28 protein-coding genes (2 of these 28 only partly in view) are annotated in these 57,671 nt (G+C 33.0%); 12 read left to right on the forward strand and 16 right to left on the reverse strand.

Translation table 11 applies throughout. From position 1 onward, the window contains the following. Together NMK29_RS18765 and uxaC are read left to right on the forward strand one after the other, a co-directional pair. Positions 1 to 478, forward strand: the 3' portion of a protein-coding gene (locus NMK29_RS18765) for a mechanosensitive ion channel family protein (RefSeq protein WP_108803435.1). 338 nt of this gene lie to the left of the window's left edge; only the last 478 of its 816 coding nucleotides appear in the window; its start codon lies off the left edge, out of view; it ends in the stop codon at positions 476 to 478. Between the two features lie 222 nt (positions 479 to 700). Beyond that, positions 701 to 2,110, forward strand: coding sequence for a glucuronate isomerase (gene uxaC, locus NMK29_RS18770; RefSeq protein ID WP_108803434.1), 1,410 nt, complete (start codon positions 701 to 703; stop codon positions 2,108 to 2,110). A gap of 73 nt (positions 2,111 to 2,183) precedes the next feature. Here uxaC and NMK29_RS18775 read toward each other — a convergent pair whose 3' ends face one another. The 6 genes from NMK29_RS18775 to NMK29_RS18800 form a co-directional block, all read right to left on the reverse strand. Next, positions 2,184 to 4,601, reverse strand: a complete 2,418-nt coding sequence (locus tag NMK29_RS18775; protein ID WP_108803433.1) for a glycoside hydrolase family 2 TIM barrel-domain containing protein — start codon at positions 4,599 to 4,601, stop codon at positions 2,184 to 2,186. A gap of 15 nt (positions 4,602 to 4,616) precedes the next feature. Next, on the reverse strand, positions 4,617 to 5,819 hold the full coding sequence (locus tag NMK29_RS18780) for a glycoside hydrolase family 88 protein (RefSeq protein ID WP_108803499.1): 1,203 nt from the start codon (positions 5,817 to 5,819) through the stop codon (positions 4,617 to 4,619). A 12-nt stretch (positions 5,820 to 5,831) separates the two neighbouring features. Then, positions 5,832 to 7,349: a RagB/SusD family nutrient uptake outer membrane protein gene (locus tag NMK29_RS18785; RefSeq protein ID WP_108805422.1), complete on the reverse strand. Its 1,518-nt coding sequence runs from the start codon at positions 7,347 to 7,349 to the stop codon at positions 5,832 to 5,834. A gap of 51 nt (positions 7,350 to 7,400) precedes the next feature. Beyond that, on the reverse strand, positions 7,401 to 10,451 hold the full coding sequence (locus tag NMK29_RS18790) for a TonB-dependent receptor (protein WP_254097251.1): 3,051 nt from the start codon (positions 10,449 to 10,451) through the stop codon (positions 7,401 to 7,403). Positions 10,452 to 10,690: 239 nt separating this feature from the next. Then, the gene (locus NMK29_RS18795; protein WP_108802465.1) at positions 10,691 to 14,794 is read right to left on the reverse strand and encodes a two-component regulator propeller domain-containing protein; all 4,104 of its coding nucleotides are present in this window, start codon (positions 14,792 to 14,794) and stop codon (positions 10,691 to 10,693) included. Positions 14,795 to 14,899: 105 nt separating this feature from the next. Further along, positions 14,900 to 16,573: a right-handed parallel beta-helix repeat-containing protein gene (locus tag NMK29_RS18800; RefSeq protein ID WP_108802464.1), complete on the reverse strand. Its 1,674-nt coding sequence runs from the start codon at positions 16,571 to 16,573 to the stop codon at positions 14,900 to 14,902. Positions 16,574 to 17,024: 451 nt separating this feature from the next. Between NMK29_RS18800 and NMK29_RS18805 the strand changes: the two genes are divergently transcribed. The 10 genes from NMK29_RS18805 to NMK29_RS18850 are packed head-to-tail and all read left to right on the forward strand — an operon-like array spanning position 17,025 to position 26,356. Beyond that, the gene (locus NMK29_RS18805; protein ID WP_108802463.1) at positions 17,025 to 17,855 is read left to right on the forward strand and encodes an SDR family oxidoreductase; all 831 of its coding nucleotides are present in this window, start codon (positions 17,025 to 17,027) and stop codon (positions 17,853 to 17,855) included. Positions 17,856 to 17,865: 10 nt separating this feature from the next. Then, positions 17,866 to 19,050: a mannonate dehydratase gene (gene uxuA, locus NMK29_RS18810; RefSeq protein ID WP_108802462.1), complete on the forward strand. Its 1,185-nt coding sequence runs from the start codon at positions 17,866 to 17,868 to the stop codon at positions 19,048 to 19,050. 18 nt (positions 19,051 to 19,068) lie between these two features. Continuing rightward, entirely contained in the window at positions 19,069 to 19,908 is an 840-nt protein-coding gene (kduI, locus tag NMK29_RS18815) for a 5-dehydro-4-deoxy-D-glucuronate isomerase (RefSeq protein WP_108802461.1), read from the forward strand. An 8-nt stretch (positions 19,909 to 19,916) separates the two neighbouring features. Then, complete coding sequence (locus NMK29_RS18820) at positions 19,917 to 20,711, forward strand: gluconate 5-dehydrogenase (protein ID WP_108802460.1); 795 nt, start codon at positions 19,917 to 19,919, stop codon at positions 20,709 to 20,711. Beyond that, positions 20,711 to 21,952 carry a DUF4861 domain-containing protein gene (locus NMK29_RS18825; RefSeq protein ID WP_108802459.1) on the forward strand — a complete coding sequence of 414 codons (1,242 nt, stop codon included), beginning with the start codon at positions 20,711 to 20,713 and terminating at the stop codon, positions 21,950 to 21,952. The genes NMK29_RS18820 and NMK29_RS18825 overlap by 1 nt, the downstream gene beginning before the upstream one ends. Before the next feature lies 1 nt (position 21,953). Continuing rightward, complete coding sequence (locus NMK29_RS18830) at positions 21,954 to 22,949, forward strand: sugar kinase (RefSeq protein ID WP_108802458.1); 996 nt, start codon at positions 21,954 to 21,956, stop codon at positions 22,947 to 22,949. Continuing rightward, positions 22,950 to 23,615, forward strand: coding sequence for a bifunctional 4-hydroxy-2-oxoglutarate aldolase/2-dehydro-3-deoxy-phosphogluconate aldolase (locus NMK29_RS18835; RefSeq protein WP_108802457.1), 666 nt, complete (start codon positions 22,950 to 22,952; stop codon positions 23,613 to 23,615). 4 nt (positions 23,616 to 23,619) lie between these two features. Beyond that, on the forward strand, positions 23,620 to 24,600 hold the full coding sequence (locus tag NMK29_RS18840; protein ID WP_108802456.1) for a TRAP transporter substrate-binding protein: 981 nt from the start codon (positions 23,620 to 23,622) through the stop codon (positions 24,598 to 24,600). Then, positions 24,597 to 25,064 carry a TRAP transporter small permease gene (locus NMK29_RS18845; RefSeq protein ID WP_234424223.1) on the forward strand — a complete coding sequence of 156 codons (468 nt, stop codon included), beginning with the start codon at positions 24,597 to 24,599 and terminating at the stop codon, positions 25,062 to 25,064. Before NMK29_RS18840 ends, NMK29_RS18845 begins: the two co-directional genes overlap by 4 nt. Continuing rightward, positions 25,061 to 26,356, forward strand: coding sequence for a TRAP transporter large permease (locus NMK29_RS18850; protein ID WP_108802455.1), 1,296 nt, complete (start codon positions 25,061 to 25,063; stop codon positions 26,354 to 26,356). Before NMK29_RS18845 ends, NMK29_RS18850 begins: the two co-directional genes overlap by 4 nt. A gap of 165 nt (positions 26,357 to 26,521) precedes the next feature. On the opposite strand, the gene NMK29_RS18855 is transcribed toward NMK29_RS18850, so the two are convergent. The 10 genes from NMK29_RS18855 to NMK29_RS18900 form a co-directional block, all read right to left on the reverse strand. Beyond that, a complete protein-coding gene (locus tag NMK29_RS18855; protein WP_108802454.1) occupies positions 26,522 to 31,186 on the reverse strand; it encodes a G8 domain-containing protein in 4,665 nt (1,554 codons plus the stop codon). 1,120 nt (positions 31,187 to 32,306) lie between these two features. Then, positions 32,307 to 36,902, reverse strand: a complete 4,596-nt coding sequence (locus NMK29_RS18860; protein ID WP_108802453.1) for a carbohydrate-binding protein — start codon at positions 36,900 to 36,902, stop codon at positions 32,307 to 32,309. 726 nt (positions 36,903 to 37,628) lie between these two features. Further along, positions 37,629 to 40,004 carry an Ig-like domain-containing protein gene (locus NMK29_RS18865; RefSeq protein WP_254097253.1) on the reverse strand — a complete coding sequence of 792 codons (2,376 nt, stop codon included), beginning with the start codon at positions 40,002 to 40,004 and terminating at the stop codon, positions 37,629 to 37,631. 174 nt (positions 40,005 to 40,178) lie between these two features. After that, a complete protein-coding gene (locus tag NMK29_RS18870; protein ID WP_254097255.1) occupies positions 40,179 to 42,890 on the reverse strand; it encodes an Ig-like domain-containing protein in 2,712 nt (903 codons plus the stop codon). 211 nt (positions 42,891 to 43,101) lie between these two features. Then, positions 43,102 to 45,348 carry a polysaccharide lyase gene (locus NMK29_RS18875; RefSeq protein WP_108803188.1) on the reverse strand — a complete coding sequence of 749 codons (2,247 nt, stop codon included), beginning with the start codon at positions 45,346 to 45,348 and terminating at the stop codon, positions 43,102 to 43,104. 41 nt (positions 45,349 to 45,389) lie between these two features. Beyond that, complete coding sequence (locus tag NMK29_RS18880; protein WP_159092195.1) at positions 45,390 to 47,252, reverse strand: polysaccharide lyase; 1,863 nt, start codon at positions 47,250 to 47,252, stop codon at positions 45,390 to 45,392. A 79-nt stretch (positions 47,253 to 47,331) separates the two neighbouring features. After that, positions 47,332 to 50,676, reverse strand: coding sequence for a cellulase family glycosylhydrolase (locus tag NMK29_RS18885; RefSeq protein ID WP_159092196.1), 3,345 nt, complete (start codon positions 50,674 to 50,676; stop codon positions 47,332 to 47,334). Positions 50,677 to 52,094: 1,418 nt separating this feature from the next. Then, a complete protein-coding gene (locus NMK29_RS18890) occupies positions 52,095 to 52,280 on the reverse strand; it encodes a hypothetical protein (protein WP_108803191.1) in 186 nt (61 codons plus the stop codon). A gap of 136 nt (positions 52,281 to 52,416) precedes the next feature. Further along, positions 52,417 to 53,331 carry a PorP/SprF family type IX secretion system membrane protein gene (locus tag NMK29_RS18895; RefSeq protein WP_108803192.1) on the reverse strand — a complete coding sequence of 305 codons (915 nt, stop codon included), beginning with the start codon at positions 53,329 to 53,331 and terminating at the stop codon, positions 52,417 to 52,419. A 4-nt stretch (positions 53,332 to 53,335) separates the two neighbouring features. Beyond that, positions 53,336 to 57,671: the 3' portion of a BspA family leucine-rich repeat surface protein gene (locus tag NMK29_RS18900; protein ID WP_254097257.1), read on the reverse strand. It continues 2,537 nt past the right edge of the window; the window shows 4,336 of its 6,873 coding nt (coding positions 2,538-6,873); its start codon lies off the right edge, out of view; it ends in the stop codon at positions 53,336 to 53,338.

Consider the following 57,671-nt stretch of genomic DNA (forward strand, 5'->3'; position numbering starts at 1 on the left):
CATTATGATCTTTAAGCCATTTAAAATTGGTGATTTAATAGAAGCCCAAGGTGTTCTTGGAGTCGTAAAAGAGATTGAAATTTTTACCACAAAATTATCAACTCCAGATAATAAAGAAGCGATCGTTCCTAATGGAACTTTGTCGAACGGAAATATTATCAATTACACCTCTCAAGGAACACTAAGAGTAGATCTTAACATTGGAATTGGATATGGAGATGATATCAAAAAAGCAAAAGATGTTATTATGAAAGTTCTTACTGATAATCCAAAAGTTTTAAAAGATCCAGCTCCTACTGTTGCGGTTAGCGAACTTGGAGATAATGCTATTAACCTTGTAGTAAGACCACAAGCGAATGTTGCAGATTATTGGGATGTTTACTTTAGTGCGCTAGAGGATTCTAAAAATGCATTAGATGCTGCAGGGATATCAATTCCTTACCCACAAAGAGATGTACATATTCATAATGTAAAATAATATTTACATAAATAAAGTATAACAAGGTCTCATAATTTGAGGCCTTTTTTTATCAAAAAAATAAAGAGAAATTCAATCTAACCATTTATAAACTTTACTTTACTTCTTTATCGAGAAAATAATATTATAGAAATTGAACAATTCATTACCCAAAAAAAAATCTTTGAATACCTTACGGTAGTTATATTGCAACTATGTTTTAATTCAAACTAGCTAGGGAACATGAAAGCAACTTCTACCTTTATCCATAATGACTTTTTATTACAAAATGAATTTTCAAGAATTCTTTATCATTCTTATGCCAAAGATCTACCTATTATAGACTATCATAATCATTTATCTCCAAAAGACATTTGTGAAAACAAAAAATTCAAGACCATTGGTGAAGTTTGGTTAGAAGGAGATCATTATAAATGGCGTGCTATGCGAACATTAGGTATTGATGAAATGTATATTACAGGTAAAGCTAGTGATAAAGATAAATTCCTGAAGTGGTCAGAGACAGTTCCTTACAGTATTAGAAACCCCTTGTTTCACTGGACACACATGGAGCTTATGAAGCATTTTTCTATCTCTGAATTATTATCCCCAGAAACAGCTGAGAAAATTTACGCATCAGCCAATGAACAATTACAAAGTTCCAGTCACTCCGTACAAGGATTATTAAAGATGAATAATGTGGAGGTAGTTTGCACCACAGATGATCCTGTTGATTCTCTAAGCTTTCACAATTCATATGCTATCCAAGAAAAGGTAATGAAATTACTTCCAACTTTCAGGCCTGATAAATCATATGCAGTAGAAAATAACGAAAGTTATTTGGAGTATCTTAATGAGTTAGAGATCAAATCCAACACCCAAATTAAAAACTTTGAAGATCTCTTAGCTGCACTCGAAAATAGAATTGATTACTTTCATAAGATTGGTTGTAGATTATCTGATCATGGATTAGAGAACTTATTTCACTTTAAGAAAGGAAGCTATAATATAGAACATATTTTCAAAAAAATTAAAGCTAAAAAAGTCTTAGAGATTAAGGAAATTAATTATTTCAAGTTTGAAGTTTTATATTTCTTAAGCACCTGTTATCATAAACGAGGATGGGTACAACAATACCATCTAGGCGCAATTAGAAATAATAATAAGAGACTTCTAAAAAAACTTGGTCCTGATACGGGGTTTGATTCTATTGGTGATTACTCCCAAGCCAAAAATTTAAGTGGATTTTTAAATTCTTTGGATACAACAGATCAACTTGCAAAAACTATTTTATATAACTTAAACCCATCAGGCAATGAGGTTTTTGCTTCTATGGTTGGTAATTTTAATGATGGTACTATCAAAGGAAAAGTTCAATATGGTGCAGCATGGTGGTTCCTAGATCAAAAAGATGGAATGGAAAAACATTTAAACACTTTATCTAATCTAGGTATGCTTAGTTGTTTTGTAGGCATGTTGACTGATTCTAGAAGTTTTTTATCTTTTCCAAGACACGATTATTTTAGGCGTATTCTCTGCAATTTAATTGGAGATGATGTAAAAAATGGGATATTACCTAAAGATGAAAAATGGTTAGGAAAAATTGTTTCCGACATTTGTTACCATAATGCTAAAACGTATTTCCCTTTTTAAAAAACAATAGAGGAGATATCATAAGACACCTCCCCTAAAAACAATTCAAAAACTAACAAAATGTGAACTCTAATTATCTCTTTGATATAGTTAAATATGTTCCTTTAAAACTTTGATTTAACACCATCATTTCAATAGTAGAGTTTTCTTTATTCGGGACCACTTCAATTTGTGCCTTTCCATTAGACATTTTAATGGATTCACTGCCCATTGGTGTGCCTAGATATTTCTTATTTACTCCTCCGGATAAGCATTGAAAATAGACTCTCTCTTCATAATCTAAACATCTCAATCCCTCTTTATCCTTTGCAATAGCAGTAATTAAATAATTACCATTTTTTAATTCTTTATAAGAAAGTGATAACGACTTAGCTACATCATTTTTCTTATACCTATAGTCTACTTTAAGACTATCTGTGACTTTTTTATCATCTTTATATCCAATTGCTTTTAGCTGGTTAGTACCTTCTTTAAAAAGTAGGTCCCAGGTTAATCCAGAAGCTGGAAATTTATTAATATCCTTTTTCTTTTGTCCTAGAGATTTTCCTTCAAAAAACAATTCTACTGTATCACAGTTACTAAATACATTTATGGTCCGTGAGGTATCTTTAGGCCCTTGTCTTTCTGTCCAGGTATGAGATTCTATATATACAAATGGATCCTTTGCCCAATAACTCTTAAAAACGTAATATGCATCTTTAGGGTTCCCTTCTCTATCCATAATCCCTTTTTGATTAACATAAGGAATATCATTTTCTGGTCTTAACGGTGTTCCAAAATCTTTAAACGCCCATTGTACATTACCTACAAAAGATGGATTAGTTTCTGCTATCTTTAAATGCCAATCAAAAAGATCTACAATATAATTCTCGCTCCAATCACCTATTTTGGCAATATTAGTAACAGAAGTTTGTGTAATAGCTTCTGTCCATCCATCCGGATCCATAGCTCCACTGCCGTCTATTGGGTTTTCTGTATGTCTCCCATAATGACTAGACCCTCCATATTCTGCATGGAGAAAATGATCGTATTCTTTTATGTATTTTTTTAAAGCTTTTTCGTAGGTAGTATAGCTGCCAGAATACCAACCAGACCATATAGATGGTGAAAATACATCTACTATATCTGATCCAGAATAATATTTACGAATAGCAGTTTTTCTTGTTGGATCTAATGTGGATGATAGTATATTTAATTCTTTTAAAAATTCATTTAATTCCTTTTCATTATCTCCATTCTTAAAATCCGGTAGCCAATAAATTTCATTACCTAACGACCATATAATAATACTTGGATGATTATAGTTCTGATTGATAATTTCAGATAACATGTTTTTGGTATTGATCTTCCAATTTTCATTTCCAATTCCTCCTCTACACCAAGGTAATTCATCCCAAACTAAAATCCCTAACTCATCGCACATTTTATAAACCTCTGGGTCCTGAGGATAATGTGCTAACCTTATAAAATTAGCACCCATCTCTTTTATAGCTTTAATATCATTGCGATGCAATTCATTAGGCATTGCTGCTCCATATCCCGCGTGTTCTTCGTGACGATGTGTTCCTCGTAATAATACTCTTCTCCCATTAAGATAAAATGGCCCATTTTTTTTAAACTCGAACCAACGAAAACCTACTTTTTCTGACAACTTATCGATTTGTTCCTCAGATTTTAATAATGCAACATCAACGTTATATAAATTAGGAGTATCAATATCCCAAAGTAATGGTTTAATAGTATCTTTAAAATCTAATATCAATTGATTCGTTGATACTTTTTCTCTAACTGTTTGTATTTCTTTTCCATTTGGATCAAAAAGACGAGCTTCTACTTCGTATTTTTCGTTTTCTTTGAGATCTACAATATTTAGATCCAATTTTAGTGAAGCTTTCTCGGTGGAGACAAATGGCGTATTTACTTTTAGATCCGAAATATTAGTTTTATACTTTTGAAGTAACCATACATCTCTGGTTATTCCTCCATAGATAAAAAAGTCACTTTTTTGAGAAGGTATTATTTCAGGATCATAACTATTATCAACCCTAACAATTATCTCATTGTTTCCTATTTTCAACTCTTTAGAAATATCAAAAGAAAATCCTATATAGCCTCCCTTATGATCTCCAACTAATTTACCGTTTACATATACATGAGTAGTAATATTTGCTCCTTCGAAATACAAGGAATAAGCAACATCCTGATTAATTGTTTCGAACTTAAGATTTTTTTTGTACCAACTTGCACTTCTTCGATAACCTGGATCAAGATCCATAGTATCATAATTATTCCAAGTGTGCGGTAAATTAATATCCACCCAATCAGTTTGTTTATTAACTTGATCAATATGCTCTATATTCAACTCTAAATATTGCCAATTATCATTTATATTTTCTTTTAATCTACTTACTTGTGCAGAGCAATAAAAAGATAAAAAAACAAGCGATACAATTTGTGCCGATTTAAAAAAAGAAAAAACAGTCTTATCCATAGAATTTATATGCTTTTACCTAAGATTCTTTCTTCTTAGAACTGCTTCTAAAAAGTAATAATCCGCATAATTAATTGGTCCATTAATCTCATCATTCTTGGGCCAATTTCCTGTACTATGACTTAATATAAATGGCACATTAGATTCTTTTTGTATCACATATTTTTTGGAGGATAAACTTGTTATAATTTTATCTGCAAATTCTAGATGTTTTTTATCCTTTGTATATTCGTATAGTTCTAACATTCCTGAAGCTATAACTGCGGCAGCTGAAGCATCTCTGGGTTCACTTGGGATATTTGGCGCATCAAAATCCCAATATGGTATCGCATCTTCTGGTAGATTATTATGATCCATTAAAAAAGCAGCTATCTTTTTAGACTGCTCCAAAAACTCTACATTATTGGTATATCTATAAGCCATCGCATACCCATAAAGTCCCCAAGCTTGACCTCTAGCCCAAGAAGATTCATTTCTAAATCCCTGATGAGTAACCTTTGCTCTAATATCTCCAGTTATCGTATCATAATCTACTACGTGAAAACTACTATTATTATCTCTAAAATGGTTTTTTAGAGTAGTTCTAGCATGTTGATTTGCCATATTGTAATATGTAGTATCCTTTGAATAATTAGATGCTTCAAATAGTAATTCTAGATTCATCATATTATCGATGATTACCGGAAATTGCCATTCTTCTTTATTAAAATCCCAAGAACGTATAGATCCTACTGTAGTATTATATCTAGTGGATAACGTTTGCGCACTTTCTATAATAATATCTTTATAAGCTGCATTATTTGTTATCTTAAATCCATTACCAAAGCTACAGAACACTTTGAAGCCCATATCATGGGTTCTATCATTATACTTTTCCTTTTCAATAAAAGTTGTCCATTCTTTAGCCTTAGCTTTATATTTAGTATCACCAGTTAATTGATAAATTTTCCAAAGAGTACCTGGAAAAAAACCACTGGTCCAATCCTTTGATGGAACTTTCTTAATAATCCCATTATCATCGGCACTTCTTGGAAAAGCTAAAGAATCTACCGAATACTCTAATAAATATGAAAACCTATCCGAATATTGAATAATCTTATCCTCTTCAGCTATCGTTTCTTCTTGTTTACTATCCGAAGAAATATCTTTACAAGCGGTAAAACATATTAGTAAAGTGATAATTAATCCGGGAAATGTTTTTCTTTTTTCTTTTATCATAGATATCATCAATTAATACCCGTCATTTTGAGATAAGTTAGGATTTCTTAGTATTTCTTCATTTGGAATAGGTAATAGATAATCACGAGTTGGATCAAAGTTAGCTTTTAGCCCTTCGAGTCCAGTTGATCCAAACACTTGTGTTCCCATTTCTCTTCTAGCGATATCATACCATCTTTTAAATTCGAAAGCTAGCTCTAATCTACGTTCCTCTAATACCATGGTTCTAAAATTGTCTTGAGACAAACCAGAGACATCAGCCGGGAAATCAGAACCATTTCTAGCTCTAGCTCTTACTCTATTTACATATTGGTGAGCTTCTTCGCTTCCACCATTGATTTCATTTAATGCCTCTGCCGCTATTAACAATACTTCTGCATACCTCATTGTAGCATAATTAGTTTCTGATGCACGACCATTCCCATTAGCTGTTGCTCCTATGAATCGAGTATATTTAGCAATATGAGGACGGTTTACGGCTCTTGTATTAAAATCCCTAAATACAGTATATGGCTCTACATTACCATTAAAAATTCCGGTAGCATCAAAACTCACTGCTTTTCTATAATCGCGGTCATCCCAGGTATCAAAAACTTCTAAAGAAGGCACAGCAACAGACCAACCACCGCCAAGGTCATACTGCTCATCCGATCTAATTCCTGTTAATGGTGGCGCATAATCAGTTCCATCATCAGTCTGATTAATGTTTCTTATTGCCTGAAAATCAATTGCAAATAAAGGTTCTTGTGAAGCATCTTGTTTGGAGGAATCAAATAAATCTTGGAAATTAGCCTCTAAGCCTAATTGATAGGTTCCTTCGTTGTCAATTACCTCTTTAGCCTTATTATAGGCCATTTGATAATTCCCCATAGTTAAGTATACCAAAGATAAATAAGAAGTAGCTGTAGCCTTTGCTGGTAATGTTCTTGTTGTTTGCGTATTAGGCAACCAGGTTTCAGCGAATTCTAAATCTGCAATGATGTTTTCATATACTTCAGCTGTTGGTGTAGAACTTATAGAAGATGCTGTTTGAATATCAGTAACAGGCGTATCTAAATAGGGGATATCCCCAAAAAGTCTCACCATATGAAAATAAGTGAATGCTCTCATAAAATATGCTTGAGCAATAATTTCATTTTCTTCAGCCTCATCTGCATCTAATAACTCCGCTCCCGCAATTGCTTGATTTGCTGCAGCAATGGTTTGGTACATTGCTGGCCAAAAGTCATCAATCATTCCATTATCTGACAATACTGTAAAATCATTGTGGTCAATTCTTCTCTGTGCAGTGGTCGGATCTCCAATATCTACCATATCACCACGTACCATAATGGTTAACGTAAATTTTCTTCCCCAAATATCTTCGTGACCCACACGACCATAAGTTCCGTTTACAGCTACCTGTAAATCGTCTAAAGAACTAAAAAAACTTTCTGGAGCCAAAATTCCTACCGGATTTTCTTCCAAATCCGAACATCCTATTGTTGAGACTATTGTCGACAATAAGAATAAGATTTTAATTGTTTTCATATGTTTTTATTTTTATTACTAATATATTATAATATTTTGTTAGTCAACTAGTTAAAAGGTTACGTTGATTCCGAAATTAACAGATCTCACGGTTGGGTAATTCCCAAAATCAAAACCTCTTGTAGTATTAGCATTTGTAGAGCCACCAGATCCACCAGATCCAAAAAAGCTAACTTCTGGATCTAAACCAGAGTAATCTGTGAACGTAAGCAAGTTCTGACCACTAACAGAAACCCTCACTTTATCGATACCCATTTTTTCAGTTACAGCATTTGGTATAGTGTACCCTAAAGCTATATTTTTTAATCTCACATATGTACCATCTTCTACAAAACGAGAAGTAAGAATTTTATCGGTTCTTAATGCTACACGTGGTACATCTGTATTAGTGTTTGTTGGTGTCCAAGCATTCAATATATCGGTAGAAGCATTAGAATCTCCAGCATCTAATTGAATTGCAGTAAGATTTGCAACATCGCCACCTACAGCTCCTTGAAAAAAGATATTTAAATCAATATTTTTATAGGTGAAATTATTAGTAATACCAAATGTGAAATCTGGTGTAGGATCCCCAATAATTTTTTGATCATCTGTATTGATAACACCATCAGCGGTACCATTTTCATCAGGTATATCTGTAAATAACTGATCTCCTGCTTGTGCTCCTGCAAAAGTTGCAGTTCCTTCTGGCAAGTCTCCTCCTTGATATACACCTCTATACTCGTATCCCCAGAAAACTCCAGCAGCTTCTCCTTCTCTTAAAAGGTGTGTGTTGTCAGTGTTAAAATAACCTGGAGATGCATCTAAAAATACATCGATACCTCCTATTAAGGCCTCAACAGTGTTGGTGTTGGTAGACCAATTAAAATCTGTAGTCCAGGTAAAGTTTTCTTTAACAATATTTCTTGTATTTAAAGAAATTTCAAATCCTTTATTATTAACCTCCCCAATATTTCTAATACTAGCTGTGGTTAAAAATCCAAGATATTCTGGCTGACTAGCATCGGCTAACAGTAAATCTTCTGTGTCTATATTATAATAATCCAGAGAAAGAGAAATTCTATTATTTATAAATCCTAAATCCAACCCAATGTTGGTTTGGTAAGAAGATTCCCATTGTAGATCTGGATTTGCAGCTTGATCTGGAACAACAGCTCCAACAACATTTCCATTTATAATCCCTAATACTGTTTGGAATCTAGCTAAAGACTGATAAGCACTAATTGCTTGATTACCCGTCACACCATAACTAGCTCTAAACTTTAGATTGGAGATAGTACTGTTATCTTTCAGAAAACTTTCATTAGAAATTTTCCATCCTATGGCTGCAGAAGGGAAAATAGCACTTTGATTATTTACAGCAAAATTCGACGAAGCATCTCTTCTTACCGTAGCAGTTAACAAATAACGATCATCATAGTCAAGATTTAATCTTCCAAACTGAGATTGAATTTCTATTTCAGAAAAAGATGAAGTAGGGGTTAATGCAGTGGTTCCTCCTGATAGATTGAAAAAAGAGAATGTATTTGAGACAAAGCCTTCTGCTCCTGAAGAAGAAGTTTCTGTAGTATTTTTTTGATAAGAATATCCCGCTAATAACGTTAAATCGAATTTACCGATTTCTTTATTATAAGTCAGATAATTTTCACTGATTACATTTGTGTTTCTAACATTTGATATAATAGCTCTTCCTCCAACATCTCCAGCAGTAATTCGTAAAGTAGAAGGCCTAAAAAGCCCATTTGTTTGATTTCGAGTACTAAAACCAAATGTAGTTTTAAAGTTCAACCCATTCAGAATTTCATAATCTGCATATAAATTAGCTCTGTAATTATCTGTCTTAGTTTCATTGATCCCTTCTGTTGCAATAGCAAAAGGATTATCAACATCATCACCAACAGAGTTAATCGTATTTACCCCATTTTCATTCAATACTCCTAAATCTGGAGCAAATCTAAAGGCTAAAGAAACTACATCATCACCACCTCCATTAGCAGTTTGACCTGTAGATTGTGTTGGAACACCATCTTGAGCTCCTCGACTACCAAAAAGATTGATCCCTAACTTTAACTTATCGGTCATCTGGGCATCTATGTTGGATAGGAAAGTTACTCGCTCGAATTCTGAATTAATAATAACACCTTCTTGTTTAAAATAATTTGCAGAAGCATAAAAATTTATATTATCACTTCCTCCTGAAAAAGAAAATTGATGATCCGAAGTACTACCGCTTCTATATAGTAAGTCTTGCCAATCTGTATTGGCAGGCCCTTGAACATAGGCAGGATTTAATTCTTGCTGATACGCTGCAAATTGATCCGCATTTAATAAATCTAGTTCATTAGTAATATTTTGTACCGAGTAATTCGAATTAACATCAATAGATAACTTTCCTTTTCTACCTTTTTTTGTAGTGACTAGAACAACTCCATTTGACCCTCTAGAACCATAAATAGCAGCTGCAGAAGCATCTTTAAGTACTTCTATGGATTCTATGTCATTCGCCTGCGGAAAAATAGCACCCACAAAACCATCTACAACAATAAGAGGATCACTGTTAGCGTTGATCGAGGTATTCCCTCTAACTTGGATATTAACAGCAGATCCAGGCTCACCTCCATTATTGGATTGAACTACAACACCAGCTGCACGTCCTTGAAGTGCTTGTGCTGCATTCAAAACAGGGAAAGCCGTTAATTCATCCGATTTTACGGAAGATACAGAACCTGTTACATCACTCTTACGCTGAGAACCATAACCGACAACAACGATTTGCTCTAAAGATTCTATTGATGCAGATAAAATAACATTAATACTTTTTTGACTACCAACTAATATCTCTTGATCCGCAAACCCGACATAAGAAAATACTAAAACAGCTTTTTCATCTGGCACCTTTATAGTATATAAACCATCAAAATCAGTAGTAGTCCCAATAGGTTTGTTTTTTACGCTAACGTTAGCACCAAGAATAGGAACTCCATCTTCTGATGTAACTGTTCCTGTAATCTCTATTTGTGCAGATAACGCTGATCCCATCATTAAAAACAAAATTGGAATACATCTTTTCAATACTTTTAAATATGTAAATTTTTCATTCATGAGTGATTGATTTATGTTAGTGTATGCATCTGTTTAATACAGATATATAATTAGAAGACAAAAAAATATGATACACAACGAAAAAAAGAGTTGTAAAAAGATATATCTGCTTTGTTTCCTATTCATACTCAAACCTACTTAAAACGATATATCTAAAAGTCCTAAAAAGGGTATATTTCTGTACTAAATGCTGGAAATAAGCACTTAACAGGCCTTGTCATTGTTAAAACGATCTGTTTTTAGGAAAAGAATTTTGATGCGTATTCTGAGGGAGTCTGATCAAAATGCTTTTTAAAGCATTTAGTAAAATATTTCGGGTTTCTAAAACCTACTTTATAGCAAACTTCTGAGATATTTATTTGACCTAGCTCTAATAATTGAGAAGCTCTTTTCATTCGGATAGAATGAATAAATTCATTTGGTGTTAAATTGGTCCAGCCTTTAATTTTAGAAAATAACATGGTTCTACTTACACCTAATTCTGAACTAAAATATGGGATATCAAAAGAAGTATTACTTATATTTTCTTCAACAATTTTTACTGCCTTTTTCAATAATTCTTCATCTATAGAAGTTACCGTAATGTCTGATGACTTAAACTCATTGGATGAAAATTTTTCTTTCTGTTTTTCTACAGATGATAGAAGGTTTCGTATGGTTAACAAAAATTCTTTTACATTAAAAGGCTTATTTATATAAGCATCCGCTCCAGACTCTAAACCATCAAACTTATATATTAATGAGGTCCTAGAAGTCAATAAAATAAAGGGGATATGACTGGTTCTAATATCATTCTTTATTTTAGAACATAATTCCGTTCCTTCCATTTTAGGCATAATCACATCACTAATTATTAAATCTGGAACTTTTTGTATTGCTTTTTTAAATGCTACCTGCCCATTCTCAGCTTTGATTATCTGATAATAGTCTTTAAGCATATCTCCTATGAAATTTCTCAATTCATCATTGTCCTCTGCGATAAGAATCAATGGCTTTTGGTCTTCTTCAAAAACCATTTCCATATCTAGTTCTTTATTTTTCTTAGCAGTAAAAATTTGATTTTTATATTGAGTAATGTCATCACTAATCTTAAAATCCTTTATAATATCTGTTTCGTTTAAATGAGCTTTACCTTTTTTAAGACTTACTCTAAAAACAGTTCCTTTTTCTAATTCGGTATCCACAACTTCTATAATACCCTGATGTAATTCGACAGCTTTTTTGGCTATCGACAATCCAATTCCACTGGCTTGATTAAATTGTTTTTGATAATCCTTATCACCAGCCACTTCATAAAAACGATCAAATACTTTATCCACAAACTCTTTATCAATCCCTTTACCTGTATCCTCTATTTCAACAATCGCATTATTATCTTCCTCAAAAATTCTAACATGAATCTCTCCTCCTTCTGGAGTATATTTAAATGCATTAGAAATTAAGTTATAAAACACCCTCTCCAATTTATATCGATCAAAGTATATTTTTATCATATCCGAAGAAGCTTCAAATGTATAGATATACGAACCGGCTTTTGCAAATTCATTAAATGACAAGTAAATTTCTTTTAGGTATTTTACCAAATTCCCTTCTGCAACCTGTAATTTAGAATGCTTATTTTCAAATTTTCTAAAATCTAATAATTGATTAATCAATTTCAATAATTGATCCGCATTACGTTCGATAACTAATAGACGTTTATACATCTTATTACTACCTTGATAATTCTCTATCAATTGCTGTAAGGGCGCTATAATCAGAGCCAATGGCGTTCTGAATTCGTGAGAAATATTAGTAAAAAACTCTAACTTAGAACGATTCATTTCTTCTTTTCTAATATTTTCTAGATGCTCTAAGTCTAATTCATGTTTAAGTTTTGTTCTTGCTTTATTAATTTGATTTAACCCAAATAAAGCTAAAATTATTGCTATGACATATCCAGCAAAAGCAAGAGGACTTTTCCAAGGAGCTGGTTTCAATGATATTTTTAGTTTTGTAGATTCATCATTCCAAATATTATCATTATTCGCGCCTTTTACCTCAAAAGTGTAATCCCCCGGTTTTTGTATTGTGTAATTTACTTCGGTATTCTTAGTATACTGCCATTGATTATCTAATCCAACTAATCGATACGCGTATTGATTATTAGAAGGATTAATAAAATTGGGCATCGCAAAACTAATCCCAAAAGAAGCTTGATCATGCAATAACGTGAGTTTATCTGTATATGAAACACTCTTTTTTAGTACTTTTTCATCTCCGTAGGTTTCAATCTTTTTTCCTTGAATATTAAAATCTGTCAAAACCACTTGCGGTACAAAAGTATTTTTCTTTATCTGATTGGGATTTAAAAATGAGACTCCTGATGGCCCTCCAAAATAGAGACCTCCATTCTCAGCTCTTAAACACGCATTATTATTAAATTCGTTACTGACTAAACCATCAGTTTGGTTATAAAGAATCGAAGTTTTTTTATCAGGATTATATGCTACAATACCTTTGTTAGAACTTATCCAAATAACATTATCATCATATTCTACAATACTGAAAACTGTGCTAACTTTTGTGCCTACGACATTAAGTTCTAATTTATTAAACTTATTATCTTCAAACTTAAATATCCCATTTGCTTTGGTACCAACATAGAGAACCCCTCTTTTGTCTTCATATATGCTTAAAATATCATCTCCCGACAGTTGTTCTTCATTAAAAAAGAAACGTTTTACGGTAATTATTTCTTCATTATTTAACCTATCTTTCTTAATACAATTTAAACCATTTTGTGTGCCAATCCATAAATTAGAATCTTTATCAACAAGTAAAACTCTAATTCTATCATTAGAAAGTGATTTCTTATTTATATTATTATGATCTATAAATCTAAAATCTTTGTTTGTTAAATTGTATTGAATAAGACCTTTTCCAAAAGTCCCTAAATACATAAAATCTCCAGATTTTTTAATCGTATACACTCCGACATCTTTAAGAAGCACTCTTAAATCTTTGCTTAATAAATTAGATATAAATTTCTTAGTTTTTATATCATATAAAGCTATACCCGCATTATAGGTTCCAATCCAAAGTTTTTGATCATCAAGAAATAATGTTTTTATACTAAGACTAGGGAGCTTATTATCAGAAATCTTCTGTATATCAAAAGATTGATTTTTCTCTATATCCAGTATACTAATTCCTTTTCCTTCGGTTCCGAAATATAAATTGTTCTTATCATCCTGGACAATACTACTAACAACACCATATTCAGTATCGGCGGTAGTGTTTTTTCTAAGCGATATAAAATTAGAATTAGATTCATCCCATATATTAATTCCTCCATAATAGGTTCCGAGCCAAGTAGAGCCTTTTTTATCAATGAAAATTGTTTTAATTGAGTTTCTGCTAAGACTTTTTAAATTATTCTGTTGATGTCTAATAGAGATAATAGAATCATCATTATTTTTTATACAAAGTCCGTCATAGGTTGCTATCCAAAGTACTCCTCGATTATCTATAGATAAACTTCTAACATCTTTATTAATTATTTGATTTTTATTTGTCTTCCTTACACTACCAAAAGAATCAGAAGTTAAATCGTAATAATTGAGACCACCATATTTAGTTCCAATCCACAGCCTATCTTTATCATCTTGTACAATAGCTTGAATATAAGAGTCACTTAAGCTATTTGATTTTTGATTACTATAAAATCTCTTAAAGACAAAATCATTATCATTACTTGTTTTTAACTTATTTAAACCATTTGCTGTCCCTATCCAGATATCTTTTTTATTGTCTTCATATATACTTAAAATATAATTATTCGAAAGACTCGAAGCATTCGCAGGGTTATTCTTGATTGTAATAAATGAATCTGATTCCCTATTATATACCATAAGACCATTAGAGGAACCAAACCAAAGTTCTCCATTATCCAACATATGAATAGACCAGATTGTATTGTCTGAGATACTTCCTTTTTTACTAGAATGGAAATATGATTTGAATACATTAAGTTTTGGATCGTATCTATTTAATCCATTATATGTTCCGATCCAGATAAAACCTTCTTGATCCTCTTGTATAGATAAAATGTCATTATTACTAATTGAAGTGGAGTCATTAAGTATGTTTCTATACACCGTAAAATTATCACCATCATATTTATTCAATCCATCTCTGGTTCCTATCCACATTCGCCCTAATCTATCCTGATGAATAGCAATTACTGTACTTTGTGATAATCCATCTGAGGTAAAAAGATGTAAAAATTTATTATAAAAATTATCTTGAGCAATAGATAAAGTTGAAATAAAAAATAATAGTAATACGTATATATGCTTCATCAATTCCCTTAAAATTTCCTCCTAATAACGTTTTAAACTTCAAAATATTAAATAAATGTTAATAATTTAACGTTTAAGACTAATTCATTTTTGCTTTCTAATTTTTTAATTCTTTAATCTTCTCTTAAGTTGATACTTATATAACGAAGGAATTAATTTTATGTCTTCATTTACAAAACCTACATAGGCATCTGGATTATAGTTAATTACTATCTTTTGATTTCCCGAGACACCTACTAACCTAGCATTAGGCCCATCGTTCATTCCATCTAAACGTATGAGTTCTTCATGTTCTAGGGTATTCAAAAAATTTACTTTAATATTCCAAAAAGTACTATATGATGCATGTGAAGGTTTCCAATAACCTGCTCCACCACCAGTAAAAAGAGGATATGAGTCATTTCCTAATGTATTTAAATGAACAGTTATTAAATCAAATAAATTTTGATGATTTACACCTGAGTGTTGATCCAAAATTGGATTTTTAAAAACTTCACAGTTATGATAAACGCTTTTAGTAGAAAAAGTATTAAAGCTTAAAGGATGCATTACATCATTATGAACAGATAAATTCTTAACTAAAACATTATGTACTCCACCCATTTGTACTGTATAATGACCCTTCTTTTTCCCAGTAGTCTTAATATCTTTAATGGTGACATTAGCAATGGCTTCTGTTAATATACCACTGTCAGAATTTTCTATAACCACATTTTGAACCCAACTATTAAAAACTCTAGTCAAGTAAATTCCATTGTATCCTTGTTCTACATGATGAGCTATACGATTAGAAAAAGGAAATGTAATTTTGAAATTCTGAATCCCCACTTCTTTTAAATGATCCCATTTTATTATTCTCACCTCATATTCAGGAATAATGTCTGTTAATAATGGAGATTTAATTGTGACCTGATTTCGAACTATTTCTTCAATTTGTGCCTGTTGACGAATTAATGGCAGATTGGTATAGTTCCAATGATGAGATCCAATTTTTAAATTTTCAGTATCTCCATATAATTCTCTTAATATATTTGCCTCTTTGCCCTTTTTATTAAACCATTGTATCTCTACAACGTCCCCTTTATTTAACCCTAAATCATTATGAACTTTAAATGAAACTGAACCACGTTTTGCATTATCAATAGTTCCCAAAACTTTAGGCTCTTTATCGTATTTTTGAAGATAGGATTTTACTCTAGCACCAGGAATTCTAGTCCAAAACATACCTCCTGACCAAGAATATTGAGAGAAAGGAAGGAAAATGTTCTTTTCTTCTTCTTTTTGAATTTTATCTAGTTTAACCAGATATTCTCTAAGTTCCTTTAAATCATTAGGATCTTTTAAGTACATCATTGGCCTTGGGCAGAAAATTTCAGTTCCATTATTTCCTACTCCCTGACCATTAAGTACAATGTTGCTCCTTTCGAAATATAATACTTCACTTAAAATTATCCTTCCTGCAGGTAATTGAATCAATACTGGTTCTTTTATCTGATGAGCTTTCTCAAAAACTCTCAATAACGCTTTAGAATCATCTTTTTCATCATTTGCAACAACCCCAAAATCAGTTGCGTTCAGTACAGTAGTAATATCATCTGAAATTTTTATTTCCTTCTCTCCAAATTGATAGCCAGCATAACTATAATTAGGAATATAAGGACCTTTATTAGCAACTAACTCCGACAAAGAATATTCTTCCTGAGAAGAAGCTCCGATGACCTGTAATAGCAATAAAAATAAGAAAACAGTACTTGAATTGTTTTTGTCATTTATTCGCATTCTATATTTCTTTTTATAGTCCTAGAAAAACTTATTTTATCTATTATCATATGTTATCAACAGTACTCATACGTTTATAAGTTAAAACTTAAAATGCACCTCTCTATTCTAAGAATAAGTTTATCGATTATAATCTATTATGGAAAATAGATTGTTTCAAAACTATTAAAACCTACTATCCTAATAGTTCGGATTAAGGGCGTTAATTGTTCGAATAATTCAAAAATAACCTTCAAAATTTATCAAATACTCAATATAAACCTTTGAAAACAAACAACATATTCAATTTTTTAAGAAAATTTACACTTAAACCAATAAAAAATTAATGTGCTGAAAATCAGTGTATTGTACTTTTTTATACTTATTTCCGTATGATCCTTCTCTAAAATTTAAATTTTAATTGTAATAAAAGTTTCAAATTTGAAATAGATGAATTTTTTCTATTGTAAATATGGATAATAAGGTAGTAGTACTCACTGGTGGCGGTGGAGTTTTAGGGAAAACAATAGCATTAGCATTGGCTAAAAAAGGAGCACAACTTGCTATTTTGGATTTAAGAAAAGATGCAGCAGAAAAAGTTGCACAAGAGATTAAAAAACAAGGTGGTTCAGCGATTGGTATTGCTGCAGATGTACTTAGTAAAGAATCTTTATTAAAAGCACAATCCGAGATTAATTCAAAATTAGGTAGCTGCGATATTTTAATTAACGGAGCTGGTGGAAATCACCCAAAAGGAACAACTTCGAACACGCACCTTAGATTAAAAGATTTAGAAAACAATCAAAATGATTTTAAAAGTTTTTTTGATTTAGATACAGAAGGAATTCAATTCGTTTTTAATCTCAATTTTATAGGGACTTTATTACCTACCCAAGTTTTTGCGAAAGAAATGGTGGGTAAAGAAAATTGTTGCATTCTCAATATATCATCCATGAATGCATTTACTCCATTAACCAAAATTCCAGCGTATAGTGGAGCAAAAGCAGCTATATCAAATTTTACACAATGGCTTGCTGTACATTTTGCGAAAGTGGGTATTAGAGTAAATGCTTTAGCACCTGGTTTTTTCTTAACGGATCAAAATAGATCGTTATTAACAGATTCTGAAGGAAACCCAACCCAAAGAGGTAAAACTATCATAGAACAAACTCCAATGGGCAGGTATGGGGAACCTGAGGATCTTATCGGAACTACAGAATGGTTATGCGGAGAAGGCTCCAAGTTTGTAACTGGTATTGTCGTTCCCATTGATGGAGGTTTTAGCGCTTTTAGCGGTGTTTAATATATAATATATGAAATTAGAAAAAACATGGCGATGGTATGGACCTAATGATCCAGTATCATTATCCGACATAAAGCAAGCTGGAGCAACTGGTATTGTATCCGCTTTACATCATATCCCAAATGGAGAAGTTTGGACAATAGAAGAAATACTAAAAAGAAAGGAAATCATTGAAGCATCCGGATTAAAATGGTCTGTTGTGGAAAGCGTTCCAATTCACGAAAACATAAAAACCAGATCTGGAAACTATATTAAATACATAGAAAATTACAAAACTACAATACAAAACCTTGGTGCTTGCGAAATCAATATCATCTGCTATAACTTCATGCCTGTTCTTGATTGGACCAGAACAAATCTAGAATACAAAGTTTCGGATGGATCAACTGCATTACGTTTTGACGCAACTGAATTCGCAGTTTTTGATCTATTATTACTTAATAGACCAAATGCACTAAAAGAGTACACTGATACACAGATTAAAAATGCTAAGATATTAGAAAAACAAATGTCTGAAGAGCAAAAGAAACTCTTAGTAAATAACATAATCGCCGGTTTACCAGGTGCCGAAGAAGGATATTCCTTAAAAGACTTTAATGCTATTTTAAATACATATAAAGATATTGGAGCTAAGGAATTAAAAGAACATCTCTTTTCATTTTTAAAAGATATTATCCCTACAGCAGAACAATCTGAAGTACTTATGTGCATCCACCCAGATGATCCTCCATATCCAATCCTTGGTCTACCACGGGTAGTAAGCACAGAAAAAGATATTGTGGATTTATATAATGCTGTAGACTCTACCAATAATGGGTTAACATTTTGTACCGGATCCTTTGGGCTTCGTCCTGATAATGATTTACCAAATATGATAGAACGTTTAGGAAGTCGAATACATTTTATTCATTTAAGAAGTACTAAAAGAGATGAAGAAGGAAACTTTTATGAAGCTAATCATCTAGAAGGTGATGTGGATATGTACGAAGTAATGAGATCTCTAATAAATGAACAAAAGAAAAGGAAGAAAGTTGGTCGATCCGATCTTAATATTCCAATGCGACCAGATCACGGTCATAAAATGTTAGATGACCAACATAAAAAAACAAATCCAGGCTATTCAGGAATCGGAAGATTAAGAGGTTTAGCAGAATTAAGAGGCCTGGAAATGGGAATTAGAAAATCAATACTATAACAACTAAAATATAAAATTATGGCTACTGCTTACGAATCCAGATATGCATCTCACCCTAAAGCTGTAAAAGCGATGGATACTACAGAATTAAGAGATGAATTTTTGATAGAAAACCTAATGCAGTTAGGACAAATAAATCTTACTTATTCGCATTACGACAGGTACATCGCTGGATCGGTGGTACCAAAGGATACTTTAAAACTAGAACCTATCGATCCCATAAAAGCGGACTATTTTTTAGAAAGAAGAGAGCTGGGAATTATTAATGTTGGAGGAAAAGGAGAAGTTATAGTAGATGGAACTTCTTATGAACTAGAATACAAAGAAGCTTTATATGTGGGAAAAGGAAATAAAGAAGTATTATTTAAAAGTCAGCGTTCATCAAATCCTGCTAAATTCTATATCAATTCTGCACCAGCACATCACAGCTATCCTACGGTAAAAGTAACTAAAGAAAAGGCCAATAAAATAGAATTAGGCTCTTTAGAAACTTCTAACCATAGAACAGTGATACAGCTTATAGTTGGTGGTGTCGTAGAAACTTGTCAATTACAAATGGGAATGACAGAATTAAAAAAAGGTAGTGTATGGAATACAATGCCAGCACATTCTCATGATAGAAGAATGGAAGTATATTTTTATTTTGAAGTACCAAATGATCAATCTGTCTGTCATTTTATGGGGCAAACACACGAAACCAGACATATCTGGATGCAGAATGAGCAAGCAGTAATTTCACCTCCTTGGTCTATACATTCTGGTTCAGGAACCTCTAACTACACATTCATTTGGGGAATGGCCGGAGAGAATTTGGATTATGGGGATATGGATACATGTAAAATTACAGATCTTAAATAAGTCACATTATGTCACTATCACTATTTGATATAAAAGATAAAAATGCTCTAATTACAGGATCAACACATGGCTTAGGTATGGCTATGGCCAAAGGGTTAGGACTTTCAGGAGCTAAAATTATCGTAAACGGAAATTCCTCTCAAGAAAAAATTAACAATGCAGTAGATTCATATAAAGAATTAGGAATAGATGCTCGAGGTTATAAATTCGATGTAACTAATGAAGAAGAAGTAAAAAATGCTATTAAACAAATTGAAGAAGAAGTAGGTCCTATCCATATTCTAATCAATAATGCGGGTATTATAAAACGTACGCCTCTAGAAAAAATGGAAGTTTCTGATTTTAAAGAAGTAATTAACGTAGACCTTGTTAGCCCATTTATAGTTTCTAAGCACGTAGTTCAGGGAATGATCGAAAGAAAATCAGGAAAAATAATTAATATCTGTTCTATGATGAGTGAATTAGGGCGCAATACTGTTGGCGCATACGCTGCTGCAAAGGGAGGATTAAAAATGCTAACTCAGAATATGGCTACAGAATGGGCTAAATACAATATACAAGTGAATGGAATTGGTCCAGGATATTTTGCAACAGAACAAACAGCACCAATCCGTATAGATGGACATCCATTTAATGATTTCATAATTAATCGTACTCCAGCGGCTAAATGGGGCGATCCTAAAGACTTAGCTGGTACGGCTATTTTTTTAGCTTCTAAGGCAAGTGATTTTGTAAATGGACATATTCTCTATGTAGATGGTGGTATTCTAGCAACTATTGGTAAACCTACAAACGAAAAGTAATGAAACATTTATGCATCATTATTTCCTTAGCGCTTATAGTAATAAGTTGTAAAAAGGAATCCGTATCTGATCTGGATAAAAAATATATCAACTTTACGAATACTTCCAACATAGATAGAATGGATGAAAGTATTATTATCCCTAAAAACATAATAATAAACAAGTTAGATAGCATCCCTGATAATAGAGTTCCTATAATTAAAGATTCATCTGGAAGGATCATTCCTTTTCAATTAGATTACCTAGAAAAAAAGGGAATTTGGGATGAGTTAAGTCTAACTCTAGACTTTAAAGCAAATCAAACACAAAAATTAGAATTAACAACAATTGCTACAGAAAGTATTCCTTCGTTTACTCCAAGAACAAATATTAGATTCGGAATCGGAACTAATAAGAATACTGTAAAAGAAGTTTTAGAACAAAAACGAATAGGTGATCCACGAACCAACGATAGTATTTTTTATCAAATGGAAGGACCCGCTTGGGAGAATGATAAAATAGGCTTTAGATTCTATTTTGATCCACGAAATGGTATTGACATTTTTGGAAAAAACACCTCCGAACTTGTATTAGATCGCGTAGGTTTAGGAGACGGAAATTATCATGAATTAGATGATTGGGGAATGGATGTCCTAAAAGTTGGAAACTCTCTAGGAGCTGGAGCATTAGCTATAAAACACAATGATTCTCTGATTAGACTTACTGGAAAAGACCAAGCAGAATTTAAAACTATTACAGAAGGACCAATAAGATCAATTTTTGAGATGACCTATACGAATTCAAAAATTGGAGATCAAAATATAGATGTTGTCCATAGAATTACCATTTGGAAAGGACAATGGGGGTATCAGAGTCAAGTGTTTTTTAGAGGTGCGACCAATCAAATGGATTTGGTTACGGGTATTGTAAATTTAAAACCTAACGATAAATATTCTAAAAAATCAAAAAACCATTTTGTTCTAGAGACTTTCGGAGCACAATCAGAAAACAATGATTTGTTAGGTATGGCGATCATAATCCCTAAAGATGATTTTATAAACGAAGGAGAAGCTCCAAAGGAAAACACAGATATTACAACAACCTACTACACTGTAATGAATGCTTCTAACAAAAAACCTTCTACTTTTTACTTCCTTGCCGGATGGGAACAATCCAATGTCCAATTCAATACCTATGAAGGTTTTGATAAAATAGTTTCCGAAATGAGCGAAAAATTATCAAATCCAATATTAATAGAATAAAATGGAGAAAAGAGTTGTTACTTTAGGTGAGGTTCTAATGCGTCTTACTACCGCCACGAATGAGCGATTCGAGCAATCGAATACATATAAGGTACATTTTGGCGGAACAGAAGCTAATGTTTCAATCTCTCTTGCACAATGGAATGTCAGCGCTACTCATATCACTTCATTTCCAAATCATTCCATAGGAAAAACTGCTTGCAACTACTTAAAAAAGTCAGGAGTTGACACCAATAACATAAAATTCAATGATGGAAGAATGGGGCTTTATTTTTTAGAAAATGGTGTTATGCAACGATCTTCTAAAATCATATATGATCGTTTTGATTCTTCCTTTTCAAAATTAAACCCTACTATTTTTAACTGGGACGAAATTTTAAAAGATGTAGATTGGTTTCATTGGACAGGAATCACACCGGCGATCTCTGAATCCGCAGCTCAACTATGTCTCGATGCTTTGACTTCGGCTCAAAAATTAGGAATAACAGTAAGTGGAGATATTAATTATAGAAGAAACCTATGGCAATATGGGAAATCACCTTTAGAAATAATGCCTGAGCTTATTAGCAAAACTAATGTTATCGTAGGTGGGCTTACTGATTTTGAAAATTGCCTAGACATTTCAGCAAACAACTTTGAAGAAGGATGTAAAAAAGTACAGCAGAAATACACTACTGTGCATACGCTATCTAATACCCAACGAGAAATCCTTTCTGCATCTCAAAATAAGTTATCGGCAATACTTTGGAGAAATAATAAGTACAATGTCTCTAAAACTTATACTATGGAAAACATTGTAGATCGCATTGGCGGTGGTGATGCTTTTATGGCAGGATTAATTTATGGATTGATGCACAAAGAAGAGGATGATGCTCTTGAATTTGCCGTGGCTTCTGCAGTATTGAAACATGGAATTCTTGGAGATGCAAATTTAGTTTCTGTAGAAGAAATAGAACAACTAGTACAAGGGGATAACATTGGAAGACTATTAAGATAAATGAAAAACTCTGCAGAGCACATCATCACAATAATGGAAAAAACCGGATTAATTCCTGTTTTTAATCATCAAGATATTGAAGTTACTAAAAAAGTATTAGATGCTTCATATGAAGCAGGTATAAGAGTTTTTGAATTCACAAATAGAAATGAAAAAGCACTGTCTGTTTTTACTGAATTACGAAAATATGCATTAAAATACAATGATCTAATTTTAGGTATAGGAACCATTTTTACGAAAATTGAGGTTGAACAATTTCTTAACGCCCAAGCAGATTTTATAGTTTCTCCGGCATTAATTCCTGAAATCGCTAATCATTGCAATAAAAAAGAAGTGTTATGGATTCCTGGATGTGCCACTGTTACAGAAGTTTATAGGGCTCAACAACTAGGAGCAAAATTAATTAAAGCCTTCCCTGGTAATGTTTTAGGTGTAGATTTCATCAAAGCTATTAAAACTGTATTACCTAAAACTAAAATAATGCCTACCGGAGGTGTACAGCCTTCTCTGGAAAATTTAAGATTATGGTTTGATTCTGGAGTAAGTTGCGTTGGAATGGGATCTCTACTTTTTAGTAAAAACAATATTAAGAACAAAGATTTCTTAAAACTTTCTTCGGATATAAAAGAAGTATTGGTGAGCATTAAAGAAATTAAAAACAACTAATATTATGAGAATCAAGATACTATTTCCACTTTTTATAGGACTATTAATAATAGGATCTTGTTCTACGAAAAAAGAAGTCAAAATACTAAGACTAGCGCACACATTAGACACCAAACATCCTGTGCATAAAGCAATGACTATTTTAGGTGAAAAACTTAAAAAAAAATCAAACGGAACTTTAGAAGTTAAATTATACCCAAGTGGTCAATTGGGCGCAGAACGTGAATGTCTTGAATTGCTACAAATTGGAAGCCTAGACATCACAAAAGTTTCTGCAGCTGTATTAGAAAACTTTATCACAGAATACAAGGTTTTTAGTATTCCATATTTATTTAGAGATAGACAACACGCTTTTCAAGTTTTTGATGGAGCTATTGGAGATGAAATGCTTACTAAAGGAGATAAATATCGACTAAGAGGATTAACTTTTTATGATGCAGGAAGTCGTAGTTTCTATACAAAAGAGAAGCCAATAACAACTCCAGAAGATCTTAAGGGTTTGAAAATAAGAGTCCAAAAAAGTAATATGGCTGTTGCAATGGTCAATTCTTTAGGAGGATCTCCCACTCCCATTTCATGGGGAGAATTATATACAGCTCTACAACAAGGTGTTGTCGATGGCGCAGAAAACAATCTACCCAGTTTTTATACCTCTAAACATTATGAAATATGTAAATACTTTAGTCTTGATCAACATACTGCCGTTCCTGATGTTTTATTAATTGGTTTAGATACTTGGGAACGATTATCGGAACAAGAACAAATCTGGTTAAAAGAAGCTGCGAGAGAATCTACAATAGAACAACGTAAGTTATGGGCTGCATCAGAAAAGGAATCCTTGGATATTATTACCGCATCTGGAGTCGAAATTATAACTCCTGACAAAACTTTGTTCGAACAGGAGACAGAAAGTATTCAAAAAATGTTTCAAGATAATCCTGATATGCTATCCTTAATTAAGAATATCAAAAACACAAAGCAATGAGAAAAACAATAGATACATTTTTAGAAAAAGCGCTAATTCTAATATTTTCATTGATGTTATTTAGTGTTATATGGCAGGTGTTTTCAAGATTTTTATTAAAATCTCCTAGTACTATTACTGATGAGATTTCGAGCTTCTCCTTAATATGGCTAGGCCTATTGGGAGCGGCATACGCCACGGGAAAACGCTTACACCTTGCCATAGATCTGATACCTTCTCATATTGTAGCTAAAAGACAAAAATTATATGAAAGTATTGTGCAAGGATCTATATTAATTTTTGGATTTCTTGTTATGGTTATTGGTGGAGCAAGACTTTGTTGGCTGACATTTGTGTTTCAGCAAAAATCAGCTACACTAGAAATTCCTTTAGGGTTTATCTATTTGGTAATTCCTATAAGCGGCATATTGATATGCTATTATTCTTTAGTCATACTATTACGTAAAAAAGATCTTGCATTATGAATTATACTGAAGTTTTAATCCTAACATTAAGTTTTCTTGTATTACTCTCAATTCGAGTTCCCGTAGCGTATGCCATTGGTCTATCTGGATTATTCACCCTTATTGTAGCCATGCCATTTATGCCATCAGTAACCACGTTAGCGCAAAGAATGGCAACATCTTTGGACAGTTTTACCCTTTCTGCAATTCCTTTTTTCATACTAGCAGGTCAAATTATGAATCGAGGCGGTATCGCGGTACGACTCATAAATTTCGCAAAAGCTATTGTAGGGCCTTTACCAGGAGGATTGGCTTTTGTAAATATATTTGCTTGTATGCTTTTTGGTGCAATATCCGGTTCTGCAGTTGCAGCTGCTTCAGCTATTGGTGGGTTTATGAATCCAATGATGGAAAAAGAAGGGTATGATAAATCTTTTAGTGCTGCTGTAAATATAACTAGTTCTACGACAGGTTTATTAATCCCACCAAGTAATGTTTTAATTATATATTCTCTAGCTAGTGGTGGTGTTTCTATTGCTGCTCTATTTGTAGCAGGGTATGTCCCAGGTTTATTGATTGGATTTGCTTTAATGTTAGTCGCTGGTATTTATTCGGTAATCAAAAAGTATCCTACCGAAAAACTTGTTAGTCTTAAGGTTTTTCTTAAACGATTTTTAGATGCATTACCGAGTCTTCTTTTACTTGTAGTTGTTATTGGAGGAATCGTAGCTGGAATTTTCACAGCCACAGAAGCTTCTGCAATAGCAGTTATTTATACTTTTATATTAGCTCTTGCTTATAAAGAAATTTCGCTTAAAAGCATTGCTCCGATATTATTAGAAACTATAAAAACCTCATCAATCGTGTTATTGCTAATTGCAACCTCTATTGCAATGTCTTGGGTAATGTCTTATGAAAACATTCCTCAAGAAATTAGTAATGCATTACTTTCAATTAGTGATAATCCAATTATTATTTTAATACTTATCAATTTAATTTTATTATTTGTGGGAGTCTTTATGGATATGACTCCAGCAGTATTGATTTTTACTCCAATTTTTTTACCTATTGTAACAGATTTAGGAATGAATCCTATACATTTTGGTATTGTTATGATTCTAAACCTTTGTATCGGATTATGCACGCCTCCTGTAGGTTCTGTACTTTTTGTAGGGTGTAGTGTAGCAGAATTAAGTATTCAGAAAGTAATTCGTCCTTTAATGCCTTTGTTTTTAATTATGATTCTAGTATTGGTTTTAATCACATATATTCCAGAGTTAAGTTTATGGCTTCCTAGGCTATTTGATCTTTAAATCCAATTGTACAATGCTTATAGATAAGAGACCTCTTAGCAAATTGCTAAGAGATCCTTATAGTTCTATTAATTTGTTTTACTACTTTATATAGTGCCGACTCCGCTCTTGGATTGTTTAGGTTAATAATTCTAATCAAATAGATACTATTTGATTAGAATTAGCCTATTTTTTAGCAACTTTAAAAACTTTAGAATTTGCACTATTATCAAAATCTATGACTTTGACCATATAAAGTCCCGAAGAAAAAGATTCCATAGAAATAATATTTTCTCCTTCTGTTAACTCTTTGCGAATTTTGGTAGCTCCTAATATATCATACACCGTAACCACTTTTCCAGCAGTATTTCCAGAGATAAACAAGGTGTTTTGAACTGGATTAGGGTAGAGTCTCAACTCTTGATTATCTATCGGTGTTTTATCTTCTTCTAACACCTCAAAAATCCAATGTTGATTTTGATTACTATTACTGTTAGTCCATAGATAAGTAGCCCTTCCATTAGCTCCTCCAAAATCTCCATCAATAGAGAATCCACTAGAATTTCGTTTTTCCAAACGATAAATATCTCCAGAGATTTTAACCTTTCTCCAGTGCTGATTCTGATTGTTATTTTGACAATTCCATAGGATTATATTTTGACGTAATGCCCCATTATTTCCTCCATCCATACATAAATCCGTATTTACTTTTTGATACGAATAATAACCATTACCACGATCAATTTCTATCCATTGCTGGTTTACATTATTTGAATTGGCAGCATATAAAAACACGTTATTATTAGGAGCTCCACCATTGCCGCCATCTAGGGCGAAATTGATAGCGTTGCGCTTACGTATGTGAACGACAGTATTTCCTTCAGTAAGGGTGCCACCATCATCACACGGCTCATTTGATATTCCATGGATATAATCAATAAACGTATGTTTAGGAGCAGCTACATCAGGCGGGAAATCCAAACGTATCGCTGTAATTGTTTTTCCCATCCAAGTATTTAAACCACTCATGTCAAAGATCAGCTCCTCATACACATTAGTGTCTTCTGGAGTTACTATCACTGAACGTGCTTGTGCAAAATTAGGTTGATCTGTTGTACTCCAAAATAATTGAAACATACCCGTAGCTTCTGACTTAGCTCTAATGCGAAATGTTGGTGCTTGATTACCTTGAAAACTTAACCCACTTTTGATAATGTATGGATCGTTAGAATTGTCCGCTCTTAATAACCAGTATTCAGGATTCGATGTATTATGCGCAGCAATGTTATATCTTGTAAACCCTTCGTCCGTTCCGCTAAAATCAAATTTAAGATCAGATACTATACAAACTTCATCTGGATCACTAGTTACAACAGTAATGTTTTTTGTAGCTGTTGCTGTGATTCCCGTATTATCAGTAGCTATTGCTCTTAAAATATAGGTGCCAACCGATAAATTAAGTAATAAAGGGTCTTCATTACCTGCATTTGCGGTCCCCCATTCGTAGGGTGCTGAATTTTCTTGTCGTACCAAAGCATCATTGATATATAATCTAACATTAGCAATAGCGCCATCACTATCTGAAGCATCAATCACTACACCAAGATTTTCTCCAATATCAAATGTTGTATTTACTGGACTTGTAAAAGTTACTACTGGGGATTGATTCTGTCCTGAAACGATAATAGTTTTCGTTACTGTAGTGCTTGCACCACTATTATCTGTTGCTACAGCTCTTAAGGTATAGCTACCAACCGACAAATTGAGTAATAAAGGATCTTCATTATCTGCATTTGCAGTTCCCCACTCATAAGGAGTTCCATTTTCTTGTCGTACCAAAACGTCATTGATATATAATCTAACATTAGCAATAACGCCATCACTATCTGAAGCATTAACTACTACTCCCAAATCAGCTCCTTCATCAAACTGATCACCATTTGGGCTCTGAAAACTTGCTATTGGAGCTGTATTATCAGGAAGATCATTATTACAACTTGCATTCTCTTGATTATTTTTTACCATTCCAATCGGTTGCCCACAAGATTGTCCAGCCCATCTAGCATAAATTAAAGTCCCTACAGGAACATTATTAAAGCTTCTTGTTCCTACATTATCATTGAAAGTTTGTGTATACGTTTGTCCTCCATCTAAACTTACTTGAACCTGCGTCTTAGTTGGATTATTTTCTATATGAACAGTAGCTGTTGCTATACAACCCGATTGGCTAGAGGTGGTTACATAGGCATTCATAAGATCCGGTTCTTCATTGTATTTATTCAAATTAGGTAAATTACCAGAGTTCCATCGAACTATGTAATTGGTTGTCAAAAGTTTATTCTCCAATACAAATTTCACGTACAAATCACCATTATTTTCTACATAATAAGCGGTAGTATTCGAATTTGTAACTTGAGCAATACTATTGCTCGCATTTATTCCATCTATTCTTACATTATTCAAATTTCCAAAACCTTTAAATCGCACAGTCATAGCTTTTCCAACCTGTCTGTCATTATTTAGTATTACATTCATACTGTTTCCAGAAAGGCTACTATAATAAATGGCATGTTCAAACTGGTCCTGAGCATCATCAAGTGTAAAGTGATGATTAGAATTAGGACCGACACCGCAAGCAGTAGAACTGAAAACTTTTGAAATTGGACACCCTACTTTTTTTCTAGTCATAGTAAGCGCAACATCATTGCTTGTCCTCAACAAGGCAAAGGATTTAGGCACGCTATGCAAGCCATCCCAATTATGAAGTTGGTAAGAATTATCGAACATATAAAAATCAATTTCACTAGCTAAAGAACTAGGCACGCCCGTGCGTGTTAGGGAGCCATCCAAATCTTGAATAACATTACTAAAGGTTTGTAGACAGGTATGAGTATTGTCGTTGGGCGGTAACCATTGATGATCAATATTTATTCTTGGAGAGCCCGCGTGATTATAGGTAATACCTTTAAATTGGTGATTGATAAATTTGGTGCCGGCGCCATTATTATCAAATATAGAACTATCATTTCTATTCCAGTCTACCAAATGACTATCAAACATTCTTAGTGCACCATCATACAAAAGGTTAAGTGATTTCTGCTCATTAGAATTAAAAATGCCATTACCCGTATCAGAAATAAATAACGAATTTTGGAGGGTTGCTCTAGTAGCCAGCATCGTATGAAATTTAGCATCTGAAGACATCGCATTATCAAATATGATATTTTCTAAGCCTCCACCAATACCAGCATATATGTTAATATTATTACTAAACAAAGTAAAATCTTTGATTATAAACGGGTTATCTACTGTAAAACCAACATTTTTTCTTAAGTCATGGTTTTGATTAAGTGCATCGTTAATATCAAAACCTGATTGACTACTATGTGCACTATTCCCTAAAAATTCTTTTAACTCTGTTTCTCTAGGCTTTAAATTAGCCAAAGCGGGTATACTTCCAGAATCACCTGTAGGGCTATCAGGAAAGGCAAACCAATAGGCTGTACCTTCTGTTCCAGCTACTATATTATTAATGAAATTATTATCCGGATTCGTGATCCAAAAAGCAGACGGAGAAGCATTTTGTGGCTCAGAAAAATCAAAATCTGAATCCAATAAAGCATCTTGTGCTAATGGTTTTTTTGATAATAATACTAGGTTATTTGAAAACACATTGTCGATTTCTGAGCCGTCTTCTAAAAAGATACCATGCCCTCTATGATCATAGGCTACATTATTATCTACCAAAGTTCCCCATGTACCGTGTACGGTAATAGCTCTATTATAACTTTTTCTAATACTACAATTGGAAATGTATTGCCCATTGCCCGCAGCTCCTAATAAATGCCAATGCCAAGGATATCTTCCTAGGGTTCCTCCTTGTCCCATTCTAAAAAATTCTACGTTGTCTGCATTTCCAGTGGAGCCATTCATAATCATCACATGGGCTCCATATCTATTGGCGTCTGTGGTATCATTTCCACCTTGTATTGTGATATTTCTGCTCAGTAATCCAACTTCTACACGGGTATCCATAGTCCAACTTCTTGATCCATTTGAATAACTCTTCAATTCTCCCATTCTAGGAAACTGTAATCCTTGTGCAAAAGAAATTGTTTTTCCATCCCCCGAAACATTTGTTATGGTTCGTATTTCTGCTTCTTCTGGGTTTAATCTATTAGAAGTGATTACTATTTCATCACCTACTTCCCAATCGATAGCTTCTGCTAGGGTAATCGAGGTAGAACCAGAAGCTGTTTGAGCACCTATTTTTACCCAAGATTTTTTTGGGCTACCGTGTAAATTCATCGTAGCACCACCCATTACCATAATAGCCTTGGAATTAACAGGGGTTCCTGGGATTAATTCATTTCGGTTTGTTCCTGTTAAGGTAATTACACCACCTTCTTCACTAATATAGGGTTGATCTTTAGTACCAATCTCTAGTTCGGCATTAGCACCCATCACCATGATATATTTGGTAGTTAGGTTAAACCAAGTGCCGTTGGTTTGATGATTATGAGCTCTTAGGGTTCCGTTTACCCTTACACTTCTAGCATTACATGGGCCTACCATGGTTAGTGTAATTCCTGCTGGTATTATAACATCATCGTTCGCAGTTGGAAGATTTCCATTAGGCCAAGTACTATCTTGATTCCAAGCTCCGGATTGTATAGGCTGTATAGTAGCTAAATTTAAAGGAGGTAAACAGTCAACAGAAGATGTTACTTTTTTAACGGTATTCTTTCTGGGAGTATGAGCAAAAATATTGCCAATTCCCACAGATAAAAACATCATTATAACAAACGTATAAAAACGTTTATTTTTCGATATGTATTTACGATTTTTCATAAGTTGGTTTGTGTTAAATTAATTTTAGTGGTTAAAAGAATTATATTGTTTTAGTTAATTATCCATATATGTATATGAGATTCATAATTAGTATATTATATGTTATTTATTTTAATAAACTATAGATAGATTCATCCAACATAATCATATTGCAAACAACTAATTGAAGCATGAAAATGAGAATGTTTCGTATTCAAAACAAAGTGTTTAGGGCCCCAGAAAGGAAGGAAGGAAGGAGCGCTAAAAAAACACAATTAATATTACTTTCACTTTAAATAAAAATAATTAAGATCCTTTTAAAATTAAAAGACTTGCGGTTCAGATCTCATTTATTTTATTCTCTAAAGAAATACTATATAAGTTTATAAATCATTGAAGAAAAATCTGGGGTTTCTTCTACATTTAAAACCTTACTACAATTTTAACGAAAAAGTTTTCGTAATTATATTTATTTATTATTGAAAAAAATATAACTATCTAATTATCAATTGCTTAAAAATAAATTTTAAAGATTTTTTTAAGTTTTTCATCGTGATTTTTTTGTGATTATTGCACCGTATTGATTAAAAATATAGTGTATTTCGAAAAAGCATTAATAATTAAATAGTTAAAACTAATTTTTTCTTGTTTTTTAAATAATATATCAGTATTAGTTCATACGATTTTTATTATAAATTCTAGCTTTAGATAGATAATAATTCGAAATAATTTAAGCATAATTACAAGTAAAAAATGATGCATCTTACAAAATTCACAAATAATTTTTGGTGTTACAATGCTACCTCATCGAGCAGACAAGTATTGAAACATTTTTTATACTAAAATTTACCTCTACAAACTCATTTAGATTTGTTCTTTCAGACATTTCGGAAATAAAAAAGAAATACAATTATTATATAATATTACCTACAATAAAAACAAAACTGTTTACAAAACAATTTGGTTCTATTCCAGAAATAGTTAGTCTATTTGGTGAATGGGAATATTGTTTTTTTTGGTATAATTATAGTGTAGAATTGTTTATAAAGAAATTTTATAAATTAAGGTTATCTAAAAAGTAAGACTTTACTTTTTAGATAACCTTTTTATGTGTATTATGCCAATTAGAGATATTTACTAATTAATCAGTTTTTACAATTTTATATATCATTGAATCTGATCGACGATTCTCTATATCTATAATTCGTACCATATAAATTCCTTTGGACAGCTGGCTGAAATCAATCTCGTTTTCTGATTCATCCAAAGATTGGCTAATCTTTTCTGCACCTAATAAATCATATACTTTAATGACTTTGGAAAAATCTGCACCAGAAACACGTAAGATATTCTTTACTGGATTTGGATAAAGAATAGGGTCGTTATCATCAACGTTGTCAGGATTTTTATTCTCTAAATAAGTAATTACCAATTTTGGAGCTCCTGTAGTTCCATTTTCCTTAGATCCAAAAGCAAAATCATTGCCTCCATTCATTTCTAAAATAAGACTGAGCTTCTCATTAGTCAAAACTTTAGAAAGATCTACCGGAATTTGTATAGTAGAACCTATTGCATATGTACCTGTTCTAGAACCTACAATCTGTGCTTTTGTGGCAGGTTTATTTTGAAGAGAGAGATTGGTCTCTGTCCAACCGTTATGTGCTGCCTCTTGGACGAGTACTTCTCCATTTCCTGCATCACCAAATACTTCAAATTCTAATATCGCATCAGTAATCTCTCCATTAATTCCAGCTAGATCAAACATTAAATATCCGGTACGTCTTCCACCTTCTAATCTCACCATAGTATTATTAAACCTTGTACTATTATCTAAGTAAGCATCGTGAATTGGAGAAAGGCTTGTAGTTGTTTCCACAAGCGAAGGTTTTGTAACTTCAACTTTATCAAAATTAAACAAATACCCAGCTCCACCAGTGTATACCAATCGTAATGTTTGGTTTCCACCGGAAAGTGAAATAGAACTAGTATGTGATTGATATGAATGCCAATTACCATTTCCTGGGATCTGTATAGATTCTTTTAAAGAGTTATTCACATAAATCTCAATGGTACCACCATTAGTGTTACTTGAAGTAAACACTGTAAAATCATAGTTTCCAGAACCCTCAACATCAATCTGATACTCAGTATAATTATTATTTAGTATGAAACCAAGGTTTTGTCCTCCACCAGGTGTGTTCTCTGCACGAACACTGCCGGATATATTTACAAATGCTTCCGCTTCAAAACTCCCCGGTATTGGAATTGCAGTTCCATTTGCATCATTTACAATAATCGTTTTGATTTTGGTGACAGTTTCACCACTGGTAGTGGCTGCTATAGCCTTTAATTCATAAGTTCCAGCTACAAGATTTAATAAAGCATTATCATCTTGGTTAGTATTTGCAGTCCCCCATTCATAAGGAGCTCCTCCTTCTTGTCGTACCAAAACATCATTTAGATAAAGTCTAATATTAGAAACACTTCCATTAGTAACAGAGACTACTACACCTAAATCATCACCTTCTTCCAACTCGTCATTTATAGGGCTTGTAAATACTATTTCTGGAGAATTATCACAAGGATCATCGGATGCATTTGGTCCATGAATATAATCAACCCAATAATGACTAGATCCTGAAGGATTTCCAGGAAAATCCAATCGAAGTTTGGTAATAGTTTGTCCCATCCAGGTATCGAATCCACTCATATCAAAAACCAATTCTTCAAAAACATTTGTAGTTTGTGGTGTTACTGTTACGGATCGAGCAGCTGTAAAATTATTCTGATTGATTGTAGTCCAAAATAGTTGATACGACCCAGTTGCCTCGGATTTTGTTCTAATTCTTAATTGGGAAACCTGATTTCCATTAAATTTAAATCCACTTCTTACAATATAGGGATCATTAGAATTATCAGCTCTTACCAGCCAATGTTGATCACTACTGGTATTAGCAGCGGCAATATTGAAACGTTCAAAATTTTCATTAGTATTACTAAATCCGAAATTTAAATCAGAGGCATTGTTCGGATTGTCACAGGTATCTATTTCTGTAATATCTGGTCTTCCATCACCATCACTATCTAGAGCAGTAACTCCATCAAGGTCATTTGTTGTACAAGGAAGATTAGTGGGTTGAAAACCTCCATTATTATCCCAATTTAGGGTAACATTTACTCTATCATCTCCTCCGACAGCTCTAAATTTGATATACACATCTCCGTTTCCAGCTATAAAATATCCATTATTTGTAGCATTCTCTACTGCTGCTCTAGAATTTAGTAGCGGAGCACCGTTTACTCTAAAATTGCCTAGTTTTCCCAAACCCTTCAGGCAAGCCAATCCTAAATCTCCAGCATCTCCCCGATTCCAGATAAGTAATATACTTTTATTTGCTGGGGCTTTATCAAAATAATAGGTATACATGAAATCTTCATTAACAATCATTGGAAATTTATAGGTTCCAGATGAAGGTGATCCAGATTCATAAAAACAAACATCTTCAGTACCTGGCTTAGATCGAACTACAGACATTCGAACTCCACTTGCATTGATTCTTGCCATCCATAATCCTGCAAAATAGTAATCCGATCGTGCTGCATTTCTCCAAGAAGAATGTCTATATTCATGTCCATCTCTAAGAAATGGAATATCTCTAATCAATGTACCCTTTTTTCCTAACATCGTTCCATCATAATCTTTGAAAAATTGTCCTATTTTTCGAGTACGAGTATCAGTGGTATTTGGCAATTGAAAAAATCTAAATGGGAAAGGTTCAGAAAATCCTTTCGTAGTTCCTCTAAAAGTAGGGTTAAAATTCTCAGTTGCTCCACCACCTGTAATTTGCTTAATCATTTCGGCATTAGACCGGTTCCATCCTTCAAAATGACAATCAAAATGTCTACCAGGACCATCATAAAATCTAAAGAATTCTCGTACACCTTCAAAAACACCTAAATCTGTATCAACATTAAAAAGGCTATTCTCTATCGTAAGATCACCCGCAAGCATAGAAACCGTTTTATTGTCACTAAAAGCACAATTATAAAAAACTGTGTTTTCATTTATTCCTCCTACACCTAATCCGCTATATAAAGCTTGATCATTTCCATAAAACAAACCATCTCTAATCAGTTGTCTAGTATTAACTTTCCATCCAAAATTCTTTTTTATTGAATGGTCAGGGTTTAACTGATCAAAAACATCCCAGCCAGTCATACAAGTATGCGCAACAAAACCATCAAATCGTCCTAAAGGCTCCGTGGTTGGGTTTAAACCTTGAAAATAAGGTAAATTACCAGAATCGAACATAGGCTTTTCTGGAAAAGCAAACCAAAACCCTGTTCCTTCGGTACCTGCAGCAATATTGTTCTCAAAATAATTATTTGGGTTAGTGATCCAATAAGATGCGGGTGTTCTATTTTGGGCTTCATTAGCTTCATTATCAGAAGGTGTCAATTGTTCTCCTGGTTTTGGTCTTCTGGTGACAAATACCACATTATTCTTAATGGTATTAAATCGTTCTCCACCATCTTCTAAAAAAATACCGTGACCAATTTGGTCGTAAGCAAATACACCATCGACAGTGACGTAGTCTGTACCATGTATAGTAACAGCTCTATTAAATGATTTATGCACACTGCTATTTCTTAGATAACTACCATTTGATTGATCTTCATTTAAGTGCCAGTGATAAGGATATCGACCTAACACACCTTTTTGTCCCATTTTATATAACTCTATATTTTCTGAATGAGAAGTAGAACCTTTCATGAGCATAATATGACCTCCAAAGCCAGTTTGCTCATTATTTCCATCCATTTTACCCTGAATTTTAATATAGTGTGATAACAAACCTACTTCTGCTTGGATATTTACATCCCAAGTTTTTCCATCTATGTCTCTAGTATATGTCTTAGATCCTCCAATATGTTTAAATTTAAGAGGAGATGCTAATGTCAGAGTTCTTCTATTACCGCTAATTGCAGTGATCTCTGCTTCATCCACATCGTTCCATGCTTTTGATTGCGAACTAGCCAACCCTGTAGAAGTCAATGCGATCTTATCGCCTACTTCCCAATCTACCTGATCTTTTAAGGTGATTTGCGTTGCTCCTACATTTGACGTACTTGCTAGATTTGTCCAACTCATTCTTTTCTTTCCATGCAATTCTAAACGGCCTCCGCCCATTACCATAATTGCTTTATATGATGCTGCCGCATTAACAATCTTATTACCAGTAAGTGTTATTTGGCATCTAATATCGCCAGGGCCTTTGTCAGCATAGTAAGGTTGATTTTCTGTTCCTACTTCCATATATCCGCCATTAGCAACCATAATGCTTTGCGCTTCTAAATCTATCCAAGCACCTGCAGATTGATAATTTACCGCACTTAGTTTTCCTTGCACAGTAATATTCTTTGCTCTACAGGTACCAACCATTTTTAAATCAATTCCTGGAGGAACGACTATATCATCATTTGATGTAGGCTTAACACCATTGGGCCAAGTAGATGCACTTGTCCATAATCCAGATTGAACAGGTCTAATAGTCGCTAAACTAATGGTAGGCGGCACACAATCAAAAGATGAGGTAATTTTTGCAGGTGTATCTGTAGAAGTAGCAAATATTTTACTCACACAAAATATAAGGAACATCAATAAAATTAATGTGACAAGACTATTATGTTTTAATAGGTATCGCCATTTATGGAGGTAACTTTTAGTTGTATTCATAATTTGTTAGGTTTTAGTTATGAGTTTGTGTTATATTATAGAGCACCTATAGAGACAATAATTGATCTATAAATACTAAGCTTATTATGGTGTCTTAGATCTTTTCTAAGCACCTATTTAATGTATTCGAAATCGCAATTTTATCATTAATTTTATTAATAAGGTCGAATCCATTTAATGAAATAAATCACTATACTGGATATACATATTAGTAACCGAATTAAAATATTAAAGATCTAAGGGAAGAAATATTTTAAGAGTCAAATGCTAGTTATTACTTGATATTTAGAACAGTTGTTTTTGGAATGATTATTATCATAAATAAATTTTTAAAATTATAAATTAAAATTCCCAATATTATTTGTTCAATGCTTCTTAACTATGATATAAAAAATTTAACAAGAGTATCTGGATTTTCTTATTAAATATTATCATACAATAGTATTGAATTTCGAAGAAAAATTCAAGTTTTAAACATGAATGAAAATTGATTTAAACAACTGATAAACATTTATTTACGTTAAATTTTTATAGATACTTTATAGATATTATTAAGGTTTTTATTATAGATTATTATTTCCTACTATACTCGTGTCGAAAAATATCAAGTTTCAATTCTAAATATGATCTTTAAAAAGATAATACAAAATGATTTTCATATAGTTAGAACTAATAAAACTAGGATATTTTGATCTCAAAAAATATCCTAGTTAGCTATTACCAATCTTATTTTTTTACAAACAATAAAGATTCTTTAAATCCTATCGATTTAATAGATAAGAAATAGGAACCAGATGGTAATTCTGAAACATCCACAGTTTCTATTTCTTTTTCAGTCATAAACTCTTTTACTACTTTCCCTTCAACACTAATTATCTGAAGAGTTTTTAATTCTGATGACATTCCTGAAATGGTTAAAAAAGAATCCGACAAAGGGTTAGGAAAAGTTTTAATCTGCGAAACATCAATTACTGGATTAGACCTATTACAATCTGGAACAGATGATGAATTACTGAAATATATAGCGAAGTCCTTGGTCTTAGAAACCATTACAAAACTATTTGCTTCTTGTGTTACCCAATAAGATCCGTCTAGACCTTCAAATCCAGTATTGTTCAAAGTAACTTCTGGATTAGAATTCTTCAACTGAAAAGTCATTGTAGTTTTAAAGTCTACATACCAGTCTGGTGAACCATTATTTGTATTGATTGCAAACTGATATAATCCATTATTAGAAGGAACCCAATTAATAGTAAACTTCCGGAAGTTGCCAATTTTTGGTCCATTGTCACCAATAACGTGTGCATTGGCATAGGTAACTTTATCCATTGCCGTAAGACCGCTATTAGCTGGTGTGTCAAATGAACAACCGCTGTCTCCGCCATCATCATTTCCTTCTATGGTTAAGGTAAAAGTAGCTTGTCCTGTTTTTCCATCGTTATCAGTAGCTACAGCTTTTACCGTATATACTCCTGCAGAACGCCCATTTACTTCATTTGGATTTGGAGAATTATCGTGACCCCATTCGTAAGGAGTTACATTTTCCCGACGTACTAAACTATTATTGATATATAATTTTACGTTAGATATGCTGCCATCCGGATCGTTAGCATTAACCACTACAGTAAGATCATATCCTTCCTGTACGGTAATATTGCCTGATGGTGATCCAAAAGAAACATTTGGTGCTTGATTGTTACTTTTACTTACGGTAAAACTCTTAGTTGCCACAGCTGTAGCTCCATCATTATCAGTTACTATTACCTCAATCTTATAATTTCCTGGCTGTACATTCTGGATTATAGGAGCACTATAATGACTACCATCTGTATCTAATAAGTTATCATTTACAAATACATCGTGCTTTACAATAGTTCCATCAGGGTCGTTTGCATTGATAGTGACTGGAATATCTTCTCCCTGTTCATAACTACCTAAAATAGGATTGGTAATAGAAACAGTAGGTGGTTTATTCATGTTTGTACTTACGGTAAAACTCTTAGTTGCTGTAGCCGTAGCCCCATCATTATCAGTTACTACTATCTTAACCTTATAATTTCCTGGCTGTACATTCTGAATTATAGGAGCACTATAATGACTGCCATCTGTATCTAATAAGTTATCATTTACAAATACATCGTGCTTTACAATAGTTCCATCAGGGTCGTTTGCATTGATAGTGACTGGAATATCTTCTCCCTGTTCATAACTATCTAAAATAGGATTGGTAATAGAAACAACAGGTGGTTTATTTTCATCATCTACCTGATCTTTTCGTATTGTTCTTATTTGCACATGACTTACAAAAATCATCGCATCATCTTCCATTGGTCCATGGTGATTATACATACCCCATCTAAAGTGACTATTCGAAACACGTCTCATTGTTTCATTTGTTTCGAAAAGCTCTCCATTAATCCATACTTCATAATCATGACCATCATCTCTAACCATAACATCGATACTTTTACCTTCCATATTTTCTGCAAAAGTACGAGTTGGAGTTCCGTCTTCAGATCTTTTATTCCAATACATATTTCCATTTTCACGTAGTCCGAGCATCATAACACCTGTACTGCCTCTATCTCCTTCAGGATCAGCAAAAATTTGAAAAATGTTTACATCTTGTGCTTTAATAATGGTATACCTACCTGACCATTCATACCATACATCTTGGTCATAATTATATTCAAAGTCAGATTCCGCTTCTATTCTAGGAGCACCAGGACGGTCGTTTCTTACATTGTATTCGTCTATAAATAATCGGAATATTTGTGTATTACCATCTTCTTGATACCAACGTGTCCACTTGTGGAAATCACTACGTTGTATTTCGCTATTACCAGGACTATGAATATCAATGTCTTGTTCAATATCTCGACCTGCATATACCCCCCCTTCAACTAAGTTATTATTTACATTTATAGTTGAACCCGTAAGACCAGCTATAGAATTAACACCAATTGGAATTAATCCGTTATCAATAATATAACTCCAAGATCTATCTGATCCATTTTGTTGATATAATTCTTGTGCATTTATTTGTTTAAATATCAGCGCAAATAAGATTGTTAAAATAAGTTTTAATTGTAAAGTTTTCATGAATGTAATTCTCATATAGTTTAGCTGAAAATTGCTGGCCTTAAATAAGCCTAAAATTTTAAATTTGATTACTTATTATAATGTGAAAAACGTAAATTACTTTGTTACTTTAATATCGTTTCTATTTTACTTTTTGATTATAATAAATGTCAATTAATGAGTGATATCTATTCCTTATTTAATGAATAAAAAGGATTGTTTAGCGTTCTTACTTCTACTAATCAGTAAATATGGACCAGAAGGAAGTTCTGAAACATCCATGGTTTCTGAAGTGTTTGTAGAATTTAATTCTTCGATTATTCGTCCTTGGAGATCAACAATCTGTAAGACCTTAGTCTTTGTAGACAAACCACCAATGTAGATAACATTATCCTTGACAGGATTAGGGTAGACAATCATCTTCTCTTCAATATTATCAATACCTGAAGATCGATTACAATCTGGAACAGATGATGAATTACTGAAATATATAGCAAAGTCCTTGGTCTTAGAAACCATTACAAAACTATTTGCTTCTTGTGTTACCCAATAAGACCCATCTAGACCTTCAAATCCGGTATTGTTCAAAGTAACTTCTGGATTAGAATTCTTCAACTGAAAAATCATTGTAGTTTTAAAATCTACATACCAGTCTGGTGATCCATTATTTGTATTGATTGCAAACTGATATAATCCATTATTAGAAGGAACCCAATTAATAGTAAACTTTCGGAAATTACTAAGCTTAGGACCATCACTTCCTAAAATATGAACATTAGAATACAATATCTTATCCATAGCACTAAGACCGCTATTGATAGGTGTACCAAATGAACAACTATTGCTTCCTCCGTCAGAGTTGCTACTTTTTACTATTACAGTTCTTGATACTTCTTCAGAAAGTCCTTCTGTATCAAAAGCTCTGGCTCCTATTGTGTAGGTTCCAGCAACTGTGGGAGTCCAAGTAACACTAAAAGGCCTATCTCGATCTTGTTTGAAAAAAGAACCATTTACTTTAAAATTGACATAATTTAAGTTCCCGTCTGGATCAGAGGCATTTGCTCCTAACGCAACAGTTTCTCCCAAAATAAACTCTTGATTATTCTGAGAAGGGTTCGTTAAAGAAACTGTTGGTAATTGATTGCTTATTTCTTCTTTTACTATTACTGTTCTAGATACTTCTATAGAAAGTCCTTCTTTATCAAAAGCCTTAGCTCCAATGGTATATGTCCCTGCTGCTGTTGGTGTCCAGGTAACATTAAAAGGTCTATCCTGATCTTGTCTAAAAAAGGAACTATTCACTTTAAAATTGACATAATCTAAATTTCCATCTGGATCCGAGGCATTTGCTCCTAGCGCAACAGTTTCTCCTAGAATAAACTCTTGATTATCTTGTGCAGGATTCGTTAAGGAAACTGTCGGTGGTTTATTTTCTTCGTTCTTAATTCCTAAATCAATAATCTGTAAGTACAATGGCTGCTTATCTCCTGATTTTTTTTCCATCAAGTAGTAGTACAATTTTCCATCATTGATATAAGGAACACCGAATCTGAACTTCTTCCCATTTGTTGGAGCATATATTCTGGTAAAATTATTTTTACCTCCATCCGCCTTCTCTACGTAAACGCGATCATTATTAGTACCAATGATGTAAATATTATTATCATATGTATATAATTGGTCACCTCCCGAAAAATTTGTTGAAGTAATAAAACTTGAACTACCTGCTGGCTTATATGTATGTACATTTTTGGTTACGTTATTTTTAGTGTCTCTAACTTTACCAATAATATGAACATCTCCCCTATCTGTAACGGTCCAATCAAAACCTTGTACCATAAAAACTTCATCTTTACCAGTTGCAGAAACCAAATTTCCAGGTTCATAAACTTTCAATAAATCAGCGTTAGCAAATGGGATATTAATTGCTCCTCCTAGATGATTCTTCCAATTACTTTTACCACTTTGGTCGTTAGAATAACCATAATAGAAACCATTCTGATACAAGTATTTATCGTTATTGTTTGCACTCCTTCTTTGAAACCCTACTCTAAGTTTACCATTTACGTATTTCATGCTCCCATATAGTCCCCAATTAAATTGTTGACCATTATTTTTAGCATTTAATTTATTAAATTGGGTAAGTTCATCCCATTTTGAAGTACCTGCATTGTATTTACTAAATACGTATGCGCCATTATTATGACCTCCTCTTCTCATATACATGAATAAGTCTCCACCATCATTTAGGAAAAACTTAGGGTACGTAAGACTTTCAAACTGTTCAGGATCAGGAGTTCCATTTAGACTTACATGAGTATAGTCATTAGTCCCATCTGGAATAAACAAGTTCAGTTTAAAATCTGAATCTGAAACAGTAGCGGCATTCTTTTTAGAGTATGCATATCGAAAGTAATCATTTTTGGAAAATCCTGTATTCTTATAAGCGTGCATATCATAAAGCATATGGATGGTTCCATTCTTAGGACTAATACCAACCGCTATTGTGTTATGAGATTCTCCTATCCACCATTTACCGTTTAATCCTGTATGCGTATGAGGAAACTCAATAGTTTTAATAACACCTGTATTAGTATTATATCTAGAAAGCATCACACGTCTATTATATTTACCTCCTTTATACCAAGTCATAAAAACAAATTGTTTATACTTCTTAATACAATCTCCATGGGCTGATATCCTATTTCCAAAAAAATAATCATATCCCGACCCATTATTTGGAGCATTTCGATCTACTTTTTTCCCATCGAAAAATAAACCTATATCGGTAATCTTTGTTTCTTCTTCTAATTGAACTTGTGCTATACTATAATAATTACCGAATAAAAAACATATTAAATAGGCAAAGACTGTTTTAAATCTATTTGAACTTATAAAATAATTCATAATTATTTTCAGAATATTTTGAGGTTAAATTTTAATAATAGAAACTAGTCTACTAAGCCACCTTATTTTGATAGCTAAAAAAATGATGTAAAAAAACATTGTGCTATATCGGTAACCTACTGTTCTACATTTTGATATAGTATACATAGATTGATAATCTAATTATCAATCTATGTATACTTGACTAGTTTGGTGGGGTTATACCTATTCCTTATTTAATGAATAAAAAGGATTGTTTAGCGTTCTTACTTCTACTAATCAGTAAATATGGACCAGAAGGAAGTTCTGAAACATCCATGGTTTCTGAAGTGTTTGTAGAATTTAATTCTTTGATTATTCGTCCTTGGAGATCAACAATCTGTAAGACCTTAGTCTTTGTAGACAAACCACCAATGTAGATAATATTATCCTTGACAGGATTAGGATAGACAATCATCTTCTCTTCAATATTATCAATACCTGAAGATCGATTACAATCTGGAACAGATGATGAATTACTGAAATATATAGCAAAGTCCTTGGTCTTAGAAACCATTACAAAACTATTTGCTTCTTGTGTTACCCAATAAGACCCATCTAGACCTTCAAATCCGGTATTGTTCAAAGTAACTTCTGGATTAGAATTCTTCAACTGAAAAGTCATTGTAGTTTTAAAATCTACATACCAATCTGGTGATCCATTATTTGTATTGATGGCAAACTGATATAATCCATTATTAGAAGGAACCCAATTAATAGTAAACTTTCGGAAATTACTAAGTTTGGGACCATCACTTCCTAAAATATGAACATTAGAATACGATATCTTATCCATAGCACTAAGACCGCTATTGATAGGTGTACCAAATGAACAACTATTATTACCATCTCCATCGCCTCCATTATCATCATCTCCTTCTACAGTTAAAGTAAAAGTGGCTTCACTTTGTTTACCATCATTATCAGTAGCTACAGCTTTAATCGTATAAGTCCCAGCAGATCTTCTATTTACCTCTTGTGGGTTTGGAGAACCATCATGACCCCACTCATAAGGTGCTACATTTTCCTGACGAATAAGACTATTATTGATATATAATTTTACATTAGAAACACTTCCATCAGAATCAGAAGCATTGGCAACAACTGTAAGATCATATCCCTCGTCTACAGTAATATTACCAGATGGTGAAGCAAATGAAACATTTGGAGCTTGATTACTAGTTGGGGACTTAACAATTACCGTTCTTGAAACTTCTGTAGAAAGCCCTTCTTGTCCTTCTTCAAAAGCTCTCGCTCCTATAGTGTATGTACCTGCTGAAGTCGGTGTCCAAGTTACAGTATAAGGAGACGTTTGATCTTGATCATAATATCCACCATTAACTTTAAAATTAACTCGATCAACATCTCCATCAGGATCTGATGCATTCGCTCTTAAAGTAATCGTTTCGCCTAAAGTAAATTCTTGATTATCCTCAGATGGATTTGTTAAAGCTACAGTTGGTGGTTTGTTTGGCCCGTTATCTGAATCAGAACATCCTGTCCAAACTTTAAAATCATCAAAAAATGTATATTCTGTTCTCGGAGAATGCCAAACAGGATCTGTTCTACTTCCTCCTCGATACGTATTCATAATTAAAGCGTTGATTTTTAAGCTACTTTTTCCTGAGTTTCGAATTTTGGCATTATTGTCACGATATGTTTCTACACCATCAATCCACATAATAACAGTACCGTTTCTTTGACCAGGTGTATTCATCTTAATATATTGACGGATTGTATACCATTTATCATCTTTCAGATTAGAAAAAATTCTTTTCCCATCTCCACAATCTCCATCTTTTCTAGCACTCCCATCTTGTTTTTCGGCAAAGTAACTGTAAAGAATAAGATAAGGTGCATTGGTTTGCGCCCTATTTCTTCTCCACATCAAACGTGCAGACCATCCATTTGTATTGTATTTACATCCAGATGGAATAGTTCCACGACCAGTACTTTCACTATTAATCCCGCTGGTAGAACCTCCCAATCCTGGCAATTTTCCACCAGTAGCCCAGAAAAAATTATCATCAAATTTTACCTTATATTCTAAATACGCTTCATCTACGGCATCAAAATAAGGATCAAAGAGAAAACCACCTGATCTACCTGAGGCATCATTTTTTAAATACTGCGCTCGTAAAGTTCCATTAACAATCCTTGTTTCTTGCGGAGTATTTTCTATCAAATTACTTGCAGCACCAGGACCTTCTACTCCTCTATATGTAGATGCAGTCCAAGGTTTGACTTTATTATTAAAATCACTTTTGATATCTGCAATAGAGTATCGTCTGTTGTTCCAATTATTGAAATCAACATCGATTATAGTATTACATTGAGCAAAAGTGTCTTGATTATTAAAAAGAAGTGCGATCACTATCAAAAATGATAGCGTAAAAACATTCTTATTTATATACCGTTTATAAACAATCTTTTCTTTCATGATTATAAAATTTCTAATTAGTTAATAAGTTAAGTTTGTAATTAATTTTTGATTAGTTTATATCTTTTAGAGTCACTTTTAAAAGATTTAAGTTCGATAAAGTAAAGGCCTTTGGTTAATGATGTTACATCAATAGAAATCATATCTTCTTTACCAAGATTAATAGATTTAACTTTCTGACTATTCATATTGTAAATCACTATTTCACTAACTGATGGGTCAACACCACGAAGTAAAACTGAACTGCTGGCTGGATTTGGGTAATAGGAAAAGAGCGTTGTTTCTTCTAAATCAGGTTGAGATTTGTTCTCACAAGAAGGAGATTGATTCGTATTACTAAAATAAAGAGTAAATCCTTTTGTTTTAGAAACCATTACAAAATTATCTTGATCTCTAGCAACCCAATAAGAACCATCTAATCCAGAAATTCCAGAATCATTAATTATTATTTCAGGACTCGATTGCCCTAACGTATGAGTTACTTTATTTTTTAGATCTATGTAATAACTAGGAATTCCGTTATTAGTATTGATAGCAAATTGATATAAACCATTATTCGTGGCATTCCAATTAATAGTAAGCTTTCTAAAATTGTCTAGTGCAGGTCCATTATTTCCTAAAACGTATGCTTCGGAAAAAGATGTCTTTTCAATACTGGAGATACTATTATTTACAGGAGTATTAAAAGAACAATTATCACTATTATCTGTATCTTCATTTTGTACAGTAAGGGTAAATACAGTTTCTGAAGTTGCCCCATCATTATCTATTGCAACCGCTTTAAAAACATGTGAACCAACAGGCAAATTATTTACTTCATCTGGATTTGGCGATGAAGCATGACCCCATTCATAAGGAGCAACACTTTCTTGTCTTATAAGGTTATCATCTATATAAAGTTTTACATTACTAATACTCCCATCGGTGTCAGAAGCGTTAACTTTAACATCGAGACTATATCCTTCATCTACTGTAGTATCATCAGAAGGCGTTGCGAATGTTACAACTGGTGATTGATTTGTATCACCTCCATTATCTCCGTCTCCATCATTGTCGTCATCATCTCCAATTCTAGTGGTAGAAACAATAAAATCATCGAAATATGCTTCTAGATCTTTGGTAGGCTGGAAAGTTTCATCACTACCCCCAAAAAAAGTGGATAGATATATAATATTAAGATGAATATCTTCTTCTCCTACTTGTCTATAATCGCCATTATCTGTAATATCTATCGCAAGCTCTCCATTTAACCAACCTCTCATTATTCCATCATTCTGTCCAGGAGTATTTAGCTTATTATACATTTCTACATGATTCCATTGTCCTTTTTTAAATTTTACTTGATCTGGCTGAGGTTCTCCATTTGGTTCTTCATAAGGATCTGTTAGACTCCAATTAATAGATGCATGCCATCCATCCCAAGTAGGTTCTGTATTATAATGCACATAGAACTCAACCAGTCCATCGTATCTCCACATTAAACGTAAAGACATATTCCTTTCTGAAGTCTGATATGCCAACCCAGGTAATTTACCACCCGCTCGAAATTCAAAGTCTTCTGGAAAGTATATCCAATAACTAATATATAATTCATCATACTCTCCTTCTACATCAAATGGTACTTTAGTATGCATACCACTTTCTCCAGTTTTAACCTGTCCTTTTGGATACTTAACATCTAGTACTTTTCCTCGATTTTCGAAATCAGAAATATGTACTCTACCTTCATCTGCTCCTTTACAAAAGGAAACATTTAGTGCTTCTTTTATCTGATCTCTATTATATTGCCCAGAAGACAAATGATCAAAATCATATTGATATACATAGTTTTCTTGAGCAAATAAGAATGAAGAAAGGCTCAATAAAATAAATGTAAAACTATTTTTTACGTATTTATAATTCATGATGTATGCGTTTTGAATCATTAGAATCATCATCAGGTAACTGATTAAGCTATCTGATGATGATTATTGGCTAATACTATTACTGTTTAGTAAATAGAATGGATTTTCTGAATTTTAATCCTTTAATAATAAGAACATACATACCTGATTTTAGCTTAGAAACATCTAAACCTACTTCTGTATTCTCAATATACTCTTGAAGTACAATCTTACCTTGCATATCAGCTACTTCTAAAGTAGATTTTTCCTGAACTATCCCTGTAACATTAAGTATATTATCACTAACAGGGTTTGGAAACAATTTAATATTGGTTAATTTATCTTCATCGACTGGTGATTTATCATCATCACAGTTAGGAGCTGTATCAGAGTTACTGAAATAAATTGAGAAGTTTCCGCTTTTAGATACCATAACAAAATTAGCTCCATCTTTTGCTACCCAATAAGAACCATCTAATCCACTAAAACCAGAGTTACTTATCGTTACTTCAGGATTACTAGTATTAAAGTTAGTGTTACTAAAAGGTCTAAGATCTACATAATAATTCGGCACACCGTTATTAGTATTCATTGCAAATTGATATAATCCATTATACTGCGGATTCCAATTAATACTAAATTTTCTGAAATTGCTTAAGGATGGTCCTCCGCTTCCTAACACATATACTTCTGTAAAAGATACTCCATCAAATGCTGGTAAAGCACCACTAGAGGGAGTTCCAAATGAACAATCATTGCCTCCACCAGTATCTTCACCTGTTACTGTTAATGTAAAGGTGGTCTCGGAAATAGCTCCTTCATTATCCGTAGCTGTAGCTCGAAATGTATGATTCCCAGCTGCTAAACCAGTTGTTTCTGCTGGGTTAGGTGATGTGCTATGCCCCCATTCATATGGATCGAATCTTTCTTGTCTTATAAAATTACCATTGATATAAAGTTTTACATTATCTATAGTTCCATCACTATCGGAAGCATTTACTTTGATATAAAGGCTACTATATCCTTCATCGACTGTTAAATTACCAGAAGGTGTTTCGAAAGAAATTGCAGGAGGCGTATTATCTCCTCCATTATCAATAGATACTGTAATATTTACGTTGCCAGAAGTTGTTGTTGCTCCATCATTATCCGTTGCTTTTGCAGTTAAATTATAACTACCTGCTTGTGAATTATTGATATTATATTGGTATGGAGATGATGAATCTTCTCCCAATTTTACAGAACCATTATAAAATTCAACTTTTGTTATGTTTCCATCTGAATCCGATGCATTAGCTGTTATCGTTATATTATCTCCTTCTTGATATGATTGTCCATTACTCGGAGATGTAATACTTACACTTGGAGTTTGATTTTCTCCACCTCCGCCACAAGGAATAATATTCCAACTTGGGCAAGATTGTGTAACGAAATTCGTAGTTCCATCACTTATAGGGAAATCTGGAGAGTTTGGATTACGCGTATTATTCCATACGTGAATTTCTGAAGGGTCTCCTTGTTTTTTTCTTGCTGTCTGAATTTCGTTAGCTCTACTACCTAAATTAAACGTATTATCAAAAATAGCATTTCTATATCCTGTATTAAATCCAGTTCCTCTATCTAAAAAATCTACTCCTGCATTAATTATTGTAGAACCATCTACGTTAAACGTATTATTATATACAAAACCATAAGCACCTTTAAGATCAATAAAAGCATCAGCACTATTTTCTCCAGATATTCCTTGAGCGGAGAAAGTACAATTACGAATAATTGTGTTTTTAGTTCCTTCTTTTACATCAACACCTTCTGCTGTTACATTAGGTCCAACAATACAACCTTCTATTGTATTATTATCGCAGCTAGGATTATATTTATTATCAAAAATATCACCAATTTCTCCAGAATTTTCGTGTTGTCCTTTATCAGATCCTACGTATAATCCTTCACCTATACCTGGTTTTTTAATTCCTACATTATATACTCTACAATTTTTAACTAAATTATTACTAGATCCATCTCTAAGGTGAATTCCTTCTTCTCCCAATTCACGTACTACAACATTTTCAATAACACCATTATTAGCATTATCAAGAACAAGTCCTTTAGACCCTTCTTCAAGAATTAAATCCTTAAGTATCCAATAATCACCCAAAATAAACATTACATACCCATCATAATCTCCATTAGTTCCTTTAAGAATTGGTGGGTTTGAAGGGTTTTGAGCTCTTATAGTAATTGGTTGTGACGCAGTACCGTTTTTATCTGATCCAAACCTTGTGGCTTTATTACCAAAATTGAATTTATCTGTGGCAGTATATGTTCCTGATGCTACTACAATTTCATCTCCTGGTTGAGCATTTTTCATAGCATTTATGATACAGTCTACGGTATTACAATTAATTGTTCCGCTTGGTCCATCAGGATCTCCTCCATCATCTTCTGACCAGTTTTCAATAATATCTTTAATAAAAACTCCTGTATCTGTAAGTTGATTATTCTTTAGACCATTAATTCCTTGTCCCGAATTAACAATAGATGATCCTTCTGATTTATCACTAACTGCCCAGTTTACGTGGCTAATGTTATTCTCTCTAAAAAAATCCATCCATCTTTCTGTCTCCTGTACATCTGCATTACCGTCTCCATTGGCATTTACTGCTCCCCATTCTGTTACAAACAAAGCTACTCCATTATTAAGGGCAGTTTGAGCCTTATTTCTTAAAAATTGCGTGTGTGTTCCTGAATAAAAATGTAAAGTGTACGCAGTATTCGAATCGTTTATTGGATTATTTGAAGCTACATCTACATCCTGAGACCAAGTAGGAGATCCAACAATAATTAAGTTATCAGGATCTTCTGATCTAATAGCATCTATAACTGTCTCCGCATAGTTTTTTACCTGTGACCAAGATTGGTTGATCGGTTCGTTATAAACTTCATAAATCACATTAGGTTGATTTCCATAAATTGATGCCATTTCTTTAAAGAAATCTGCAGCCTCAGATGTATATTGTTCTGCTTCATGAGTATGCCAATCAATAATGACATAAATACCTTCATCAATTGCGGCATCTACAATAGTTCGAACTTTATTTTTTTGAAAATTAGGACTATCAATATAGCCTGTACCTCCATCCCAGGATTCTTTCACTCCCATTGCAGCTCTAACGATAGAACTGTTCCAATCACTAGCAAGATGTTTAACTGTTTCTGAATCGTAAAAATCTGATGTATCTGTTGCGTTACTCCAGAACAGGCTGTTTCCAGCTAAGCTTATTGGGGTATTGTTTTTATCAACAATTTGATTTCCTTGTACTCTTAATCTTCCATGTTTTTGTACAATAGTTTGAGCTGCTGCTCCTATCGAAATAAATAATAGTAGTGCCAACCATAAAAAACGGTTAGCTGAAAAATGTTTCTTGTGTGTGTAATACATTTTCATAATTACGCTTGTTTGTGTGTTATATTATTATATGTGATCTGAAAGTATAGGCCTACAGCGTTATTTATATAGGTTTCCTATACATCATTTTACTTTACCTAAAGAAATTAATAGCCCTATTCAATGACGATATACCCTAAAACACGTATACTAAATCACTTATTTTATCAGTACATAATCACTGAAATAAGCATATACACATAGATTGAACTACAATGATATAGTCATTACTAACGAGCCAGAAATACTTCTGGTACGATCCATTATTTAAAATGATATGTCCAAATTCCGGAAGGGTGGGAGATAGAATTTAGATATCGAACTTACTTGCAATTTTATTTGATTTTAATTATTGATATTTTCGTAATTGGTCTTGGTTCATTAACCTTTTACTTAAATCAATTTATTAATATGAAAATCAAATACCTTTATTTAAATTTCTATTTTATAAAGGAGTAAATCATACTTTTGTTTATAAGCTGCCTAAGATTTAATCTAGACAATTTTTATTAACTCTTTTTAATTGTTTTTAGTATTTCATATCTCTGGAATTTCTATCAGTAAAATGAATACTAATTACCATAATCTTTAATTATTCTATTACATTAAAAAAACAATGTTTTATACTTATTCTAGTTCTTCTGGAAAAACTATACTAGATATATTAACACGATTTAATTAAATAAATTCATTAAAAACTATTCATTAATAAAGTGTGTGTGCATCATAATAGGTTTTAAAATTATTGCAGGATAATATTAGTATTAAATACGATTTTAATAATACGCTTTTGGGGGTAAATAAATACAATTAATTGATTATCAAGTATTTGACTTTTAAAAATTCAATATAAAAAATGTTGTTACCGTATGATCCTTACTTATACAACATAGCAATTCATTACTATTAATTCAATAAAATATCGCAACTACTTAAAACTATCCTATATAATTTAATACAGACAAAACTGATCTTAAACCCGTTTTATGCATTAGAAAATCAATTGTAAATACTACCGCTTCATTACGAAGTACCAATGCATAAATCGAGTTAAAAATTAAACTCATCCCACGTATAGTAGTTTAATAAACCATCGTCATTTTTTATATAAAATAAAATCATGTTGGATACAATTGTACTTATTAAGTTATAGGTTCCCGTAGAAAAAGTTCTAAAACTATTATGGGAATAATGATATAAGTAATATCCAGAATACCTCTGGAAAAGGAGTTCTAAATTTAAAATACGCGAGACTTAAGGTCGTTTTTAATAAAAAAAACAGCGCTCTTACTTTTATCTCGCGCCAGAACACATCATTTCATACCAATCCAGAAACGTTTGTTTACGATTGTTAATTTTCTTTTGGCTTTTTTTGGGAGGTTCAGTGCTTTAGCGGTACTTCCTTTTAGCGCATTTACTTACTCGTTATATGGTAATTGAGCGTTGTAGTGTCTCAGGAGATCTAAGTACTTTTTATATCGCAAAACCATGTCTTTTTGATGTAATGGTTTTTGATCAATCTCTTTAGATCGTTTCTTCTTTTTATCGACATTCCTTTTAAAAAACAAAACTCCGGTAATCATCATTTTGATTGTTCTTCTCATACACCTAATTTTAAACTTATGTAAAAGGTCCATAAAGAGTACCAGATGTACCAATACTAATTAATAAGTGATGGGATTAAAGTAATATTAGGACGATTTAGATTAAAAAAAATGTTAGATGTATCTAAACTATAGTTTAAAATCCTTCACCACCTTTATATGTTAGAATAAAACCATTTGTATTATTAAAGGGAGTATCACTACCAAAAGCAGTATAACTATATGCAAAACGCCAATTTTTTAAAAAATAGAGCCCTACCAGCCCATTAAAAGATGAACTACTTCGATAACCGGCTCCAATTTCTATTCTGTTTTTATAATTTGCAGATACATTAAAATCAAACTGAGCAGGTGCATCTTCCTCAAACTTTACCAACATACTAGGTTGTATCCGTATTTCTTGGAATCTACTAAGATACAATCGGTAACCACCATATAAGTAATATGGTGTCTGGATATTTACATTTTGATCAGAAGCAACACTATCAGCAAATAAATTTTGGACAGAAAATCCTACATACAATTTATTGTGGTTATAGAGAACCCCAAAACCAAAGGAAGGAACAGTGACATTAACATCATTTTCAAAATTTGGGTCTCCTTGTATATTTAATCGAGATAAATCTTCATTAAAAAAAAGTACTCCCGTAGTTAATCCAAATGATAATACGTTAGGATTATAGTTCCACCAACGTGCTCTATTGTAATTCTCGTCCAACAATATTTTGTAAGCATACGATCCAAAGAGCGTTGTCGCAGAAGTGACTCCAATTTGATCACTTATAAAACCTCCGCTTATTCCAACATTGTTATCAAAAAGGCTTGTATTAAGAATTCCTGAAAATGTTCTTGGGCTTCCCTCAAACCCGCTTAGGTATCCAAAATTACTTAAGCTTACCTCTGTATCCGGACTATATCCAGAATGAGCAGGATTGATTAATACTGGATTATAATAATAATCAGAAAACACAGGTGTTTGCTGAGCTTGTATAGAGTTCTTGCATACTAACAAAATTAGTATTGTTAGTACCTTATATATATGTTTTGTCATAAAATTATCGTTTTAAAACTAAAAATCCTTTTAGTTTTTTTAGAGAATTACTTTGGGGGATATTAATACTAAAGAAATAGGTGCCTTCTGGCAATGCACCACCACCAAGATTGGTTAGACGATTTGCATCACCTCTAAAAACCCTTGAAGTATTATTGTATCCTGAAATTTCAAATACCATATCTCCCCAACGATTATAAATAGAGACAGTATTTCCAGGGTAATTTTCAATTCCGTCAATTTCCCAGAATTCATTAATTCCATCACCATCTGGAGAAAACCCGTATTTAGTATCATCCTCAATTGCGATTATTGGATTTTCTGTAGTAAAACTTTCTTCTGAACATTCAGTAGCATCACCGACGGCATTGTACGGAATAATGGTAACAAAAATCTCAGTATTCTCTGACAAATCTATTGGCAAATCAAAAGTTGTTACATTACCTACATCCTGATTATTTATAATATCACTTCCGCCAGAACCTGTTCCAACTGTTAATCGATATCCCGTAGCATCAGAAATTGTATTCCAACTTAAATCCGTTCCTATAGAAATATCAGTAGCGCCATCCAAAGGAATCGATAAGGTAGTACAACTTGGAATCGTTGCTATAGTTTCGGTAGTAAAACTCTCTTCTGAACATCCAGTAGCATCACCAACGGCATTATACGGAATAATAGTTACAAAAATCTCGGCATTCTCTGGAAAATCTGTTGGCAAATCAAAAGTCGTTACATTACCTACATCTTGATTATTTATAATATCACTTCCGCCAGAACCTGTTCCAACTGTTAATCGATATCCCGTAGCATCAGAAATTGTATTCCAACTTAAATCCGTTCCTATAGAAATATCAGTAGCGCCATCCAAAGGAATCGATAAGGTAGTACAACTTGGAATTGTTGCTATAGTTTCCGTAGTAAACCTCTCTTCTGAACATCCAGTAGCATCACCAACAGCATTGTACGGCATAATAGTTACAAAAATCTCAGTATTCTCTGGCAAATCTGCTGGCAAATCAAAAGTCGTTACATTACCTACATCTTGATTATTTATAATATCACTTCCGCCAGAACTTGTTCCAACTGTTAATCGATATCCCGTAGCATCAGAAATTGTATTCCAACTTAAATCCGTTCCTATAAAAATATCAGTAGTACCATCCAAAGGAATCGATAAGGTAGTACAACTTGGAATCGTTGCAACAGTTTCGGTAGTAAAACTCTCTTCTAAACATCCAGTAGCATCTCCAACGACATTATACGGAATAATGGTAACAAAAATCTCAGTATTCTCTGGCAAATCTGCTGGCAAATCAAAAGTCGTTACATTACCTACATCTTGATTATTTATAATATCACTTCCGCCAGAACTTGTTCCAACTGTTAATCGATATCCCGTAGCATCAGAAACTGTATTCCAACTTATATCACTACCTATCGCAATGTTAGTAGCTCCATCCAAAGGAATTGATAAAGTGGTACAACTTGGAATCGTAGCTATAGTTTCTGTTGTAAAACTCTCTTCTGAACATCCAGTAGCATCTCCAAAACTGTTATAAGGAATAATAGTAACAAAAATCTCAGTATTCTCTGGTAAATCTGCTGGCAAATCAAAAGTAGTTACATTACCTACATCTTGATCATTGATGATATCTGTACCACTAGAACTTGTACCAACCGTTAATCTATATCCATCGGAGTTGAAGCTACTATTCCAAGTTAAATTAGTTCCTACAGCTACATTTAAATCTGCATTTAAAGGAGTTAAAAGTGTAGTACAAGCTGGTGGATCGTTTAAAGTGGAATCGCCGGTTCTAAAACTTTCTTCCATACATCCAACAGCATCTCCAACATCATTATAAGGTATTATTGTCACATAAAATGTTCTGTTCTCAATAAGATCTGTCGGGAAATCATATATAGTTACATCTCCCACATCTATATTATTGGCTATTTCGATACCTCCTTGAGTAATACCCACTGAAACCAAATAACCGGTTGCTCCACCCACACTATTCCAACTTAAATTTGTATCTATGGCTACATTAGTTGCTCCATTCAAAGGATCCGAAATCGTAGTACAAGAAGGCACAACAGGAATCAACTCTGTAGTAAAACTTTCTTCTGCACAACCAGTTGCATTTCCTTCTTCATTATATGGAGTTATAGTAACAAAGATTTCGGTATCTTCTGGTAAATCATTTGTCAAATCATATGTGGTAACATTTCCAACATCTTCATTATTTAAAATATCATTTCCACCTGTAGACGTACCTACAGTTAAAAAATAACCATCAGCATCAGCAATTGCTTGCCAAGAAACATCCGTCGTTATAGCAACATCACTAGTTCCAGCCAAAGGAGCTAACAACATTGTACAATCTGGCACCGTAGCAGGATTTGTTGAAAGAGAAAATGTTTCGGCAACACAGCCTGTGGCAATACCTTCGTCATTTCTAGGCTCTATAAGAACTGTTACGCTAGTAGAACCGACAAGTTCATTCGCCGCAAATTCATAAGATTCTGTTGTAACAGTTGCATTAATTATTGTTCCACTTGGCTGAAGCGTAATCGTAAGCACATATTCAGTTGCATACAGAACTGGTTCCCAAACAAGGTTTGTATTTATTGGCACATCTACATCGCCATTTTCAGGTGATGTTAGCTGTGTACAGACTGGTATCGGGCAATCTCGAATATCATCTGTGAAAATCCATCCATAGGTATCGATCATGGATTGTCTTTCATCAATACTATCACAATAAAGTAATGATTCCGCACCTAAATTAATTCCTGAAGTTAGTGCTTGTTCTGACCAAGCAATTAATGTACTATCATAATTTTCTCTCGTTAGTGCAGTATTATCCAACATATCTAACATATTACTAACGCTACTTATATTCCAATCACCAAGAAATTGATCAAAAGCAGCGGCATTTTCTAGCATAGATTGCATACTAACACTACCTATATTCCACATATTCATTTCCTGATTATAACTACTGGCATTTCTAAACATATAATCCATATTCTGAACTCCACTAACTCTCCAACTATTTAATAATTGATTGAAAGAAGTCGCACCGTCAAACATATATGCCATCGTATTCACTCCTCTTACATTCCAACTGCTAATAATTTCATTAAAAGAGGTCGCACCCCGAAACATTCCTTCCATTGTGGTTACGGAGGCAACATTCCAAGAATCCATTGCTTGGTTATAAGATGTAGCGTTTCTAAACATTTCTTCCATAGTAGTTACGAAAGAGACATTCCATGTATCTATATTTTGATTAAATGCAGTAGCACCACTAAACATTTCCTGCATATTTTGAACCTCTCCTGTATTCCAAGCGTCAATTGGTTCATTAAATACAATTGCATCCTTGAACATAGAATCCATATTTGTTACTACTGCTACATCCCAAGGATTCAAATCCTGATTAAAAGCTGAAGCTCCTTCAAACATAGAAGTCATAAGTGTTACAGAACTCACATTCCAATTATCCAAAGGTTGATTGAATGCATTAGCTCTTCTAAACATAGAAGTCATATTGGCAACAGCACTTACGTTCCAAGCATTTAATGGTTGATCGAATGCTTGGGCATTTTGGAAAGTAGAAACCATACTTACTACAGAGTTTACGTCCCAATTGTTAAGTGGTTGATTAAATGCTACAGCATCCTCAAACATAGACTGCATAGTAATTACATTGGTCACATTCCAAGAATTTATATCTTGATTAAATACAGAAGCTTCATGAAACATTTCCGACATATCCGTAACATTTCCAACATCCCAATTATCTAAAGGCTGATCGAACCTAGGACAGTATGCAAACATTTCTCTCATATCAGTAACATTGCTTACATCCCAATTGCTTAAAGAAGCATTAAATTCCATGTCTAGAAAAAAACCATTAAACATTTCTGCCATATTGGTTACATTACTAACATCCCAAGCATTTAAGGATTGATCAAAAACCAATGCTCTTTTAAACATTGCAATCATATTAGTTACATTACTAACATCCCACGAATCCATAGGAGAATTATAAAGTCGAGCACCCTCAAACATTGATCCCATATTTGTTACGGACGAAACATCCCAACCATTAATATTTTGAGTAAAACTACTTGCGGATCTAAACATACTTGACATAAACTCTACATTAGATGTATTCCAAGTATCCAAAGGTTGATTAAAACTACTCGCAGCAGAAAACATTCTAGACATATCGATAACATTATCTACAACCCAATTGTCTAATGGCTGATTAAAAGCAGTTGTACGATTAAAAAGACCACTCATATCAGTTACATTACTCACATCCCAA

This window comes from Aquimarina sp. Aq107 (assembly GCF_943733665.1).
In the GTDB taxonomy this organism is placed as follows: Bacteria; Bacteroidota; Bacteroidia; order Flavobacteriales; family Flavobacteriaceae; genus Aquimarina.

What these genes read in the sequence shown, in the direction of transcription:
- NMK29_RS18850 (WP_108802455.1), top strand. Translation starts at nt 25,061, where the DNA reads ATGAATTATACTGAAGTTTTAATCCTAACATTAAGTTTTCTTGTATTA.
- NMK29_RS18845 (WP_234424223.1), top strand. Translation starts at nt 24,597, where the DNA reads ATGAGAAAAACAATAGATACATTTTTAGAAAAAGCGCTAATTCTAATA.
- NMK29_RS18840 (WP_108802456.1), top strand. Translation starts at nt 23,620, where the DNA reads ATGAGAATCAAGATACTATTTCCACTTTTTATAGGACTATTAATAATA.
- NMK29_RS18780 (WP_108803499.1), bottom strand. Translation starts at nt 5,819, where the DNA reads ATGATAAAAGAAAAAAGAAAAACATTTCCCGGATTAATTATCACTTTA.
- NMK29_RS18860 (WP_108802453.1), bottom strand. Translation starts at nt 36,902, where the DNA reads ATGAATACAACTAAAAGTTACCTCCATAAATGGCGATACCTATTAAAA.
- NMK29_RS18865 (WP_254097253.1), bottom strand. Translation starts at nt 40,004, where the DNA reads ATGAAAACTTTACAATTAAAACTTATTTTAACAATCTTATTTGCGCTG.
- kduI (WP_108802461.1), top strand. Translation starts at nt 19,069, where the DNA reads ATGGCTACTGCTTACGAATCCAGATATGCATCTCACCCTAAAGCTGTA.
- NMK29_RS18855 (WP_108802454.1), bottom strand. Translation starts at nt 31,186, where the DNA reads ATGAAAAATCGTAAATACATATCGAAAAATAAACGTTTTTATACGTTT.
- NMK29_RS18875 (WP_108803188.1), bottom strand. Translation starts at nt 45,348, where the DNA reads ATGAAAGAAAAGATTGTTTATAAACGGTATATAAATAAGAATGTTTTT.
- uxaC (WP_108803434.1), top strand. Translation starts at nt 701, where the DNA reads ATGAAAGCAACTTCTACCTTTATCCATAATGACTTTTTATTACAAAAT.
- NMK29_RS18830 (WP_108802458.1), top strand. Translation starts at nt 21,954, where the DNA reads ATGGAGAAAAGAGTTGTTACTTTAGGTGAGGTTCTAATGCGTCTTACT.
- NMK29_RS18885 (WP_159092196.1), bottom strand. Translation starts at nt 50,676, where the DNA reads ATGAAAATGTATTACACACACAAGAAACATTTTTCAGCTAACCGTTTT.
- NMK29_RS18785 (WP_108805422.1), bottom strand. Translation starts at nt 7,349, where the DNA reads ATGAAAACAATTAAAATCTTATTCTTATTGTCGACAATAGTCTCAACA.
- NMK29_RS18795 (WP_108802465.1), bottom strand. Translation starts at nt 14,794, where the DNA reads ATGAAGCATATATACGTATTACTATTATTTTTTATTTCAACTTTATCT.
- NMK29_RS18870 (WP_254097255.1), bottom strand. Translation starts at nt 42,890, where the DNA reads ATGAATTATTTTATAAGTTCAAATAGATTTAAAACAGTCTTTGCCTAT.
- NMK29_RS18895 (WP_108803192.1), bottom strand. Translation starts at nt 53,331, where the DNA reads ATGACAAAACATATATATAAGGTACTAACAATACTAATTTTGTTAGTA.
- NMK29_RS18890 (WP_108803191.1), bottom strand. Translation starts at nt 52,280, where the DNA reads ATGAGAAGAACAATCAAAATGATGATTACCGGAGTTTTGTTTTTTAAA.
- NMK29_RS18835 (WP_108802457.1), top strand. Translation starts at nt 22,950, where the DNA reads ATGAAAAACTCTGCAGAGCACATCATCACAATAATGGAAAAAACCGGA.
- NMK29_RS18790 (WP_254097251.1), bottom strand. Translation starts at nt 10,451, where the DNA reads ATGAATGAAAAATTTACATATTTAAAAGTATTGAAAAGATGTATTCCA.
- NMK29_RS18805 (WP_108802463.1), top strand. Translation starts at nt 17,025, where the DNA reads ATGGATAATAAGGTAGTAGTACTCACTGGTGGCGGTGGAGTTTTAGGG.
- NMK29_RS18880 (WP_159092195.1), bottom strand. Translation starts at nt 47,252, where the DNA reads ATGAATTATAAATACGTAAAAAATAGTTTTACATTTATTTTATTGAGC.
- NMK29_RS18820 (WP_108802460.1), top strand. Translation starts at nt 19,917, where the DNA reads ATGTCACTATCACTATTTGATATAAAAGATAAAAATGCTCTAATTACA.
- NMK29_RS18775 (WP_108803433.1), bottom strand. Translation starts at nt 4,601, where the DNA reads ATGGATAAGACTGTTTTTTCTTTTTTTAAATCGGCACAAATTGTATCG.
- uxuA (WP_108802462.1), top strand. Translation starts at nt 17,866, where the DNA reads ATGAAATTAGAAAAAACATGGCGATGGTATGGACCTAATGATCCAGTA.
- NMK29_RS18825 (WP_108802459.1), top strand. Translation starts at nt 20,711, where the DNA reads ATGAAACATTTATGCATCATTATTTCCTTAGCGCTTATAGTAATAAGT.
- NMK29_RS18800 (WP_108802464.1), bottom strand. Translation starts at nt 16,573, where the DNA reads ATGCGAATAAATGACAAAAACAATTCAAGTACTGTTTTCTTATTTTTA.